Origin of the sequence: Prevotella sp. P5-92 (assembly GCF_002251245.1) — a bacterium.
Classification (GTDB): Bacteria; Bacteroidota; Bacteroidia; order Bacteroidales; family Bacteroidaceae; genus Prevotella.
In genome coordinates, this window is the sequence record NZ_NPJG01000042.1 from 173015 (window position 1) to 230685 (window position 57671).

48 protein-coding genes and 2 tRNA genes (2 of these 50 running past the window's edge) are annotated in these 57671 nt (G+C 47.0%); 33 read left to right on the top strand and 17 right to left on the bottom strand.

The features are described from left to right. The 3 genes in view from cdaA to CIK99_RS04945 are tightly spaced (at most 50 nt apart) and all read left to right on the top strand, a layout consistent with a single transcriptional unit that may run on beyond the window. Nucleotides 1–303, top strand: partial view of a diadenylate cyclase CdaA gene (gene cdaA / locus CIK99_RS04935; protein ID WP_094380369.1) — the end only. The gene continues 477 nt to the left of window position 1, outside the view; the window shows 303 of its 780 coding nt (coding positions 478–780); its start codon lies off the left edge, out of view; its stop codon occupies nt 301–303. A 50-nt stretch (nt 304–353) separates the two neighbouring features. Further along, nucleotides 354–1400, top strand: coding sequence for a family 43 glycosylhydrolase (locus tag CIK99_RS04940; protein WP_094380371.1), 1047 nt, complete (start codon nt 354–356; stop codon nt 1398–1400). A 26-nt stretch (nt 1401–1426) separates the two neighbouring features. After that, the gene (locus CIK99_RS04945; RefSeq protein WP_094380373.1) at nt 1427–3121 is read left to right on the top strand and encodes an alpha-galactosidase; all 1695 of its coding nucleotides are present in this window, start codon (nt 1427–1429) and stop codon (nt 3119–3121) included. A gap of 112 nt (nt 3122–3233) precedes the next feature. Here CIK99_RS04945 and nhaD read toward each other — a convergent pair whose 3' ends face one another. The 5 genes from nhaD to CIK99_RS04970 form a co-directional block, all read right to left on the bottom strand. After that, on the bottom strand, nt 3234–4577 hold the full coding sequence (nhaD, locus tag CIK99_RS04950) for a sodium:proton antiporter NhaD (RefSeq protein WP_094380375.1): 1344 nt from the start codon (nt 4575–4577) through the stop codon (nt 3234–3236). A gap of 96 nt (nt 4578–4673) precedes the next feature. Then, a complete protein-coding gene (locus tag CIK99_RS04955; RefSeq protein ID WP_254047727.1) occupies nt 4674–6191 on the bottom strand; it encodes a pseudouridine synthase in 1518 nt (505 codons plus the stop codon). A 127-nt stretch (nt 6192–6318) separates the two neighbouring features. Next, nucleotides 6319–7824 carry a succinate CoA transferase gene (locus CIK99_RS04960; protein ID WP_094380377.1) on the bottom strand — a complete coding sequence of 502 codons (1506 nt, stop codon included), beginning with the start codon at nt 7822–7824 and terminating at the stop codon, nt 6319–6321. A 90-nt stretch (nt 7825–7914) separates the two neighbouring features. Continuing rightward, entirely contained in the window at nt 7915–8445 is a 531-nt protein-coding gene (locus CIK99_RS04965) for an RNA methyltransferase (protein WP_094380379.1), read from the bottom strand. 4 nt (nt 8446–8449) lie between these two features. Continuing rightward, nucleotides 8450–9274: an alpha/beta hydrolase gene (locus tag CIK99_RS04970; protein ID WP_094380381.1), complete on the bottom strand. Its 825-nt coding sequence runs from the start codon at nt 9272–9274 to the stop codon at nt 8450–8452. 77 nt (nt 9275–9351) lie between these two features. Here CIK99_RS04970 and CIK99_RS04975 point away from each other — a divergent pair, with 77 nt between their 5' ends. The 9 genes from CIK99_RS04975 (at nt 9352) to CIK99_RS05015 (ending at nt 18552) form a co-directional block, all read left to right on the top strand. Beyond that, nucleotides 9352–10800, top strand: coding sequence for a sialate O-acetylesterase (locus tag CIK99_RS04975; RefSeq protein WP_094380383.1), 1449 nt, complete (start codon nt 9352–9354; stop codon nt 10798–10800). A 28-nt stretch (nt 10801–10828) separates the two neighbouring features. After that, nucleotides 10829–11356 carry an NUDIX domain-containing protein gene (locus CIK99_RS04980; protein ID WP_094380385.1) on the top strand — a complete coding sequence of 176 codons (528 nt, stop codon included), beginning with the start codon at nt 10829–10831 and terminating at the stop codon, nt 11354–11356. Between the two features lie 71 nt (nt 11357–11427). Next, the gene (gene topA, locus CIK99_RS04985; RefSeq protein ID WP_094380387.1) at nt 11428–13743 is read left to right on the top strand and encodes a type I DNA topoisomerase; all 2316 of its coding nucleotides are present in this window, start codon (nt 11428–11430) and stop codon (nt 13741–13743) included. 16 nt (nt 13744–13759) lie between these two features. Then, nucleotides 13760–14290, top strand: a complete 531-nt coding sequence (locus CIK99_RS04990; RefSeq protein ID WP_094380389.1) for a shikimate kinase — start codon at nt 13760–13762, stop codon at nt 14288–14290. Beyond that, entirely contained in the window at nt 14287–16179 is a 1893-nt protein-coding gene (gene speA, locus CIK99_RS04995) for a biosynthetic arginine decarboxylase (protein WP_094380391.1), read from the top strand. The genes CIK99_RS04990 and speA overlap by 4 nt, the downstream gene beginning before the upstream one ends. Beyond that, nucleotides 16180–16956, top strand: a complete 777-nt coding sequence (gene argB, locus CIK99_RS05000) for an acetylglutamate kinase (RefSeq protein ID WP_094380393.1) — start codon at nt 16180–16182, stop codon at nt 16954–16956. A 54-nt stretch (nt 16957–17010) separates the two neighbouring features. Then, nucleotides 17011–17529, top strand: a complete 519-nt coding sequence (locus tag CIK99_RS05005; protein WP_094380395.1) for an RNA polymerase sigma factor — start codon at nt 17011–17013, stop codon at nt 17527–17529. Beyond that, the gene (locus CIK99_RS05010; protein ID WP_094380397.1) at nt 17519–18052 is read left to right on the top strand and encodes a hypothetical protein; all 534 of its coding nucleotides are present in this window, start codon (nt 17519–17521) and stop codon (nt 18050–18052) included. The genes CIK99_RS05005 and CIK99_RS05010 overlap by 11 nt, the downstream gene beginning before the upstream one ends. Beyond that, the gene (locus tag CIK99_RS05015; protein WP_094380399.1) at nt 18049–18552 is read left to right on the top strand and encodes a DUF4252 domain-containing protein; all 504 of its coding nucleotides are present in this window, start codon (nt 18049–18051) and stop codon (nt 18550–18552) included. Before CIK99_RS05010 ends, CIK99_RS05015 begins: the two co-directional genes overlap by 4 nt. Before the next feature lie 110 nt (nt 18553–18662). Here CIK99_RS05015 and CIK99_RS05020 read toward each other — a convergent pair whose 3' ends face one another. From CIK99_RS05020 to CIK99_RS05030, 3 genes are read right to left on the bottom strand one after another with little or no spacing between them, the layout of a single operon-like run. Continuing rightward, nucleotides 18663–19436 carry a CPBP family intramembrane glutamic endopeptidase gene (locus CIK99_RS05020; RefSeq protein ID WP_094380401.1) on the bottom strand — a complete coding sequence of 258 codons (774 nt, stop codon included), beginning with the start codon at nt 19434–19436 and terminating at the stop codon, nt 18663–18665. Then, nucleotides 19433–20365, bottom strand: coding sequence for a bifunctional riboflavin kinase/FAD synthetase (locus tag CIK99_RS05025; RefSeq protein ID WP_094380403.1), 933 nt, complete (start codon nt 20363–20365; stop codon nt 19433–19435). The genes CIK99_RS05020 and CIK99_RS05025 overlap by 4 nt, the downstream gene beginning before the upstream one ends. Nucleotides 20366–20401: 36 nt before the next feature. After that, nucleotides 20402–22969: a calcium-translocating P-type ATPase, PMCA-type gene (locus CIK99_RS05030; protein WP_094380405.1), complete on the bottom strand. Its 2568-nt coding sequence runs from the start codon at nt 22967–22969 to the stop codon at nt 20402–20404. Nucleotides 22970–23131: 162 nt separating this feature from the next. Between CIK99_RS05030 and CIK99_RS05035 the strand changes: the two genes are divergently transcribed. Continuing rightward, nucleotides 23132–23205, top strand: a tRNA-Ile gene (locus CIK99_RS05035). Nucleotides 23206–23370: 165 nt separating this feature from the next. On the opposite strand, the gene CIK99_RS05040 is transcribed toward CIK99_RS05035, so the two are convergent. Both CIK99_RS05040 and CIK99_RS05045 read right to left on the bottom strand, forming a co-directional pair. Continuing rightward, complete coding sequence (locus CIK99_RS05040; RefSeq protein ID WP_094380407.1) at nt 23371–25272, bottom strand: tetratricopeptide repeat-containing sensor histidine kinase; 1902 nt, start codon at nt 25270–25272, stop codon at nt 23371–23373. After that, the gene (locus CIK99_RS05045) at nt 25269–26342 is read right to left on the bottom strand and encodes a sensor histidine kinase KdpD (protein ID WP_158215904.1); all 1074 of its coding nucleotides are present in this window, start codon (nt 26340–26342) and stop codon (nt 25269–25271) included. Before CIK99_RS05045 ends, CIK99_RS05040 begins: the two co-directional genes overlap by 4 nt. Nucleotides 26343–27879: 1537 nt before the next feature. Between CIK99_RS05045 and CIK99_RS05050 the strand changes: the two genes are divergently transcribed. The 11 genes from CIK99_RS05050 (at nt 27880) to CIK99_RS05095 (ending at nt 42720) form a co-directional block, all read left to right on the top strand. After that, complete coding sequence (locus tag CIK99_RS05050; RefSeq protein ID WP_094380530.1) at nt 27880–31128, top strand: TonB-dependent receptor; 3249 nt, start codon at nt 27880–27882, stop codon at nt 31126–31128. A 21-nt stretch (nt 31129–31149) separates the two neighbouring features. Continuing rightward, nucleotides 31150–32961 carry a RagB/SusD family nutrient uptake outer membrane protein gene (locus CIK99_RS05055; protein WP_094380411.1) on the top strand — a complete coding sequence of 604 codons (1812 nt, stop codon included), beginning with the start codon at nt 31150–31152 and terminating at the stop codon, nt 32959–32961. Nucleotides 32962–32997: 36 nt separating this feature from the next. Continuing rightward, nucleotides 32998–34482, top strand: a complete 1485-nt coding sequence (locus tag CIK99_RS05060) for a hypothetical protein (RefSeq protein ID WP_094380413.1) — start codon at nt 32998–33000, stop codon at nt 34480–34482. Nucleotides 34483–34877: 395 nt separating this feature from the next. Further along, entirely contained in the window at nt 34878–35162 is a 285-nt protein-coding gene (locus CIK99_RS05065; protein ID WP_144007904.1) for a hypothetical protein, read from the top strand. 213 nt (nt 35163–35375) lie between these two features. Then, a complete protein-coding gene (locus tag CIK99_RS05070) occupies nt 35376–36017 on the top strand; it encodes a DUF4369 domain-containing protein (RefSeq protein ID WP_158215905.1) in 642 nt (213 codons plus the stop codon). A gap of 65 nt (nt 36018–36082) precedes the next feature. After that, nucleotides 36083–36364 carry a DUF6057 family protein gene (locus tag CIK99_RS15215; protein ID WP_256387387.1) on the top strand — a complete coding sequence of 94 codons (282 nt, stop codon included), beginning with the start codon at nt 36083–36085 and terminating at the stop codon, nt 36362–36364. Beyond that, nucleotides 36365–36628 (top strand): hypothetical protein, encoded by a 264-nt coding sequence (locus CIK99_RS05075; RefSeq protein ID WP_094380419.1) that lies wholly within the window; start codon nt 36365–36367, stop codon nt 36626–36628. 25 nt (nt 36629–36653) lie between these two features. After that, nucleotides 36654–38327: a DUF6057 family protein gene (locus CIK99_RS05080; protein ID WP_144007905.1), complete on the top strand. Its 1674-nt coding sequence runs from the start codon at nt 36654–36656 to the stop codon at nt 38325–38327. Between the two features lie 13 nt (nt 38328–38340). After that, nucleotides 38341–39804, top strand: coding sequence for a PD40 domain-containing protein (locus tag CIK99_RS05085; RefSeq protein ID WP_094380423.1), 1464 nt, complete (start codon nt 38341–38343; stop codon nt 39802–39804). A 4-nt stretch (nt 39805–39808) separates the two neighbouring features. Further along, nucleotides 39809–41251: a DUF6057 family protein gene (locus CIK99_RS05090; protein ID WP_144007906.1), complete on the top strand. Its 1443-nt coding sequence runs from the start codon at nt 39809–39811 to the stop codon at nt 41249–41251. After that, entirely contained in the window at nt 41248–42720 is a 1473-nt protein-coding gene (locus CIK99_RS05095; RefSeq protein ID WP_094380427.1) for a PD40 domain-containing protein, read from the top strand. The genes CIK99_RS05090 and CIK99_RS05095 overlap by 4 nt, the downstream gene beginning before the upstream one ends. Nucleotides 42721–42727: 7 nt before the next feature. Here the strand turns inward: CIK99_RS05095 and recO are convergent, their stop codons facing one another. Then, complete coding sequence (gene recO / locus CIK99_RS05100) at nt 42728–43453, bottom strand: DNA repair protein RecO (RefSeq protein WP_094380429.1); 726 nt, start codon at nt 43451–43453, stop codon at nt 42728–42730. 168 nt (nt 43454–43621) lie between these two features. On the opposite strand from recO, the gene CIK99_RS15220 reads away from it, so the two are divergent. The 5 genes from CIK99_RS15220 to CIK99_RS05120 all read left to right on the top strand — a co-directional run bounded on the left by CIK99_RS15220 (nt 43622) and on the right by CIK99_RS05120 (nt 49441). Further along, nucleotides 43622–43693: transfer RNA gene (locus tag CIK99_RS15220), tRNA-Glu, on the top strand. A 25-nt stretch (nt 43694–43718) separates the two neighbouring features. Then, nucleotides 43719–43973, top strand: coding sequence for a 30S ribosomal protein S20 (gene rpsT, locus CIK99_RS05105; RefSeq protein WP_094380431.1), 255 nt, complete (start codon nt 43719–43721; stop codon nt 43971–43973). 143 nt (nt 43974–44116) lie between these two features. After that, nucleotides 44117–46090 carry a DNA topoisomerase (ATP-hydrolyzing) subunit B gene (gene gyrB / locus CIK99_RS05110; RefSeq protein WP_094380433.1) on the top strand — a complete coding sequence of 658 codons (1974 nt, stop codon included), beginning with the start codon at nt 44117–44119 and terminating at the stop codon, nt 46088–46090. Nucleotides 46091–46184: 94 nt separating this feature from the next. Continuing rightward, nucleotides 46185–48560, top strand: coding sequence for a glycoside hydrolase N-terminal domain-containing protein (locus tag CIK99_RS05115; protein WP_094380435.1), 2376 nt, complete (start codon nt 46185–46187; stop codon nt 48558–48560). After that, nucleotides 48557–49441 carry a hypothetical protein gene (locus CIK99_RS05120; RefSeq protein WP_144007907.1) on the top strand — a complete coding sequence of 295 codons (885 nt, stop codon included), beginning with the start codon at nt 48557–48559 and terminating at the stop codon, nt 49439–49441. The genes CIK99_RS05115 and CIK99_RS05120 overlap by 4 nt, the downstream gene beginning before the upstream one ends. On the opposite strand, the gene CIK99_RS05125 is transcribed toward CIK99_RS05120, so the two are convergent. The 6 genes from CIK99_RS05125 to efp all read right to left on the bottom strand — a co-directional run bounded on the left by CIK99_RS05125 (nt 49438) and on the right by efp (nt 54526). Next, complete coding sequence (locus CIK99_RS05125; RefSeq protein WP_094380440.1) at nt 49438–50751, bottom strand: porin family protein; 1314 nt, start codon at nt 50749–50751, stop codon at nt 49438–49440. The genes CIK99_RS05120 and CIK99_RS05125 overlap by 4 nt on opposite strands. Further along, the gene (locus CIK99_RS05130) at nt 50748–51302 is read right to left on the bottom strand and encodes an RNA polymerase sigma factor (RefSeq protein ID WP_254047728.1); all 555 of its coding nucleotides are present in this window, start codon (nt 51300–51302) and stop codon (nt 50748–50750) included. Before CIK99_RS05130 ends, CIK99_RS05125 begins: the two co-directional genes overlap by 4 nt. A gap of 33 nt (nt 51303–51335) precedes the next feature. Further along, the gene (locus CIK99_RS05135) at nt 51336–52049 is read right to left on the bottom strand and encodes a NigD-like C-terminal domain-containing protein (protein ID WP_094380444.1); all 714 of its coding nucleotides are present in this window, start codon (nt 52047–52049) and stop codon (nt 51336–51338) included. Between the two features lie 110 nt (nt 52050–52159). Next, a complete protein-coding gene (gene radC / locus CIK99_RS05140; RefSeq protein WP_094380446.1) occupies nt 52160–52846 on the bottom strand; it encodes a DNA repair protein RadC in 687 nt (228 codons plus the stop codon). Then, entirely contained in the window at nt 52839–53885 is a 1047-nt protein-coding gene (locus CIK99_RS05145) for a glycosyltransferase family 2 protein (protein ID WP_094380448.1), read from the bottom strand. The genes radC and CIK99_RS05145 overlap by 8 nt, the downstream gene beginning before the upstream one ends. A 74-nt stretch (nt 53886–53959) precedes the next feature. After that, entirely contained in the window at nt 53960–54526 is a 567-nt protein-coding gene (efp, locus tag CIK99_RS05150) for an elongation factor P (protein WP_094380450.1), read from the bottom strand. A 203-nt stretch (nt 54527–54729) separates the two neighbouring features. On the opposite strand from efp, the gene rpmH reads away from it, so the two are divergent. From rpmH to CIK99_RS05170, 4 genes are all read left to right on the top strand, one after another. Continuing rightward, nucleotides 54730–54885: a 50S ribosomal protein L34 gene (rpmH, locus tag CIK99_RS05155; RefSeq protein ID WP_004336902.1), complete on the top strand. Its 156-nt coding sequence runs from the start codon at nt 54730–54732 to the stop codon at nt 54883–54885. A 452-nt stretch (nt 54886–55337) separates the two neighbouring features. Further along, nucleotides 55338–55814 (top strand): arginine repressor, encoded by a 477-nt coding sequence (locus CIK99_RS05160; RefSeq protein WP_094380452.1) that lies wholly within the window; start codon nt 55338–55340, stop codon nt 55812–55814. A 50-nt stretch (nt 55815–55864) separates the two neighbouring features. After that, nucleotides 55865–56470: a GNAT family N-acetyltransferase gene (locus CIK99_RS05165; RefSeq protein WP_094380454.1), complete on the top strand. Its 606-nt coding sequence runs from the start codon at nt 55865–55867 to the stop codon at nt 56468–56470. A gap of 32 nt (nt 56471–56502) precedes the next feature. Continuing rightward, on the top strand, nt 56503–57671 hold the 5' portion of the coding sequence (locus CIK99_RS05170) for an argininosuccinate synthase (RefSeq protein ID WP_094380456.1). 31 nt of this gene lie beyond the right edge of the window; only the first 1169 of its 1200 coding nucleotides appear in the window; it begins with the start codon at nt 56503–56505; its stop codon lies off the right edge, out of view.

Consider the following 57671-nt stretch of genomic DNA (forward strand, 5'->3'; position numbering starts at 1 on the left):
CGCCTGATAGAAAACATCTTCTTCAAAAACTCGCCACTGCATGATGGGGCAATGTTGATATCCAACAAAAGAATAAAAGCGGCCGGATGCATCCTGCCAGTATCCCACAATATGGAAATACCCAAAGATTTGGGACTGAGGCATCGTGCTGCCATGGGCATGTCGCAGGAAGCTGACGCCGTGGTCATCGTAGTCTCGGAAGAGACGGGATCGATATCCGTGGCGATAAATGGAGAGTTCCAACTGCGACTGTCGGCAGAGAAACTCGAGAGTGTACTCACCGAAGAGATGAGAGGGCAATAGATATAGAATGAAGAAAGACATAAACAGATATAATTTAAATACATATATATATGATACGAACTAACTTACACCTAATTACTCTGTCGGTCGCCATGATGATAAGCAATGTGGCACTGGCGCAAGAACAGAACGGAGAAGAAAGAAAAATACGGGAATTCGTTACCTCCAATCCAATGGTACACGACCCCGTGATGGCAAGGGAAGACGGCGTGTACCATATCTTTGCCACTGGCATGGGAATACAACGGATGACGTCAAAAGACAGAAAAGACTGGCAAGTGAAAGCCATGCCCGTGATGACGGTGATACCGAAATGGACCCACGACTCGGTGCCGGGATTTGACAAGCATGTATGGGCTCCTGACATCATCAGATGGCACAACAAGTGGTGGCTTGCATATAGCTGCTCCACATTCGGGAAAAACGGCTCGGCCATCGGACTGCTGTCGGCGGCAAAGCTCGATTCTCCTATATGGAACGACGAGGGATGTATCGTCGCCTCACGCGAGAACCGCGACAACTGGAATGCCATCGACCCGAACTTTGTCATCGACGACAACGACACGCCATGGATGGTGTGGGGCTCGTTTTGGGATGGAATACAGATAGTAAGACTAGATACCACCATGCACGTGGCAAAGGGAGAGAAACCCCGAACCCTGGCACGACGCTATGCCCCTGGCACCACAACAGCAGAACCTAACCCCACCTCGGCACATGCTGGCACCAACGCCATCGAGGCTCCCTTCGTGATGAAACACCAAGGCTACTATTATCTCTTCGTGTCGTGGGACTATTGTTGTCGAGGCAGCAAGAGCAACTATCGCGTCGCCGTGGGTCGAAGCAAGAATGTGGATGGACCATATCTCGACAAGCGTAGCAACGACATGCTCAATGGAGGCGGAACCGTCTTGCTCGAAGGCGATAAGAAACAATATGAGGCAACAGGCCATTGCGCTGCATACTCCATTGACGGAAAAGACATCTTTATCTGTCATGGCTACAGCACAGAGATGAAAGGTGCACCGGTACTTATACAACGAGAAATAAGATGGACCGACGATGGATGGCCAGAACTGGAATCAATGAACCACTAATTGTAAAAAAACAATTGAAGAAAAGTATGAAGAAAAATATTATCGTCGCGTTGGCTGCCATGTGCTGCCTCTCGACAAATGCTCAGGAAAAAGAGCTCCCTACTATGGGATGGAGCTCGTGGAACACCTTTGCACTTAACATCAGCGACTCGATTATCATGCGTCAGGCCGACGTCATGGCTAACACTCCGCTGAAAGATGCAGGATATAAATATATAAACATTGATGACGGATACTTCGGTGGACGAGACCCGAAAACAGGTCAGCTACTCATACATCCCGTGAGATTCCCGCGTGGACTGAAAGGCGTGGTAGATCATATTCACGGACTCGGACTGAAGGCGGGCATCTATTCTGATGCGGGCGCAAACACATGCGGAAACTATTACGGTGGTGACACCATCGCAAATAATGTAGGTCTGTACCTTCACGACCAGCAAGACTGCGACTTCTTCTTCAAAGAACTTGATTTCGACTTTATCAAGGTTGACTTCTGCGGAGGCGACGCTCCTCAGAACCGTCAGCGTTACTGCCTCGATCCGCAAGAGCGCTACACAGCCATCCACAAGGCTATGGAAAATACGGGTAAGAAAGGACTACGACTCAACGTCTGCCGATGGGACTATCCAGGCACTTGGGTACACGACGTGGCTACATCATGGAGAATGAGCGTTGACATCAACTGCTCGTGGCCTTCAGTAAGAGGTATTATCGACCAGAGCCTGTATCTTTCGGCCTACTGCTACGACGGACGATATAACGACATGGACATGCTTGAGGTGGGACGAACACTGACACCAGAAGAAGACCGCACTCATTTCGGCATGTGGTGTATCATGGCATCACCACTGCTCATCGGTTGCGACATGAGCACATTGACTCCAGAGACCATGAATCTGCTCTGCAACAAGGAACTCATTGCCCTCAACCAAGACCCGCTGATGCTGCAAGCTAATGTGGCTAAATACGACAAGACAGACAGTACCTATGTCTTTGTAAAGGATATTGAGACCCTTGAAGGTAACACCCGTGCCATCGCCTTGTACAACCCGACGGAAACCACAAAGACCGTTAGCGTCGATTATGCGGATATACAGCTCGACGGTGTGACACAGGTGAGAGACCTTTACGAACACAAAGACCTCGTGGTGACCGGAAAGAAAGCCAAGAAGTTTGCCAAGGCTAATGCCGCCTTCACTGGTACTACACTGAGCCGCGAGGTGCCTGCTCACGGATGCCGTATCTATAAGATTACTGCCGACACACGACTTGAGCGCACACTCTATGAGGCAGAGACAGCTTATCTCAGCAGCTATCAGGAATTGAGCAACCCTTGGGCATTGCATACAGGAACATATCAGAAAGACAACAACTGCTCTGGTGGCGCAAAGGCAATCTTGTTAGGCCAGCGCGCTGTCAACGACCTGCAGTGGCGTAACGTATATAGCCATGAGGGTGGCGACTACGAGATTACCATTCGTTGCAATTCAAAGCCAGGAGTTCATAGCCAGATCAGCTGGGGACAGCCACGCAAGGAAGGTCAGCACTTCTTCATCAATGTCAACGAAGGCATAGGTCAACCTATTTTCGCCAATACTAACGGCAAATGGGGAGAGGTAACTACAAAGATTCACCTCGAGAAAGGAAACAATACCGTACGTCTATATCACGATCGCGACGAGCTGCCGGAGATAGACTGTATGACATTGAAGAAACTGTAATCCTGCCGCTTCCCGTCACGGATTATAATGCGTCGGGAGCAAAAAAATGTAATCGGGTTGTATGCGAATGAGCATACAACCCGATTACTTATATTCTTTCTATACACCTCTTTTAAAAGAACAATGCACGTTGGATGCCATAGATCAAGATGCCCGACAAATAACCTACAAGTACAATCCACGAAATCTTCTTCATATACCAGCCAAATGAGATCTTTTCCAATCCCATTACCACAACACCGGCGGCACTACCGACAATAAGCATCGAGCCGCCTACACCTGCACAGTAGGCAAGGAGCTGCCAGAAGATGCCGTCAACAGCAAAGTCGCCTGTCGCTGCAGCTGGATACATGCCCATGCAGCCTGCTACTAACGGCACGTTGTCAACGATACTTGACAAGATACCTATGATACCGGTAACGAGATAGTGGTTGCCGTTGAACATGGTGTTGAGACCTTCGCCAAGAAGTTCCAAGGCGCCGATGGTCTCAAGACAAGCGACTGCCATCAAGATGCCAAGGAAGAACAAAATGGTTCCCATGTCGATGCGTGAAAGCATATTGGTGACACGTTTTTGCATACCGCCTTTCTCCTCTTCGCCAGCCAGCCGAGAGTAGAACACCTCGGTAACGGTCCATAGCACGCCGAGAACTAACAGTATGCCCATAAACGGAGGCAGATGGGTGATGGTCTTGAATACGGGTACAAAGATAAGACCGCCGACACCGAGGAAGAACACGGTCTTGCGTTGTACTTCTGTCAGATGATCCTGCACACGTACATTTTGCTCGAAATCTTTTACCTCCATCTTGCCATTGAGGCTATGCGAGAGTATGTAAGCAGGAACGAGCATTGACACTATAGAAGGCAGGAACACCTCTGTTATAACACCCGCAGCGGTGAGCACACCCTTGTTCCACAGCATGATAGTGGTGACATCGCCGATGGGCGAGAAAGCTCCTCCGGAGTTAGCTGAAATAATCACTAACGCGGCGTAAATGAGTCGGTCGTCGCGGTTTTCTACCAGTTTGCGTAGAATCATTATCATCACGATGCTTGTTGTGAGGTTGTCGAGCACAGCCGAGAGAATAAATGTCATGAAAGCTATGCGCCATAGCAACTTCTTCTTGGTGCGTGTCTTAAGCGTGTCGCGCACGAAGTTAAATCCGCCGTTCTGGTCAACGAGTTCCACTATCGTCATGGCTCCCATAAGGAAGAACAGCGTGGTGGCGGTAGTGCCCAGATGGCGCTCCATTACTTCAGCCACAGTCAGAGCCTTATGCTCTCCTATGGCTCCTGGGATATATTGCCCTGGGTCGATCATGAATAAGGTCCAGCACAACACAAACATCAGCAAAGCTATTGCTGCCTTGTTGATCTTCGTGACACTCTCGATGGCTATGCAGAAATATCCCAAACAGAATACTGCTACAATGATGATGCTTAATGTTGTCATTTTAATTATTTAGATATTATAGGTAAATGTTGCTTTTATGGATGCAAAAGTAAGAAATAATTTTGAACTGGCAAAGATTTTAAGCTTTTTTTGAATTCAGAAATCCGCTTCCACCTTGAAGTGCAACCTCTTGCCTGTGACGGGATGCGCAAATTCCAGATATTCGGCATGAAGACAAAGACGTTCGCCGCGATGACCATAGAGTGGGTCGCCTTTGATAGGTGAGGCGAGACCGTCGCATGAAGCACAATGAACGCGAAGCTGGTGGGTGCGGCCAGTGTGGGGCACAAGCGACAACACGACCTCTCCACTGCCGAGGCCTGATGGCTGTGGACTGACAACACGCCATTCTGTAATGGAACGTTTGCCATAGTCGTAATCTACCATCTGACGGGGCCTGTCGAAAGGGTCAGGACAAATAGGGATGTCGATGATGCCGTGGTCGCCTTCATTGAGTGTGATGCCAATCATCGGTTCCACGATTGCAACATAACGTTTCTTCACGGTGCGGTTGTAGAATTGGCGTTGGAGCGAGTGGTGGGCTTCGGTGGTGCGTGGCACGACAAGTATGCCCGATGTGTCCATGTCAAGACGGTGTACGGTCTTGGGAGTATATCCGCGTTCGGAAAGGATGCTGAATACAGAGTGGCGCTCGCTTTTCCCGGGTACGGAGAGTAGTCCTGATGGTTTATATACCACCACAATGCTCTCGTCTTCATATAGGATGCTTATGCTTTCGCCCGCATCTTTATGCATCTCTTTCTGTTCAACGTCCATGCCCTCCAACATAAAGGTGAGTATGGGTAAGCACTTGCCACGGCATGCGTTATAGTAATTGAGATGGCGTCTGATGACGCTTTTGGGAGATTCTCCCCACCAGAATTCTGCAATACACAGTGGTTGCATGTCGTGCGAGAAAGCATATTGCAGCAACTTTGGAGCACAACATTCCCCTGAACCCGACGGAGGCATTCCCATTGGGGTGTATTTGAAGATGTCGAGTAGGTCACGTGTTTCTCCACGTGCATTCCTCACGATAAAGTTTTGGAAAAGCCATGTTTGCAATGCTTCTGACTTCTGTTGGCGTTTGCCTTTGAGCTCGTCGATTTGTTTGTCGTAGTGTGCTATTGATGTGTCGAGTTCCTTCTGTATGTTACGCCATTTCTGCTTTATCCTTACCAATTCTGCCTTCATGAATTGGCTCTCGCGTATCAATTCGTCTTCGGTGCGTGCATCGTCGCCTGTCTGTCGGGAAAAGTCGCGTTGGCGTTTTGCCTGTGTCATTACCTCCTTGTAGGCATCTATCTCTGTGACGGCATCTATTTGTGCTTGTTGTATCTCGTCAAGCAGATGGATGCGTTCCGGGGTAGTCTCGATGGATGCAATCTGTCTGTTTATCTCGCTTATCTCCGCTTCGTGGCATTTGAAATAGCCATCCGGTTGAAGATAGTCGAACACGTTTGGGACAAAATAGTCGAGTTCCTTACAGCCTTGTAGCTGTCCGGAGTATGCGGCAAGATATCCCAACTCGTCTTTGTATCTTACTACAAGCACGCCGAACATCTTACCCGAGTGAAGTTCGTCGTTATATTGAAGGTGGCTTTCAATATACATACACAACCCCTTGACCGCAAGCTGGCATAATGGATGTGGCTCGTAGTCAAAGGGGTTGTTAAAACGTTCTGGCGGAGAGGGCAACGAGTGCCCTTCTGCCAACAGAGAAAGCGGATGAAATTTCAACTTACTTTACGTATTCAGCGTAGTCTGTCAGATGCATATCGCCCTTGCGGATGAGAGTGTCGTGGAAGGAGAATGCAGCGGGGAGATTGTGGTGTGTCTGACCGCCCTTCGCAATCTTAAGGTAATCCCATAACAGCTCTTTGTAGCTTGGATGGGCGCAGTTCTCGATGATGCATTGTGCACGCTGCATTGGGCTCTTGCCGCGAAGGTCGGCCACTCCCTGCTCTGTGACGATGATGTTGACGTCGTGCTCGGTATGGTCGTGGTGGCTTACCATTGGCACGATAGAGCTGATGGCGCCATTCTTGGCAATTGAAGGACAAGTGAAGATGCTTATGTAAGCGTTACGCTCGAAATCGCCTGAACCGCCGATGCCGTTCATCATCTTTGTACCTGTGATATGTGTAGAGTTAGCGTTACCGTAGATGTCGCATTCGAGTGCGGTGTTGATGGCTATAACTCCAAGACGGCGGATAAGCTCCGGTGAGTTTGAAATCTCGCTCTGGCGTAAGGTAAGATTCTGCTTGAAGTAGTCAATGTTGTCATACACCTTCATCAGGCTTGGATTGGTGACGGTGAGTGAGCAAGCGGATGCTTTCTTCACACGGCCATTGAGCATCATGTCAACCACTGCATCCTGAAGCACTTCGGTGAATATGTTAAAATCGGGGATGTTCTTGTCCATCGACAAGGCCGCGAGGATAGCGTTGGCTGTTGTGCCTACGCCGCTCTGCAGAGGAAGGAATGTAGAAGGGATGATGCCGCGACGCATGTCTGCAGCGAGGAATTCTGCCACGTTGTTACCAATCTGTGTGGTAACGGGGTCAAGGTCTTTGAATGCTCGTGCCTCGTCAGGGATGTTACATTCCACTACACCAACAATCTTGCTGGCGTCGATTTCTACGTAAGGTGTACCTATACGGTCGTCCACGTTTACGATTGGGATTGCCTGACGATATGGTGGGTCTTGCAGTTCGTAAACATCGTGAAGATATTTAGCGTCGGGACTGTGGAACTGGTTGTGCTCAAGGATGACATGCTTAGCTAAACGAGCGGCTGTAGGACTGATGCCACCGGCAGAGGTGAGATAAGCTTTGCATTTTGTCTCTCCTTCTTCAAGATCGCACACTTCGAGGATAGCCCAGTCAACCTGGCCCATGAAGCCGTAGCGTAGTTCTTGTGCCATCTGAGAGAGGTGGATGTCGTTATAGGCAATCTCGCCCATGTTGACATGCTTGCGGAAATCACCATTGGTGGTGTAAGGGGCACGATAGCGTATTGCTTGTGCGTTGGCAAGATCTCCGTCGGTGCTTTGTCCAGTGGATGCGCCAGTGAAGATGCCTACCTGAAACTCACGGCCTGCCTCGTGCTCGGCGAGGGCGATTTTGGCCAACTCTTTCGTTACGGCCTTTGCGGCTCCAGAAGGAGTGAATCCGCTAAGGGCGATGTTCTCTCCGTTTTTGATCAGTGCTGCAGCTTCTGCAGCTGTCATACGTGTATATGCCATAATGTTTTTTGTTGTTAATTACTGCATGGTTACAAAATTTGTGCAAAATTAGTCAAATTTGAGCGTACGACAAAATTTTTTGCCATTATTTTAATAAAAAACGAACCTATACATTATTATTCCGGCAGTTACACTCACATTCATGGAGTGTTTTGTGCCTAATTGTACTATTTCAAGACATCCATCGCAAGCGTCGATAACGTCTTGATGCACGCCTTTTACCTCGTTGCCGAGCACGACAGCGTATTTCTTGTCTTGCTCAGGGGTAAATTCGTGGAGCTTGGTACTGCCTTCGCATTGCTCCACTGCGAGAACCACATATCCGTTCTCCTTCAGCCGCTTCACTGCTTCAAGGGCGCTGCCAAAATGTTGCCACTCTACGCTGTCTTCCGCTCCGAGAGCGGTCTTGTGGATCTCTGTGGCTGGCGGGGTGGCGCTGATGCCACAGAGATATAGAGCTTCGATACGAAAGGCGTCGCCCGTGCGGAAGACACTGCCTACGTTGTACATCGACCTCACGTCGTCGAGAACCACCACGAGAGGTGTTTTTTTTGCCTCCCTGAATTCTTCTACCGAGAGGCGTTTCATTTCGATGGTCCTTAGCTTCCTGTTCTGTTCCATTACATTAGAAACTTTGTAACCATGCGCGTAGTTCTTGCATCATCTCAAGGTGGTAGGCAAAGCTTGTGCGGATGCCCCAACCATGACCTCCCGAAGGATAGACGTGGAGGGAGGCAGGAACATCGTTAAGATGACATGCAAGATAATAGTTTACACCGTTTACAGGCAGGACGGCATGATCGTCGTCACTGAGGGCAATGAAGGCTCGTGGGGTAACCCGTGTCACCTGGAGGTCGTTGCTATAATCGCGTTCGGTCTTCTTCTTTGCCTCTTTGCCGAGAAGGTTGTCGTGTGATCCGCGATGGGTGTAGTTCGGATCCATGGTAATGACTGGATAGAAGAGAATCTGGAAGTTGGCGGCTGCGTCACCCTTTGAGTGGGTGGCAAGGGTAGATGCGAGATGACCGCCTGCCGACGACCCCATTATTCCTACTTGTTCTGGATTGATGTTCCATTGTTTTGCATTGCGGCGTACAAGACGCATAGCCTCTTCGGCATCCTCCAGCGGTATGGTGCTTACACCATGTGGCATGCGATATTTCAGTACTACTGTCGCGATGCCCATGTTGTTGAAGAACGTAGCCCAGTCACGTCCCTCGTGATTCATGGCGAGATGAGAGTAGCCGCCACCAGGACAGATGACGATACATCGCCCGGTAGCTTTGTTGGGTTTGGGCAGGCTAATGTAAACTTTGGCCGTGTCGGCCACATCTTCACTTGCTGTTGGGGCACCGTTGGGCCACAAGGGGAAAACGGTGTCTTTCTGAGCGCAAACTGTCGTTGACGCCAGAAAAAGGATAGTTGATAATACGGTTTTTATTCTATTCATAACAATTTATTAGAAATTTCTTGCAAAGATAAATATTTTTTTGTAATATTGCACCCAAATTCCAAAAATTAACTATTATGAACAAACGATTTATAGTATTAGCGGCTCTTGTCGCATGTGTTTTTAGCTCAAATGCTAAAGTTAAACTGCCTAACCTTGTTAGCGACGGCATGGTGATCCAGCATAGTAGCGATGTGAGACTATGGGGATGGGACAAACCCGGTAAAAAAGTCACGGTCACCACTTCTTGGTCGGCAGACAAGACTGTAGTCACGACGGGTAAGGATGGCCGTTGGATTGCAACAGTGAAGTCGCCCGCAGCCTCTTTCGACCCTTTGTCAATTAGCTTTGATGATGGAGAACTGACAACTATCAGTAACGTTTTGGCTGGAGAAGTATGGGTCTGTGCAGGACAGAGTAACATGGAGATGCCCGTGAAGGGATTCGGACAGTGCCCAGTGGTGGATTACAACAAAGAGATACTTAACGCAGCGGATGGAATACGTTCGGCGAAGATACCAAGCCGCATGAGTACCCGACCACTTAATGACGCAGAAACATCATGGAGAATAAGCAGTCCTGAGACCATTGCAGAGTTTAGCGCAACAGGCTATTTCTTTGCTCGTACTATACGTGAGGCTCTGAATATCCCCGTAGGACTTATTGAAGCTAATAAAGGAGGTTCGCGCGTGGAAAGCTGGCTCGACGAGGATAATTTGAAGAAATACACGAAGGAGGATCTTGATTCGGCAACGATGAAGGATCGCTTCCAGTGGGACTTCCATTATCCGTTGCTTTGGCATAACGCCACCTTTAATCCCATACTCAACTATACCGTGAAGGGAATAATATATTATCAGGGTTGCTCAAACGTAGGCGACCCGGCAGGACAATATACTGACAGGTTGAAGTTGCTTGTGGAACAGTGGAGGCGTGATTTTAAAGAAGGCGATATCCCCTTCTACTTCGTACAAATAGCGCCATATGTCTATGGTGACGGTATCGAAGGAACCTCTGGAGCAAAGCTGCGCGAACAGCAGTTTAATGCGACGAAGGTGATTCCTAACAGTGGCATGGTATGTACCAACGACCTTGTGTATCCATACGAAAAGGGTCAGATCCATCCAGCCCAAAAGCAGCAGGTGGGCGAGCGTCTGGCATATCTCGCGCTCAACAAGACCTATGGTATGAAGAGCCTTGTTGCAGAGTCTATGTCGTATAAGGACATGATTATACAGGATGGCAAGGCCTATCTCAGTTTCGACAATATGGCTGATGGATACAGCCGATGGGAGGATATTGAAGGATTTGAGATAGCTGGTGCCGACAAGGTGTTCCATAAGGCTACAGCCGTGAAGTTCTGGGCGCCAAGCAATGACCCGCGCAATGAACGTATTGAGGTTAGTTCGCCAGAGGTTACCGCGCCGGTGGCAGTACGCTATTGTTTCAAGAACTTCCAGATAGGTAACCTCAAGAATCAAGGCGGATTGCCTCTAATCCCATTCCGCACAGATAACTGGGATTGATTTAACCGCCATTTTACAACTTGTGATTATGCATCCCTTAGAAAAGTTTGCTTACTGCCCAATGTGTGGCAGTAAGCATTTTATGATTAATAACGAGAAAAGCCGTAAATGTGATAATTGCGGTTTTACCTATTATGCTAACCCATGTTCTGCCACGGCAGCATTTATCATCAACGAAGATGGGGAGATGCTTGTGGTGCGTAGAGGTAAGGAACCTGCAAAAGGCACTCTCGACCTTCCGGGAGGATTCGCCGATATGGACGAAACCCTTGAAGAAGCTATGAGACGTGAGATACGTGAAGAAACAGGCATAGAGGTGGAGAGCATGGAATACCAGTTTAGCATACCAAACATTTACCGCTATTCGGGCATCGATATCCATACGCTCGACGCATTCTATTTCTGTCCGGTGAAAAGCGGAACCCAGGCCAAACCTGATGACGACGCCGCCGAATGCTTATGGCTGCCTGTTAACGATATTCATCCCGAATTATTCGGTCTCCGCTCCATAAGACAGGCATTACATCAATTCGATTTCTTAAAAAACCAAAAATAATACCTTATATATAAGGTGAAAGAAAACTTTTTGCTTACTTTTGCAGGCCGAAATAAAGATAATAATCAAATATGCAGAAAAATCTTGTAATTGTAGAGTCTCCTGCTAAGGCGAAGACCATTGAAAAGTTTCTTGGAAATGATTTCAAGGTGATGTCCAGTTATGGACATATCAGAGACTTGAAAAAGAGAGAACTCAGTATCGATATTGACTCGCTGACTCCTGACTACGAAATTCCTTTGGAGAAGGAAAAAGTGGTGAAAGAATTGAAACAAAACGCACGAAACGCTGAAAAGGTTTGGCTCGCTTCCGATGAGGACCGTGAGGGAGAAGCCATATCTTGGCATCTTTGCGAGGTGTTGGGACTTGACGAAAAGAAGACAAACCGTATCGTCTTTCACGAGATAACAAAACCAGCCATCCTTGAGGCAATACAAAATCCGCGACACCTCGATATGAATCTCGTTAACGCCCAACAAGCAAGACGTGTGCTTGACAGACTTGTTGGCTTCAAACTATCGCCCGTATTGTGGAGGAAGGTGAAACCTTCGTTGTCGGCAGGACGTGTACAGAGTGTGGCAGTAAGACTTGTCGTTGAGCGTGAAAGGGAGATAAAGGCGTTTAAAAGCGAGGCTTTCTATCGCGTGTATGGCACTTTCGCTGTAACAAATGAAGATGGCTCCATGTCGGAGGTAAAGGCTGAGGTGCCTACACGATTCAAGAATCATGACGAGGTTATAGAATTCCTTAAATGTTGCGAAAAGTCAACATTCACCGTCGAATCAGTCAATAAGAAACCTCTTCGACGCTCACCAGCACCTCCTTTCACAACGTCAACACTACAGCAGGAAGCCGCTCGAAAGCTCGGATTCACCGTTTCACAAACCATGATGGTTGCGCAGCACCTCTATGAGAACGGACGAATCACATACATGCGTACAGACTCGGTAAACCTCTCGGCTCTCTGTCTTAGCGCGAGCAAGAACGAGATAGTGAAGATGTGGGGTGAAGAGTACAGCAAAACAAGGCAATATCACACACAGTCGAAAGGCGCACAGGAGGCACATGAGGCTATCAGGCCTACCGACATGTCGTGTACGTCAATCGATGGTACACAACAAGAAAAGAGACTCTATGACCTTATATGGAAACGTACTGCTGCAAGTCAGATGGCTGACGCTGAAATAGAAAAGACCACTGTCAATATTAGTGTGAGCGAGAGTCCGGAAATCTTTGTGGCTGGAGGTGAAGTGGTGAAGTTCGACGGATTCATCAAGGTTTATCATGAATCGACCGACGATGACGACCTCCGTGACGACGATAACGTGAGACTGCTACCGCCAATAAAGGAAGGACAAGGATTGACAAGACGCGAGGTATCCGCCATTCAGCGATACACACAGAGCCCCTTGAGATATAATGAGGCAAGCTTGGTGCATAAACTCGAAGAGCTGGGCATTGGCCGTCCGTCAACTTACGCGCCTACCATCAGTACCATACAGCAACGTGATTATGTTCACAAGGGGGATAAGAAAGGCGAAGAACGGACATATACTATCGACATACTGAAAGGTAAGCAGATAACACAACAGACTCGCTCGGAGATAGCAGGAAGTGACAAGGGGAAACTCATCCCTACCGACATTGGTATCGTCGTAAACGAATTCCTTATGCAGTACTTCCCCGGAATCATGGATTATAACTTTACTGCAAAAGTGGAACAGAAGTTTGACGAGATTGCAGAAGGAACCGAGCACTGGACCGACATGATGAAGGACTTCTACAAAGACTTCGAGCCCGAAGTGGAGAAGACCCTTAACGCACGCTCTGAACATAAGGCCGGAGAACGGGAGATAGGCATCGACCCGAAGTCGGGCAAACCCGTATTTGTGAAAATAGGACGCTTCGGACCCGTGGTACAGATTGGTAGCGCTGATGATGCCGAGAAGCCACAATTCGCCCAGTTGCCCTCAGATATGAGTATGGAGACACTGACAATGGAAGAGGCAATGGAGTTGTTCAAGTTGCCTCGCACCGTGGGTGAGTACGAAGGCAAGACTATCACCATAGGAGCAGGACGCTTCGGACCGTACATATTCCACAACAAGAAGTATGTCTCGTTGCCAAAGGGCGCCGACCCTTTGACCTTCACGCTCGAAGACTCGATTAAACTGATAGAGGACAAGAGAAAAGAAGAAAAGGAACGTCACTTGAAGAAATTTGAGGAAGACGCTAAGTTGGAAGTGCTCAACGGAAGATATGGCCCATACATCGCCTACGACGGGAAGAATTTCAGACTTCCGAAGAATCTCCACGAAAGGGCTGCTGAACTGACATACGAGGAGTGTATGGAGATAATAAACAACACTCCTGTGAAGAAAAAATAATAATGAACCAAACAAAGTGAAAAGAATAATTCTAATAGGATATATGGGGGCCGGGAAGACTACGGTGGGCAAGCAGCTCGCCGACTCTCTCGGGCTCAAGTTCTATGACCTTGATTGGTATATAGAGACACGGATGCACAAGAAAGTGTCTGACATCTTCGCCGAAAGAGGGGAAGACGGTTTCAGAACCATCGAACGTAACATGTTGCATGAAGTGGCAGAATTTGAAGACGTGGTAATCAGTTGCGGAGGAGGTACACCTTGCTTCTTCGACAATATGGACTATCTCAACCAACAGGGCGATGTGATATATCTTAAGGCCAGGCCAGACGTGCTGTATAAGCATCTCTTGATGGGAAAGACCGAGCGCCCGTTGATCATAGGGAAAACAAAGGAACAATTGCTTGAATTCATCAACGAGCAGCTCGCAAAAAGGGAACCTTACTATACAAAGGCGAAATATTCGCTTGACGTAAGTCTGATGGACAACTACGAGAAAATAAAAATATCTGTACAAAAAGCTAAAGAACTATTGGGAATAGAATGAAAAAATGGACTATTGAAGACTCAAAGGAGCTCTACAACATCACAGGGTGGGGAACCTCTTATTTTGGCATTAACGACCGAGGCGATGTTTATGTCACACCATGTAAGAATAATACGCAGATCGATTTGCGTGAGGTGATGGATGAATTGGCGCTGAGGGATGTCACGCCTCCTGTCTTGCTGAGATTTCCAGACATACTGGACAACCGTATTGAGAAGACCAGTAGCTGTTTCAAAAAAGCTGCGCAGGAGTATAACTTCAAAGGTGAGAATTTCATCATCTATCCTATTAAGACAAATCAGATGCAACCCGTGGTAGAGGAAATTATCAGCCACGGACGAAAGTTTAATCTCGGTCTTGAAGCCGGTTCAAAGCCGGAATTACACGCGGTGATTGCTGTACAGTGCCAGAGTGACTCGCTCATCATCTGTAACGGATACAAAGACCAAAGCTACATCGAACTCGCACTGCTTGCGCAAAAAATGGGGAAGAGAGTGTTTATCGTGGTAGAGAAACCCAACGAACTCGAACTCATTGCACGCGAGGCTAAGAAACTCAATGTCAAGCCTAATCTTGGAATAAGGATAAAATTGGCTTCATCAGGCAGCGGAAAGTGGGAAGAAAGTGGAGGCGATGCCAGCAAGTTCGGTCTGACAAGCATGGAACTTCTCGAAGCTCTTGACATGCTTGATAAGAAAGGCATGAGGGATTGTCTTAGACTCATACATTTCCATATAGGCAGCCAAATCACCAAGATAAGAAGAATACAAGCTGCCCTCAGAGAGGCTTCCATGTTCTATATACAGCTTCATAAGATGGGATACAATGTGGATTTCGTCGATTGCGGTGGAGGCTTGGGAGTTGATTATGACGGCACGCGCTCGCCAAGTAGCGAGAGCTCGGTCAACTACTCCATACAAGAATATGTGAATGACTGTATCTACACTTTTGTAGATGCCGCTGACAAGAATAATCTTCCGCACCCAAATATCATTACAGAGAGTGGACGCTCGCTCACTGCTCATCACTCGGTGCTCGTGATAGATGTGTTGGAGACAGCCTCTTTACCTGAAATGCCTGAGGAGTATGAGCCAGATGCAAGTAGCCATCAACTCGTTAAAGACCTATATGATATCTGGGACAACCTCAATCCAAGGTCGATGCTCGAGGACTGGCACGACGCTGAGCAGATACGGGAAGAGTGTCTCGACCTTTTCACTCACGGACTCGTAGATCTTAAGACAAGGGCAGAAATAGAGAGCATGTATTGGAGCGTGTGCCATGAAATAAATATCTTGGCAAAACATCTCAAACATACGCCAGAAGAACTGATGAATCTCGACAAGCTCCTTGCCGATAAGTATTTCTGTAACTTCTCCCTCTTTCAGTCACTGCCTGACTCGTGGGCCATCGACCAACTGTTCCCAATAGTACCCATTCAGCGACTTGCAGAAAGACCTACCAGGAGCGCCACGTTGCAAGACATCACTTGTGACAGCGATGGAAAGATCACAAACTTTGTCACCAATCGCAATAACTCACATATATTGCCCGTACATAGTATAAAGAAAAACGAGATGTACTATCTCGGCGTGTTCCTTGTCGGTGCATACCAGGAGATACTTGGCGACATGCACAACCTCTTTGGCGACACTACGGCCGTACATGTAAGTGTCAAGGATGATTCCTATCATATCGATCAGATAATAGACGGCGAAACAGTGGCTGAGGTGCTCGACTATGTGCAGTATAACCCACGAAAGCTTGTTAGACAGCTCGAGGTGTGGGTGACAAAGAGCGTGAAAGACGGAAAGATAACCCTGGAGGAAGGAAAAGAATTCCTTTCCAACTATCGCTCAGGACTTTACGGATATACTTATTTGGAATAAATGAAACAATTGACAGTAATAAAGGTGGGAGGTGCTGTGGTCGAAGACGAGGCACAGCTCTCCCAACTGCTTAAGGATTTCTCTTCCATCGCAGGCCCTAAGGTCCTCGTGCATGGAGGAGGACGTAGTGCTACCAAAGTTGCCGCCCAACTTGGTATAGAGACAAAGATGGTGAACGGGCGTCGTGTCACTGATGCAGAAATGCTTGATGTAGTGACAATGGTATATGGAGGACTGGTCAACAAGCGTGTCGTTGCTCGTCTTCAGGCTCACGGCGTGAATGCCATTGGACTTACAGGTGCCGATGTGGATGTCATCCGTTCACATAAACGACCACCCAAAGATGGTATCGACTATGGGTTTGTAGGCGATGTGGATCGTGCAGACGGCAAGATGCTATCTACTCTCGTTGAGGCTGGAATAGTTCCGGTTATGGCACCACTCACTCATGATGGCGCAGGACATATTCTTAATACCAATGCAGATACTATTGCGGGCGAGACCGCAAAGGCATTGGCACAATATTATGACGTGACATTGGTTTATTGCTTTGAGAAAAAAGGAGTGCTATCCAATCCTGATGACGATGATAGCGTTATTCCTGTCATCACCCGAAACGACTTCAGACATTATGTCGAAGACGGAACCGTCAGCGGAGGCATGATACCTAAAATAGAAAATGCTTTTCAAGCGATTGACGCTGGAGTAAAAAAAGTAGTGATAACATGCGCATCGGCTATTGACGGGAACAACGGAACGGTAATTAACAACCTTTAACGTGCTCGGCCTGTAACATTCCCGCCTTTTCATTCGTCTTTACCTTAGAAGGGTATGAAAAATATCAGTTTCCGAAACGATGTATTGCCGTTGAAGAACAAACTTTACCGGCTCGCCCTACGTATTACGATGAATAATGCGGAGGCCGAGGATGTCGTGCAGGACACAATGATAAAGGTATGGAGTAAGCGTGAGCAGTGGAACGAGATAGAGTCTATCGAGGCATTATGCTTCACCATCTGCAGAAATACGGCTCTCGACAGAACGAGGAAGGCTGGAAACGCCAACGAATCGCTCGATGAAAGCTATAGAAACACACCAGATTATTCTTATTCTTCCAACCCTGAAGAGATAGCAGAAGCGCGCGACCGCCTTGAAGTAGTTAAACGTCTCATAAGTTCACTGCCAGAAAAACAACGTACGGTGATACATCTGCGTGATATAGAAGGCAAAAGCTACCGCGAGATCGCAACTATCATGGGCATTAGCGACGAGCAAGTGAAGGTCAACCTCTTTAGGGCAAGACAGATAATAAAGACAGAATTCTCAAAAACAGATAATTATGGACTATAAGTATATAGAACAACTGTTGGAGCGCTATTGGCAATGCGAAACTTCCCTTGAGGAAGAGAGCATCTTGCAGACATTCTTCGCACAGAAGGAGGTCCCGACAGAGTTTCTCAAATACAAAGGTCTGTTTTCGCTTCCTATGGAGGAGAAACAAGAGAATTTCCTTGGGGCTGACTTCGACAAGAAAGTGCTTGCTGCCATCGAAGAAGAAGGCAGTCATGTCAAGGTAAAGGCTATAAGAGTGTCTCTACGCGAAAGGTTGATGCCGCTATTCAAGTCGGCTGCCGTCGTGGCCATAATCCTCTCGCTTGGTGGTGCCGCTCAGTTCCAGTTCGGCAAGAATGGCAGTACTGACGAAATAAACTATGCTGACTATAAGGACACATATAAAGATCCGGCAATGGCATACGACCAGGTAGAGGATGCCTTGGAGCTAATCTCTGAGGGATTCTGCCAGTCGGCAGAAGGTGACTCTTCAGTTAGCATACATAAGGCCGCAACAACAGATATCAAGACTGCGGAATGAAAAGGATTGCTTGTCTCGTCTCGTTTGTGGTGGTTGCCATCACCTCACTTGCTCAGCGGAGCGTAGATTTTGCGTCGAAGTACATGGCTTGTTGTAATGGTGACACGTTGGTGAAGTGTGTTACTATCGGACCGAAGATGATGGAACAACTGACGAAGCATCATGACGCTAACAGCAACGAGTATATCGACCAGGCTATACAAAAGCTGAAGTCGGCAAGAATAATTATTTCTAATGTCAACGGCGAGGACTATTATATCAAGGCAGAGAATCTGCTGAAGAGATATCCCAAGAGGTTCCGTCATGACAAGGATTATCATAATGCTCATGCCATGGGCACCTTCTACCAAAGGATGTCAAAGGACGGAAAGGTGGTAGAATTGGTGATGTTGCACAACGATACTGTAAAGAATGCCATGGTGATAGTTAACCTTACGGGAGATATCGATGAGGAGTTCACTGAGCTTTTGTCGAAGAATCTCGGAAATAAGAATAGATAATTTCTATGCTTTCTCTATAATATAAAATCATGTTTAGTAAAACTTGAAACTGTGAAGTTTCGATTCTCTCAAATTTTTCATAACATACTATTTATAAGGGTCGCATGTCATCAATGACAGCGACCCTTGTCTTTGTATATGTTCCATATTGCGGGAATGAAGATACATAACGAGAACAATATCGCAAGTATCATTGATGTAGTGTTGCCCGCAAAGATATCCGAGAGCTTCATGTCTGGGTCGGGGAACCTCACTGCCATAAGGTAGGCGATGGTGTTGTTTGCGGTATGAAAGACAACTCCAGGGAGGATGCTGTTGGTCTTTGCATACAACCATCCTAAGAGTAAGCCCATCAGGAATGCGTGCGGCATCTGTGCCGGATTGACGTGTATGAGGGCGAATATCACAGCAGAGATGCAGATGGCCATCCACTTGTTGCTTATCGTCTTTTGCAGTTCTCTTAGTATTGCTCCGCGAAAAACGGCTTCTTCTGATAAGGGAGCCATTATGGCCAACACAAAATAGCCTCCAGGCACATGGACGATTTTCATCAGTGTGTCGCTCATGGTGTCAGGGAGAGCCGGCATTAATTCCTGTAAGGCTAATGAGGGGATTGTAGCTCCGAGAGCAGCCAGTGAGCACCATGCTAATGTGGCCCAGGGACGGCTTCTGACATATTCTGTTCCCTTTGGAGTGAACTTGGCGCAGAAAAACAATATGAGCGTCAGCAATCCTGCTGCCGCAGACGAAATGACAAGCATCAATCCGCTATCGCTTTTCTGCCCAAATATAGGGGCTATAGCTCCAATAACTAATGTGATTAAGACCTGTATGGCAACAAATGCCACGAGATAGAGTGTAGTGTTTAATAATGTTCTTTTCATAAAAGAATGTGTTTTCTTATTTCGTTTTCGTCGTTCTGCAATTGATGTTTCAATTCCGCTGCCGACTTGAACTTCCGTTCGTCGCGTATTTTCTTGAAGAAAGTTATTGAGATTTGTTTGCCGTAAATATTGCCGTTGAAGTCAAAGATATTCGCTTCTATCGTTCTATCCTTACCTTCGAAAGTGGGACGCTGTCCGATGTTAAGCATCGCTTTCCTATCTGCTTGTTCACCGGCAATGCGCACCATCACGGCATAAACGCCGTTGGCTGGAATCATCTTGTAGGCAGAGTCGGGATGGATATTTGCAGTGGGAAATCCTAATCCTGTACCAATATGGTGCCCGCTTTCCACATGCCCCAGCAGTGTGTAACGATAGCCCAGGCAGTTTGCGGCAAGATCTACTTCGCCCTCGGAAATCAGCGCCCTTACCACAGACGAGCTGACGTTAACTCCTTCGTAGATATACGGTTTGCCTAATATCACCTCCATTCCCATCTGTTCGCCATATCTCACGTAGTCGTCAAAGCCCTCGCTGCGATTGTGGCCGAAACGATGGTCGTAGCCAGTGATCAACACCTTCACACCTAACTTCTCTGACAAGATATAGCGCATGAAATCGTGTGCAGACATTGACGCCATTTCCTTGTCGAAGGGTAGTACTATGCAATTGTCAATCCCGGCTTTTTCGAGTAATACGAGTTTTTCTTCTGTTGTGGAAAGGAGTTGCGGCATAAAGTCGGTCTTTACCACTTGACGTGGATGACGGTCGAAAGTCACCACTGTAGAAGTTAAGCCCATGGCTTTCGCCCGTTCTGTAACCTCGCCAATCAGATGCTGATGTCCGCGGTGTATTCCGTCGAAGAATCCGATGGTTGCCACACAGGGACTCATACCTGATACTCCATCTCCATATAATATCGTGTTCATAGGAAATAATAAAAAGTCTTGTTTGTCGTCGTCTTCTTATCTTTTAGCCAAGCGTCTTATTCCGCGTATCAGCTCTCCTGCAATCATCACTACAGACGTACCTGCAATAATGTATGTCCAGTCTTCGAAGCTAAGAGGTACGGTTCTGAACATCTTTCCTCCAAACTCTACTATGATCCATTGTCCCGCGAGAATCATCGCCAACACCGTAATAAGGCCTTTGTCAGAGAGGAATCCTCGGAAAGCTGAGTGGCTCGAACCGAGTGTCTTTGCATTGAAAAGGTTCCACCATTGCAACATTACGAAGATGGTGAAGAATATTGTCAACTCTTTGGCTGACACACCGGCAATACGTTCAAAATACCACAGAAGACCAAACATCAACGCGAAGAACAGTAGTCCTACACCGAAGATGCCGAATGCCATACCTCGGTTGATGATAAAGTCGGTCTGTTTTCTTGGCTTGTCTTTCATCACCTCGCTTTCGGGAGGTAGCGATGAGAGAGCCATGGCGGCAAAAGTGTCCATAATAAGGTTCACCCATAACATTTGTGTAATGGTAAGTGGCAGTTCTGTGCCTATGAACGAGCCGCCTAACACAAGCAATAACGCTGTCACGTTGACAACGAGTTGGAAGAAGATAAAGCGCTGAATGTTCTTATATAGAGAGCGTCCCCATTGTACTGCTTTGACGATGCTTGTGAACGAGTCGTCGATAAGTGTCATGTCGCTTGCGTTCTTTGCCACACTGGTGCCTGAACCGAGCGATAGTCCGACGTGGGCATGATTAAGGGCAGGAGCGTCATTGGTGCCGTCACCTGTCACGGCTACCACTTCCCCGTGTTTTTGCAACATATTTACGAGTCGCTGCTTGTCGGTTGGTCTGGCGCGGCTCATTACTTTTAGGGCTTCAACCCTATTGTATGCCTCCTCGTCAGAGAGGGCGGCAAAGTCAGGACCGGTGATTTGTGCACCGTCGGGGATCATGTCGTGCCATACGCCGATTTGGCGTGCTATCTCAATGGCAGTGGCTGATGTGTCTCCAGTGACTATTTTCACGTCTATGCCAGCTCTGCAGCATTGTCTTACCGCCATGGGCACTTCCTCTCTCAGTGGGTCGCTGATGGCTGCCACTGCTTGTATGGTGAGGCTTCTGTCTCCTGCTTCGAGGCTGTATCCGTTTTTGCCACACTCAACCTTCTTGTATGCAAAGGCAAGCGTACGCATTGCCTTGTTTTGATATTCGAGGGTTTGGCGCTGTATGTTGAGCAGCTCTTCATGGTCAATATCACAGTGTGCCATCACAATCTCTGGTGCACCTTTTACCATTAGGTATTGTCCTTCTTTTGTTTCAGCTATGGTAGCCATATATTTGTTCTCCGTAGAGAAAGGCTGTTGCCAAAGTATCGGAGTCTGTTGCCTTAGTAGCGAATAGTCAGTGCCGTTAGCCTTCAGCCATAGCAACAATGCGGCTTCTGTAGGGTTGCCAATGGTCTTCGCTCCGTCGAGTTCTGCTGTTGAGTTCACGGCCATGGCTATTTCGAGCAGACTTCTGTCTCCCCATTCCTTAATCTCGGCAACCTGCATCTTGTTTTGTGTCAGTGTACCTGTTTTGTCGGTGCATATCACGGTGACAGCTCCCATTGTTTCGCAGGCATGAAGCTTGCGTACGAGGTTGTTGGACTTAAGCATTCTCCTCATGTTTAAGGCGAGTGCTAATGTCACAGCCATCGGCAGTCCTTCAGGTACAGCCATCACGATTAGCGTGACGGCCATCATGAAATATTTCAGCACCACTTCAGCCATTCTGATCCAGTCATTGGTGCTCCATAATGGGTTTGTCATGATGTCGTGTCCGAGGAACCCGACGAAAGCCAATATCGAGACGGCTGAGCCAATCTTGCTTATCATCTTGGCAAGTTTGTCGAGCTGCATGTTGAGCGGAGTTTTTATCTGCGTTATCTCCATCGACTTTGTCGCCACCTTGCCAATCTCTGTGGCGTCGCCCACGGCAGTTACACGGAAGCGTCCATTTCCGTTCATCACCATAGTCGATCTCAGCACCACGTTTGAAGGATATGTGGCGCCGTCATTCATTTCTTTTACATTTTTAGAAATGATAGGTTCTCCGGTCAGTGCCGACTCATCTATCTGGAGTTCAGTAGCTTCGAGTAGCCTGCCGTCTGCCGGAATCTCATCGCCCACGCCAATGACAATCACGTCTCCCACGACCACATTGCGCTGTGCGATTTCCACCACTCTTCCGTTTCTCCACACCTTTACAGGTTGGTCGTCGCCCAGGGCGGTAAGCTCATCAAATCGCTTTGCGGCATCACGCTCGAAGTAGAATCCCACAGTAGTTGCAAAGAATATGGCAAGGAAGATGCCGATAGTCTCCACGAAATCGTTTTCTATGGCAGCCAATCCAAGCGATATTGCGGCAGCCACGAGAAGTATCTTTATTATCGGGTCGTTGTATTTGTCGAGGTACAACCTCCACAGCGAGGTCTTCTTGGGCGGGGTAAGAACGTTCTCTCCGTATTCCTCTCTGCTTTTCACTACCTCTTTGTCGGTGAGTCCTCTAAAATTGTTTGCTTTTTCCACTTATATGCTCTGTTTATTGTTTTCGACTGCAAAATTACTAATAAATAAGGTGAAAAGTCTGTATATTCATTTTTTTTAGTCTTTTTTGCAAAAAATATTTGGATTTCTCACAAAAACATCGTACCTTTGCACCCGAAATCAGTATTCAACCTGTTTTTCATCGGGCTTTTAGCTCAGTTGGTTAGAGCAACAGACTCATAATCTGGAGGTCCTAGGTTCAAGCCCTAGATGGCCCACCTTCAAGAAGGAAGCACTTGCGATTGCTCGCGAGTGCTTCTTTTTATTATGTTATTTCCTTATTCTGCATATCGTCTTCTCCCCCATCTTTGGGCATAAATGATTGACTCTGCTGTGTAATGGCCAATGAGCCGGTTGGGTTTGGGCTGCATGCGGTTGGAGTGTCAGTCTTCGTGGCAGAAATGGAAATAGTCTAATGTCAGGCGGTTGACGTCCTTGCGCAGTTGAGTTATTTCGTTCTGCTCTTGGACGTCGAGTGGACTGCCTTCGACGTTGACATAAAGTTGTTCACCTTTTTTTCTTACTACAACAGTGACGTTGCCGTCGAAGTGCTGTAGCTCGATGGTGCCAACGAGCATGCTCTCTATCACGTGCTGCATCCTTGGAGCATCGATGTCAGCGTTGTATGTCTCCATTGTCGTGTCGAGAGAATAGTGGGCTTTGGGCCATTTTATCGACGCTTTGGCTATTGCGTCTCGACAGATGGCGATGAAGTCATGGTTTGCTATCTGCCATTTGGTCATTCCCGCTTCGAGACGCGAGAGGTCGAGCACGCCTGTGACGAGAAACATCAGGCGGTCTGTAAGATTTTGTATGGTGATAGCCATGGCTGAGCGTTGTTCTGAGGAGAGGGATGTGTTGTTCATCATCTCTTTTGTCTTGTCCATCACTTCCTGTAGCGGTGTGCGTATGGCTTTGCTCATGGTGTTGAAGAACTGTTCTTTCTGTAGGTTGTTGATATTTGCCTCGTTAAGGGCGTCGGCAGTTTTCTTTTCTGTCTTTTTCAGATGGTGGAAGGTGACGCTGACCTTTGCCACAATGCCGATAAGCACTATCATCACGATAAACATTAACACCATGGCGACCATCACATTTTGTCCTTTCAGGATTTCCTCTTCAGCCTTGAGATTGTTTATTCGGCTCATTTCTTTCAGCTCCTCTATCTGTTCGTTCGACATGTCGGTACTGATAGAGTCGTTGGTATGCTTCATCTGTTTGTATATGGCGAGCGCCTTGTCGTATTGGTGTCGTTTGTAATGTATGTCAGCCCGCATCGACAGGCAAAACAGCTTGTTTAAAGATCTTACGTTAAGCTCGTTGCTCAGTTTCAAGGCTTTGTCGTTGATGGCCATGGCTTCGTCGAGCTGTCCGCGCTCTATGCGGTTGAAGCACAAGGCGTAGAGATAGAGCGGCTTGTAAGGAGGGTAGGTGAGTCGCTTGTAAAAGTCCATACCTCTTTGTTCGTGGTATTCCGCCTTTTCGAAGTCATGTTTATATGAACAGTAGAGTAAATGGCAGTATTCCATGAATAAGCGGTGGTCGTTGAGAGTGATGTCCATTCCTGGTGCCATCTTCAACATCTTTTCCATGACGACGTCTATCTCTTTCAGTGCCTTTCCCATTCGTTCGAATTTATGTACCGAGATACTATAGTCGAGCAGATGCATTAGAACGGTGAACTGTATCTGCAGATCGTCTTCCTTATACATGGTTTTCAATGCTTTTTTCAGCACATCATCAGCCTCGTGCCATCGGTAGGTGCCGATGTATATCTGAGCTTGTGCCACGTAGGCTTTTGTTATTCCAGAGAAGTTTTTCAGTCTTGAGGCTTCGTCGATCATCTTTTTCGACTCGTCGAGAGCATATTCATATCTCCCTTTGTATATATAAGTGTTGATGAGTGTGTATTGCATTTCGAAATACATCCTCCAGCTGTGGCATTTCTTTGCCACTTTCATGCCTCGGTCTGCCCAGAATACCACGCTGTCCACCGTATCGTCATACATGTAGTGGTGGTTGACAATAAAGGTGAGGGCGTTAGCCTGGCTTGTGTCGTTCTTGAGATATTCAGCCTCTTCGAGCATCAGGTATGCGTCTTTTATGCCATCGGGCATCAGCTGTGATACTGATACTATGTCGCTGAGTTTCTGTAGCCTTTCCTCTCCGTGTGGCATGGCTTTAGCTTCTTTCCTCATGCTGTCAACCTTGATTTTTTCAGGCTCTTGCGCGTAGGTGCATAGAGAGGAGATAAAGCACAATACAAGTGTCAAGATGTGTCGTCTCATGATTTTGCCTCCTTTTTGTTTAGTGGATGAGTGAAGCAGAAGCGTGCGCCGTTGTTGTATTCAGGGTCAACCCATATCTTTCCGCCTAACCGTTCTATGATAAAGCGGCATATGGATAGTCCGAGGCCTGTGCCTTGTGCATTTTCGTCCAGTTTCTCGAAGCGGGTGAATACCGATTCCCGTTTGTCGGCTGCTATTCCGCATCCTGTATCGGTGACGGCAAAGAGAGCCATGTCGTCTTTTGTCTCCAGCGACAGCGTTATGGAGCCTTCGGTGGTGAATTTGTTTGCATTCACCAGAAGGTTGATGAGCAGCTGTTGCAGTCGTGCCTCGTCGGTGACGATAGGAAGCGTTTCGAGTTGCGACTCGAAGATGATGGCGGCCTTGGTTTGTTTCACCTTATCTACGGTCTTTACCACGTTGCGGCAGGTGTCCACAGCATCGTGCTCTTCCAGTCTGAACTGCATCTCCCCGTCTTGCTGTATGGAAAAGTCCACCACGTCGTGTATTAGTTTCATCAGCAAGTCAGAGTTTTGTTGTATGATGGATTCAAACTGCTTTCTGCTCTCTTCGTCGAGACTTTCGTCGGCGAGGAAAGCTGTGAATCCGGCGAGGGCATTGAGTGGAGTGCGTATCTCGTGGCTCATGTTTGAGAGGAAGAGGTTTTTCAGTCTTAAGGAGTTCTCTACCATTTGTCGTGCATGGTTGAGCTTTTCTTTTGATTCCATCAGTCGCCGGTTGTATTTCCTCAGCATTATCAGTCCTGCAACGAGCAGTCCAATGACGAGCAGTCCTCCCATCACGATATATGTTATCAGCATGTTTCGCTGTCGGTTGTTGCGTAGGGTCTGCTGTGCCACCAGGTTGGCTGCACGCTCTTTGTTCACTCTGGCGATATAACTCTGTACGCTTGCCGAGTCAACAGATGAAATCTCTTTGCGATACTTGTCACATTCTTCCTTTGGGTTTATGTATCCTTCCTCTACGTTTTTTGCAGTTAGTGTGGAGGATATCGGGAAGAGTGTAATGATAAGACAAAGAAGTATAGTTTTACTCAATATTCTTGGCATTCTCTCTTGCATTGTTTGTTATTATCTCTTGTTTATGTTGATTAAAAATCGTCTTCTGATCTTTTCACACGGCAAAAATACATATTTTCTTCTATATTACTCTCACTATAGCTCCATATTTATAATAAATTAACTAAACAGAAACGATAAGTAACTACTCAACACCCCTGATAATCTTGCCTCAAAATCCTTTGTTTACAAAGTGCTGAGTAGTTACCTTCTCCCCACACACTGCTTCCACTCTCAAAGGCCATAAGAGGAAGGGGTGGCGGCAGGGTGGCGTTTTGCTACCACGCGAGGAAAAAATAAATTCCACGCGTGGGAGCAATATTTTGGTCGCGGGAGAGGGGAAATGGGGAAACTTGTATTATTAATATAGAATTTCATTTGCCTTTGACTACTATTCAAGTAAATAGCGAAAAAAATAAAAGTTTAAAAACATCTGTCACTGTCACCCGTAATAGTTACTCTCTTGGTTATTAATTAGTTAACATTTCCTACTGGTGACAGACGTTCTGAAAAAGGGGCTAAGGCCGCATCTAAAAGTGGCAAAAAGCATTAAATACTTGCCCAAAAAACATGGCTTTTTTATTCAAAACGCCCTAAATCTTCGCCATAAGTGACAATTTCGGTTGTTAAAAACACAAAAACGCCTTCTTTCAGGGAAAAAGGTTGCGCCTTTGCAGTATCTAACGACAGCCTTTGGAACAACTGTACCACAGTTAGTGACACGACTGTTCCATAACTATGGAACGACCGTGACACTAACTATGGAACAGTCGTGACACTAACCATCTATTAATCGCCTACAACCTAAGGGATAATGTCTCGACAACTACCGAAGAATCTTCCATGTGCTATCGGGTGACAGACAAGAACATCTGTCACCTATCTGTCACCAGGTTAAACCCCTGTATATTAGAAATATACAAGCTAAAGGTGACAGATGACAGATAAACTAAACATTTATACGTGTGTATAGTGACGAACGTGTTTGTCGTGTGCGTAATAATATCTGACAAAACTTGGTCTTAGCGTTCGTTTATCTTTACAAAATTTTCTCGAAAATTAAAGCCGTATTAAGGAATTGATACAATCGTATTTCTAAAAGTGTAAAAATTACACATTTTTAGCATTTTACATCAAAATATCATTAATCATCAAGTTTAGCATCAAAATATCACGTTTTTCGCAAAATAGTATTGAAAAAAAACAAAATAATATTACTTGTTTTGCAGAAAAAGCTATATCTTTGCAAAGTCAAAGCGAACGAAAATACTTAAAAGTGTTAAAACGTAAGATACAACTAATAACAATAAATAAAATTAGCTAACAATATGACAAAAAACAGTACATAGCAGGAAATAGCATCTGGCAGTCTGTCCTGTAGTCAGGAAGACAGCTACCGTTGACTCCATGTCGGGGTCACACCTTATTTAATTATAGAAGAAAACCTAATAAAGAGATTTTCCTCATGTTTGCCGGCCAACCCCCGGCTAACCGAATTAAAAACCTCAAAGAAAAAAGTACTTCAAGTATGGATTTGAATTTTAAGAAATCAGTGATGCTGATGGGCGTATGCTCGGTGCTCGGAGCTGTTCCGACACAGGCCTATGCCGACGCCGCCAACTCACCGTTGGCAGCCATCCAGCAGACAAAGAAAGTGCAGGGTACCGTAAGTGACGACATGGGTCCGGTAATAGGAGCCACGGTCATGGTAAAGGGTGCCGGCGCAAGTAACGGAACGCTTACCGATTTCGACGGTAACTTCTCAATCAATGCCAAGCCAGGCCAGACTCTTATAATCACCTATATCGGTTATAAGACTCAGGAAGTGGTAGTGCCACAGAGCGGCGTCGTGACAGTGAAACTCGTAAGCAACAGCCAGGAACTCGAGGAAGTGGTGGTTGTAGGTTACGGTGTGCAGAAGAAGAAGCTCGTCACTGGTGCCACAGTGGAAGTGAAGGGCGAGAACATTCAGAAACTTAACACAACCCAGGCTCTCGGCGCATTGCAGAGCCAGACTCCTGGTGTGAATATTCAGGCCTCATCTGGTCAGCCAGGTGACGGATTCAAGGTTACCATCCGTGGTGCCGGTACCAACGGCAACACAGCACCTCTTTACGTTATTGACGGTGTGTCGGGTGGTGACATCAACAATATCAACCCTGCCGACATCGAGCGTATCGACGTGCTGAAGGATGCCGCCTCTTGTGCCATCTACGGTTCGGCTGCTGCCAACGGTGTTATCCTCGTTACCACAAAGCAGGGTAAGGCTGGTAAGGTACAGGTTTCTTACGACGGTTATATGGGATGGTCAAACATCTATCGCCTGCCGCAGATGCTTACCGCTGGAGAATATATGAAGGTGATGGACCTCGCCAAGTACAACTCTGGTGAGACTCCTTATAACTGGGCAGACTATTTCCAGGGCAACGAGCAGCTCCTCGCCGACTATCAGAGTGGAGCTAACCCCGGTACCAACTGGGTTGAGGCTCTGCGCAACAAGAACGCCGTTACTACCAGCCACTCTCTGAACATTACCGGTGGTTCCGACCTCTCGAAGTTCTCAATGGGTCTTGGCTATCAGTATCAGGATGGTGTATTCGGTGGCGACTATGCAAAGTCTGACTTCCGCCGCTTCACACTGCGTCTGAACTCTGAGCACGTTATCCTGCGTAACTCCAAGGGTATGGATGTAATCAAGGTGGGTGAGAACCTCTACTATGGTCACCGCCAGCAGCAGGGTCTTGACAATGGTGGCCAGTATAGCAACCAGCTCTCTACCATGCTCCGTGCCAACCCGCTTATACCTATTTATAATAATGATGGCGATTTCTTCGGTTATGACGACCTGAAGAGCTCAGGTTTCTTCAACTATACCTCTTACGCTACCAACCCGCTTGCATCTTTGGTAAAGAACCAGAGTGCAAACAACAAGAGCGTAAATCACAACCTCGATGTTGTGGGCTATGTTGAAATCCAGCCTATCAAGGGTCTTATCTATCGTGGACAGGTGAGCTACAAGCAGAACACATGGTCATGGCGTAACTTCCTTGGAACATATCACCTCAACGACCAGGGTGACCAGCGCACCAACGAGTCTGCCACCAACCAGATTGGTACAGGTTGGAGCTGGGGAACAACAAATACCCTGAACTATAAGTTCGACATTGCCAAGGACAACCACTTCGACGTGCTCGTTGGTACCGAGTATGGCGAGAGCCGTCCTGACTTCGGATTCCAACTCAGCGCAACTGCTACAAGCGCTATCATTTCCGACTTCGACCATGCTTACATGACACTGATGAAGAACAACACATCAGCCACTGTATCTGGTCTGCCAAGCACCGACTCACGCGGTATGTCATACTTCGGACGTCTGAACTATGACTTCGCCGAGAAGTATATGTTCTCCGCTATCATCCGTGCCGACGGTTCTTCAATGTTCGCTCCTGGCAAGCGTTGGGGTTACTTCCCCTCATTCTCTGCCGGTTGGGTTATCAGCAACGAGAAATTTATGGAATCTCTTGCCGGAACTCTCGACTTCTTGAAACTGCGCGCCGGTTGGGGACAGAATGGTAACAAGAACATCTCTGCATTCCAGTATGAGGCAGCATTCGCTTACGATGCATACAGCAACTACTCTTTCGGCAACACCAAGGACACTCCTGTACGTGGTGCTTCTCTCTCACGTCTTGCTAATGCCGACCTTACTTGGGAGACATCAGAGCAGCTGAACATCGGTATTGACGCACGTTTCTTCGGTGGCAAGCTGAGCTTCAACGCCGATTGGTATAAGAAGAAGACCAAGGACCTGCTCGTGGCTGTTCCTGTATCACCTACAACAGGTTTCTCTTCTCAGCTGAAGAATGCCGGTACTGTTGAGAACACCGGTGTCGAGGTTGCCCTCAACTGGCAGGACCAGATTGGCAAGGACTTCAAGTACAACATCGGTTATAACATCGCATACAACAAGAACGAGGTAACAGAGGTTAACTCTCCACAGAAATACAACAACGGTGGTAGCGACCTGCTCGCACAGGGCACTGGCTACATGGCACGCTTCGAGGAAGGACACCCAATCGGTTACTTCTGGGGCTACAAGACCGACGGTGTTATCCAGAACGCAGAGGATCTCGCTGCTTACACAGCTACTCTGAAGGACGGTGATCCCGCAAACTCTCACCAGGGTTCAAGCCTTAAGGTGGGCGACCTGAAGTTCGTTGATGTTAATGGTGATGGTGTTGTTAATGACGACGACAAGACCGACCTCGGCAATCCTACACCAGACGTGACAATGGGTATCACCCTCGGTGCAAGCTACAAGGGCTTCGACATTAACGTGACTGGTTACGCAGCACTCGGTCAGCAGGTAGCTCGTTCTTATCGTAAGTTCACCGACGGTGAATACGAGAACTTCACATCTGAAGTATATTCTTACTGGAATGGCGAGGGCACAAGCAACAGATATCCTCAGCTTGCCAAGATGAACTCTGGTGTAAACTGGCAGTCAATCTCTGACATATATATCGAGAATGCCGACTACTTCCGTCTGCAGAACCTCACCTTGGGCTACGACTTCAAGACCATTTGGAAAAATTGCCCATTCCAGCAGCTTCGCCTCTACGTGGCAGCACAGAACCTCTTCACCATCACAGGCTATAAGGGTATGGATCCAGAAAACGGTAAGTCTATCGCCTCTGAGTCTTGGGTAACTGGTGTTGACGTAGGTAACTATCCACAGCCACGCACATACATGGTAGGTGTAAACGTTAAATTCTAATTATTAAAAATTGAACGTACAATGAAAAAGATATTTTATATAGCAACAGCCCTTTGCACAATGGGACTTGCATCTTGCGACATCGACAATGTGGAGAACATTGGTGAAATGTCATCCAGCCAGTTCCCTAAGACTGATGCCGACGCAGAGGCTGTACTTGCAGGTGTATATCAGAACCTGAACGAAATACATGCCAATCCTCAGATGTCGTTCCTCTACAATGCTTGTCTGGCCTCTGACGACCAACTTGGTGGTGGCGGTACCAACGACAAACTGATGCAGGCTGAGGACTTGCTCATGAACTATAACGCCGACATGACCAACCAGTTCTATGCCGACCGTTTCAAGGGTATCTCACGCGCCAACACTCTTCTCGAAGTGCTCGAAGGTTCAGAAGGCATGTCTGAGGACGTTAAGAACCAGGCCATCGGTGAGGCTAAGTTCCTCCGCGCCTATTATTACTATGAACTTGCCTCAATGTACGGCAACGTACCTTTGGTAAGAAATGCTGCCGAGGCCGACAACAAGCAGGGCGACGTAAAGGTGCTCTGGGGACAGATTCTCCAGGATCTCCGTGATGCAGCGTCATCAATGCCTGCAGAGAATAGTCTCAACTCATCTCGCGTAGGACATGTTGACAAATACACCGCAGAGGCTATGCTCGGACGTGCATGGTTGTTCTACACTGGTATGTACTGCAACGGTACTACCGTGGCTGACATGGTTAGCACAACCTACAATCCTCTTACATCAGTAGAGCTTCCTGACGGAACTACTCTGACAAAGCAGGATGTTATCGGATATATCGACGACTGTGTTAACAATTCCGGCTACTCTCTCGTAGATGACTTCCGTAACCTTTGGGCTTACACCAACAAGAAGACCATCAACGACTATCCTTACGTTTCTGGTAAGGGACTTGCTTGGGTGGAAAACGACAATGGCATTAACCCGGAGTCTATGTTCGCCATCAAGTTTAACAAGCAGGCTTCTTGGAACACCACTATTGGATACTCTAACGGCTATGCTCTTCACTTCGGTGTTCGTGGCGGTCAGGACATAAAAAATACATTCCCGTTCGGTCAGGGATGGGGTGCTGGTCCTGTTGCTCCAAACCTCGTGAAAGACTGGAAGGTTGCCGAGCCTAACGACATTCGTTTGAAGGCTACCATCTGCGACGTTAACGATACTGAGGAAATGCCAAACTACGGACGTGGCGGTTGGGCTGACTTCGTGCAGGAGACCGACTATTATGCAAAGAAGTGGTCGCCTATCGCATGCAAGAACGATGGTACAATCCCTGGTTCTGACGGCAACCCCGCTCCTGAATATGCATTCTGCTTCGAGACATGTATGTATGGTATGACTGGCGGTCAGCAGGGTGGTTATGGTAACAACTTCCAGCTCGACAACATCCACGACCAGGTTCTTATCCGCTTCGCTGACGTACTGCTTATGCAGTCGGAGTTGAAGGAAGACGTGACTGGTATCAACAAGGTGCGCGCACGTGCCGGACTTGACCCAATCGCAGCCTATTCACTCAAGGCTCTCCAGGACGAGCGTCGTTGGGAGTTTGCTTGCGAAGGTATTCGTTGGAATGACATCCGCCGTTGGCACATTGCCTCTGTAGCTCTTGACAAGCAGGAAGGCCAGGACATCTACTACTGTGGTTCGCCTGCAAAGAACGAGGCAGCAAGCCACAACGGAGGTTACTCTACACGTTACAAGGCAACTGCCGGATTCCAAAAGATGCCTGACACTCAGGTGGCACTCGGTACTGTTGTACAGAACGAGGGCTGGACAGCTGCTGACTCTGAATACGGCGGCTGGTAATAACAAATGTATAACCATTTAAAAATTGGAAAAACAATGAAAAAATCAATTATATTCATGATGGCTGCCGTTGGCTTGCTCACAGCTTGCGACCCCTCAAAGGACGACATCAGCATGCCAAGCAGCAGCTTGTCGGAGCAGCAGCTTTCTGACGGTTTCTCATTCAAACAGTATGACGAAACCTACACTCAGGAGAAAGAAGATGGAAACTACTTCACCTTCACGACATCTCCGTCACGAGTTGTTCGCATCTATCAGAAGGATGCAGATGGAGTAGAGAATGTTCTCGTTTCCGGTGTTGCCAACGGCAAGTTTAAGATTGTTCCGAAGCGTGGCAATCCCAACGAACAGACTTTCTATGTAGAAACAATGAACTTCGACGGTTCAAAGGTTATTACAGAAAAGACATGTAATGTATTTGTACCATCGGAGTTGACACCCGAAATGCGTGTCCTCGCTTCTGACGCTTATGGATTTAAGGTTTGGGAGTGGGATACTGAGTTCCGTGCAGATGGTGCAGTATGGGGTAACCTCGGTTATGCTCCTGGTGAGGATTGGACTAGTGGAATCTGGTGGGGTTCTGACCCTGCAGGTCTTCTGACTCAGTTGCAACATTCAGATACTGGTGTTGCTACAGGCGAAGAGGCTGCTGGTGCATATATGGAGTTCTATGATGATGGTACCATAAAGACCTACGATGCCGGTGGCAACCAGATTCGTAGCGGTAAATACTCTGTAGAGGGTTACACAGGCGAGAAGAACGTACCTTCAATTGATGGTTCTATTGCAAACTGGTCTTATGGTACTCTGAAGACTACAGAAGGTGCAATTCTCTTCCCATTCCAGATTAATGGTGGCGGAACCAAGCCTACAGAATTCGAAATTGTCAAACTTGATGCAAGCCATCTCCAGCTTATATATGCAGCTCCTGGCACAGCCGGTTGGGGCGAGGCCACATGGTGGGCATTCAAGAGTTCTTCTGACGCAGAGTGTGCTCTCACCGACTTTGGCACTAAAGCTTGGACTTGGGATACAGAACTCCATGATGGTTGGGTATGGGGTAACCTCGGATATGCTCCTGGTGAAGACTGGACAAGCGGTATCTGGTGGGGTGCTACTCCTGAGGAGCTCACTGGCCAGCTCCAGCACTCTGACACTGGCGTTGCTACAGGCGAGGAAAGTGCAGACGCTTACATGACATTCGACTGGAAGACCGGTACCGTTAAGTCTTACGATGGTTCCGGCAAGGAAATCCGCAGTGGTAAGTTCGAGATTAAGAACTGGCAGATGGGTAAGCGCACCCAGGCTTCTATTGATGGTTCACAGTCAACATGGGCATACGGAACTCTCGTAACAGACGCAGGTTCAATCCTCTTCCCATTCCAGATTAATGGTGGTGGAACCAAGCCTACAGAATTCGAAATTCTTAAGGCTACCGACAATCAGCTGCAGCTCATCTACGCAGCTCCTGGCACAGGCGGTTGGGGTGAAGCCACATGGTGGGCATTCAAGAAGAAGTAATTGACATTTAGTTAATAGTACACATTAATCCCCGTATAGAGCCTCAAACTCCTATACGGGGATTTTTCATGTAAAACATTTGGAGGTTACTGACTATAAAAGGTATGCGTGGTGCCCAATGCATACTTGGCATACCTAATAACAATGTCCGCCACCGACGCCGATGCAGAGAAGCAATAAGAACATGCTTTAGCAAAGAATGGGACAATAATAAATCGGCAACAGAAATTGCTGAGGAACTTCGCAGTTCAAGGAGTTTCACGGATAGAATAACCGAATGGTAAAACTATGAAAGGTGTATTGCTTGATACATTATTAATATAAAAAAGGAAAAATGTTTGGTGGTTAAAAAAATAATTCGTAAATTTGCCGCGTGTTTTATAGAAATGTATAATATGAATACAATTACGATAGATTCAGATATATACCAGCATGTTGCAAATTATGCTGCCAAAAGGAGTGTGAGTGTCAAAAGCATTGTTGAAACATTCATACTTAGTCTTGATGATAAATATGATAGAGATGACACCGTGGTTGAAAAGCACACCTCAAAAGTGTTACCTTTTGATAAATTGAGACCAGAACTACAGAAAATTCTCAAGTTGTCAGCTCCATTGAAAGGAACTGTGCCAGAATGGGATTTGAATGGCGATATTGCAAGAAATGACGCTCTGAAATAATACTTATGGACTCAAAAAATATATTTATTGACACAAACATATTAATAGACCCCTTGTGTCATAGAGAACACTCTGCAGAAGCTGCTACAGTAATTTTGCATTCTCTACTATTCCAGTAATGAATTGTGCGGTGTTTCTTGATTCATATCAAGTTGTAGGGTAAGAGGTATTGAAATCGTAATTATGCAGCAGTTTAAAAGAAAAAGAATTAATATGAAGAAAATATTGTTTGCTTGTGTCATCACACTGATGACCTTAGCATTAGGCGGATGTAAATCCGAAAAGAGGATTGTAAATGGCAAATGCCACATCATGGGCACTATAAACCCTAAGTTCAACGGAAAGAAAATCTTTCTCGTACCGATGACCAGACCGGCAACCATTGAGACTGTTGACTCGATGGTGGTGGCAGATGGAAAGTTTGAGTTTACTGCCGATACTTGCGACTTGAGAGTGATACGAGTTGACTATCATTTCCGCATTGGCGTGCAGGACCTGCTTGTCGTGACTGAGCCGGGCGACCTTGTAGTGAATATAGACAGCATCAGCTCTTGCAAGGGCACGCCACAGAACGACTCGCTGCAGGCATGGAAAGAACACACAGAGAGATTCAACATGGAATGTCAACCATTCATGATTGACGGGCGCAATGCCGAGAAGAAGGGCGACATTACCACTGCCGAGGCAATGAAAGCCAAGCTCGACAGCTTACGCCGCGACTACCGCCGGGCTTCGAATGCCTTGGGCGAGAGCATGAAGGGCACAAGCCTTGGCGACTTCCTGCTCAAGCAGTTTCCAAAGACATACAAGAAGAAAATGCCTGACGGAAGCATTGAGGAAGTTCCATTTTTTTAATCAGTGATGAGGAATTATTTAAGGGCGACAACCTCAATATTATTCGGTATCGCAATATTCTTGTTCTGGCTCTTGGGCTATCCCGAGGCAATGAACTATCCCTTTTCTATAGCTCCTGGGCAAAAGATGCGGAGACATATCTCGGCGATGAGGCCCATATAAAAAATCATCCTCTTTGGGGCAAGATGAGAAGCTACCGATATAAGGAGCGTATGTTTTATAACTATGCAGAGAAGCACAAGATGCTCGGATTGCTCTTTATGAACAATACAGACAATCGTCTCGCCCTCTCTTATTTTATGGGTCAGCTGCTGCTCGACGGCGAGTTACAGATGTTTATGGGATAGATGTCGTGGGTTCAGCTGTATGGCGGCTATACAAGTATGCCTTACGGATATGCCGATGCCTGTCAGGCCATACAGCAACAAGGCAACGTGCCAGGGTCGGCATACCCTTTCCTCCTTCCGCAGCGTAATCCGAGAAAGTATGATCTCGACAACTTCGACTCTTTTAACTGTCCTGACTTTACGAAGACAAAAGTGGATTTCGATATCCGTACGGCTCGTGAACGCATTGAGTCGGGCAAGAGAGAGAAGGTGAGAATAAGATAGTAGAATATAAATAAGGTGTAAGACAATGAAAACAGTTGCGTTGAAACAGTATATCAGCAGTGCCATGATATGGAAGTGTGTGCTCCCGATAGTATTGGGGCTTTCCGTATTCGTATATTGGCGCTATAGCTATCCCTCGATGATGGCATATCAAGAGCAGTTCCAGCTGTTCCTCTTCGACAGCCATTATCTCGCGGAACGTGTGGGCTTGCCAGGTGGAGTAGTCACTTATGTGGCAGAGTTTCTCACGCAGTTTTATAACACCCCGTTTTTTGGAGCCTTGGTCATCAGCCTACTGATGGTCGGCGCACAACAACTCTCGTGGCTGTTGATGTGTGCCAACAAAAGAGAAGGCGCAGGTGTGGCGGCCTATATACTCAGTTTCATGCCGTCGTTGGTATTGTGGCGTATGATGAGCGACGAGAGTCTGTTGCTTGCCTATGTTGTGTCGTTTGTTGTTGTGCAGGCTGCAATGTCTTTCGCACCAAAGAAAAAGATGCCCTTGATAGTATATGCCATATTTGCCATTCCCTTTTTCTATTGGTTGGCGGGGCCGATGGCCGTCATGCTTGCCGTGTATATAGGATTGCAATTGTTGAGGGCAAGCGATAGGCATCTTGAGGGCATATCCTTCGTTGTCCTTTCGGTCGTGTATGTCATCCTTTGCATTGTGCTTAGTGCCTATCTCTTGCCATATCCGACGGTAAGGCTTTTTACGGGGATTTTCTATTATCGTTCTATCGAGGTGCCAATGCTTGTGATGTGTGTCGTACCCATGTTGCTCCTCCTACTTACTATTGTGGCCGCCATTCCTATGAAGGCAAAGGCGGCAACAGTGATAGCCGTCGCCGCTGTGGCTATAGCCGCCTTTATGCTAAAGGGAGCAATGGACGAACAGAAATACGAACTGATGGACTACGACTGTCTCGTGCGTCAACAACGCTGGGCAGACATAGTGGCGAAGGCGGAGAAAAAGAGTCCGAACCTGCCGATGAGTGTATGTGCCACCAATATTGCCTTAGCCATGACCGGACAGCTCGGCGACCGCTGCTTCGACTTCTTCCAACATGGTACAGAAGGACTGTTGCCCGAGTTTGAACGTAACTTTAACACCATCCTTGTTACTGGCGATACGTTTTTCATGCTTGGACTAATCAATACCGCCCAACGCTTTGCCTTTGAGGCGATGGAGGCTATACCAAACTACAATAAAAACAGCAGGGTGATAAAACGTCTTGCCGAGACCAATCTTATCAACGGACAGTATAAGGTTGCGGAAAAATATCTTATGATGTTACAAAAGACCATATTCTACAAGAAGTGGGCAGACAAGCGCATGGAGATGATACACAACCCCAAATTGATAGACGCCCATCCTATGTATGGCTATCTACGCAGAGTAAGACTGAAAGACGACTTGCTCTTCAGCGACAAGGAGATGGACAAGTTCTGTGGACAACTCGTGATGCACAACAAGGAAAATGTCGTAGCCATACAATATCTGCTTATGTACCCGCTGCTCAATAAAGACCTGAATACGTTTATGCAGTATTATGGCTATGTGCAGTCGGTGGCAAAGTATAACTCCCGCGCATGCGATGAAGCTGTCGCCCTGGCCTATGCACAGCAAGGCAAGTTGACACAAGCACAGATAGAGAGATATAAGAATTCGTCGGTGTGGAGGTATTTTTTGAAATAAATAAAACGAAGACATGAGACATATTTATAGCATATTATTGTCGGTGACGATGCTGCTGACGGCATGTACCGAAGCGGTTGACAATGCGGTGGAAGTGAACAAGCTGCCGGCTATCTTTCCCGACTATTGTGGAGTGACTATCCCAGCCAACATCGCGCCAATGAACTTTAACGTCACAGACAACGTGGACAAGGTTGACGTGACCGTAAAGGGAAGCAAAGAAGGCATGATACACCATCAAGGCGACTATGCCGACTTTGATATCGACGAGTGGCATGACCTCGTAGGCAGAAACAAGGGAGGAATGCTGACATTCTCTGTCTGCACAAAAAAAGACGGCCGATGGTGTAGGTATAAGGATTTCACAATGGAGGTCAGCCAGTATGAGATGACTGACTACGGACTTACCTATAGGCGTATTGCGCCAGGGTATGAAGTGTATAGCAAGATGGGGCTCTATGAGCGCCGCATAGACAATTTTGACGAACGACCTCTGATAGAGAACACCCAAGTGCCGGGAATGTGTGTCAACTGCCATACGTCTTGCAAGACAAATCCCGATAACTATGTGTTTCATATCCGTGGCGACCATGGAGGCACTCTGTTTAAGACGGGCGACAAGACAGAGATCTTGAAGGCGAAGAACGACTCCATAAAAGGCTCGATGGTGTATCCCTATTGGCACCCAACAGGAAAGTATTGCGCCTTCTCCACCAACCAGACTCGCCAGGGCTTTCATGTGGTGAAGGACGAGAGGGTGGAAGTGTTTGATCTCTCCTCGGATGTCTTTGTCTATGATGTGGAGAGGCATGAACTCATCCTCGATACGCTTCTTTCCACAAAACTGTATTCGGAAAACTCACCGGTGTTCTCCGCTGACGGGCGTTCACTCTACTATCTCACATGTCTGCAACAAGACTACCCGTTGCATTTTAAAGAAGAGAAATACAATCTTTGCCGCATAGACTTCGACCCTAATACCGGTAGATACGGCAATAAGGTCGATACGATCTACAATGCTGTGCGGGAAGGAAAGACTGTCACCTGGCCACGCCCCTCATATGATGGCAGATACCTCATGTTCACCAAGATGGACTATGGCTATTTCTCCATTTGGCACAAGGAAAGCGACCTGTATCTACTCGACTTAAAGACCTTGAAGGCATGGCCTCTTGATAATGCCAACAGCAACGATGCGGACAGCTTCCATAACTGGAGCATCGGCTCGCACTGGTTTGTGTTTACCAGCCGACGTGTAGATGGGCTGTACTCCCATCTCTATCTGTCGTGTATCGACGATCGAGGGAAAGCGACGAAGGCATTCCTATTGCCCCAGAAGAATCCGCTTGACTATTATTCATCGTCCCTTTACTCCTTCAACACGCCCGACTTCATCTCAGGACCAGTGGAGATAGACAGTAGGGAAGTGGGAGCTAATATCTTGTCAGGCCAACGAGTGGAAACGAAAATAAGATAAGCGCATGAAACAGCAAGTAAAATATTCATGGCTTTCATATTTGGTTGTGGTGTGCTTTGCGCTACAAATATGGGCATTCTTTCAGTTCAATTACTCTTATACCTTTTATTATAAGGAGCAGAACCAACTGTTTTTGCTTACGTCAGACTACGTGATGTCATACTCCTCCCGTCCTGCATGGGCAGCCTGTCTGGTTGGAGATTTCCTGACTCAGCTATTCTTCTATATGTATGCAGGAGCGGCCGTCTTCGCCCTTCTGGTGCTTGCGCTGGGTGCTTCTACTTGCTTCACGATGAAGAAGTTGGGGTACAACAGATGGGTCGCCTTGCTTCTGACAGTCGGCGTGATGGGATATGCGGCATCGTGCAATTTTGACCCGCAATACCTCATGTCTTCGATGCTCTGCTTGCAAGGCGGTGTGCTTATGGCACTTATCTACACAATGGTGTCAGGGTTGTCGCCATTTTCAAGAAGTGTCTCCCTCTTTGTCCTGGGAGTATTGGCGTTGTGGATGTTTAATTGGGGAGTGGTAGTATTCCTGTTGATGGTGTTGACGGGAGAGGCCATCTCGGCATATTTGTCAAGAAAGGTAAGGCGCGTGTCAGGACCGCTTATTGTAGCAGTCATGCTGATTGCCGTCTATCTGAAGTCAGACATCTTTTATCCCGTAAATCCCGACACATGCCGTACCTACCCGGGATTAGGGAAACCCATAATGCCGCGCTCTGACCTTGAGGATTATCTTGAAGCCGACAACCTGTATTACTTTGGCAGGTATGACGAACTGATAGAGAAGGTGAGCAAGATGGATAATCCTTCACGGGAGGTGTCGTTCTTCTATTATCTTGCAAAGGCAAGACGAGGAGAACTGCCGTATTCAATAAACAGCGTCAAGCCCGTCAATCTCGGCACTCTCTATAACATTGGCCCTGAGTCTTCGACGGTAGAGATAAAGATGGTAGCGGAATTGTACTTCGCACTTGGCGACATGACGATGGCTGAACGAGAGGCTCTGCTGTCGTGTGTCTTCTCGCGCGACAACCGCAATGTGCGTATGATAAAACGTCTGGCGGAAGTCAATCTTGTAGCAGGCGATGATGAAGCGGCAATGAAATATCTGCGTATCCTCGACAACACTCTCGCTTATAGCAGATGGTCGAAGGCAAACAGACCGGGACATTTCAGCCCACGGCTAAGGAGTATGCAACAGTATATGGTTAAGGATGACACCATTCGTGTAAGCACTAACTGTCGTGATATCTTGACAACGCTTCTGAAGGCTAATCCGAGAAATCGCATGGCGCTCGACTATCTGTTATGTACGGATTATCTGGTCGGGGCACGTGACATGTTTGTTGATGATATGCAGCAATATTACATCCCTTATTACGGGAATCCCGTGGTGCCAATGTATCGAGAATTGTATAAAGCGAAGGACAGAAAATGAAAAGAAAGTTTTTTTATATATTGGCGGCAGTGATGCTTTTTGCTGCTTGCGACAATAGGGTAGAGGTGGCTGCAGATATGGATGCCCCTATCTATCCTGACTATGCCAACGTCACCATACCGGTAAACATAGCACCTCTCAACTTTGTTATACGTAATGATAAGGCAAGGGATGTTCGCGTGTTTGTAGATGGGGAACTGATGGTGGAGAGTAGAGGCGACGAGGTGGCGTTCGATGATGACGCTTGGAAGGAAATGCTATCAAAAAAAGTTGGTAAGACCATCGAGGTCAACGTCCATGTGGGACAAGAGAAGGAGTGGGTCGAATACAGACCATTCACGTGGACCGTCGTTCCTGATAGTTTAGACCCCTATCTCACCTACCGCATGATAGAACCCGACTATGAGGTGTATAGCAACCTGCAATTGCAAGAGCGTTGTGTGGAAAACTTTGAGACAAGGAACTTCTGCGACTATGAGAGGGTGGGGAATAGATGTATGAATTGTCACACTTATAGCCAGCAAGACTCGCGCCTAAGTATGTTTTATGTAAGGGGAAAGGGAGGCGGCGCTGTGCTCAACCGCGATGGCAATTTGTCGATTCTTGACATAAAGACCGATAGCATGCCCTCAGGGAGTGTATATTTCTCGTTTCATCCTGACGGGCGTCATATAGTCTTCTCAGCAAACAAGATCATTCCAGCTTTCCATTCCTCAGGCAGTAAGCGCTTGGAAGTGTTTGACACAAAGTCTGATGTGTATGTGGCTGACATTGTTGACGGCCGCGTGAAAAGTTGCAAGGAGCTGTCAGACTCGATGTGGCTTGAGACATTCCCTACCTTCTCGCCTGACGGGAAAGAGATATACTTCTGTACTGCACGAAGCCCATTTGTTGCAGGAGAAGAGAACCTGGATCCGGAGACGGCTGTCAAGAGTCTTCAATATAAGCTTTGCAAAATCAGTTTTGATGTCTCAGGAGAGACATTCGGTTCAGCCGTTGACACTCTTCTCGAAGCAGGGACAAGCGTGTGTCATCCGCGTGTGTCGCCCGATGGGAAACGCCTGCTTTATTCTGTTCAAGACTATGGCACTTTCCCTATCTGGCACCGTGAGGCCGACCTTCGGATGATAGATCTCAAGACGCTAAAGGTTGACAGCCTTTCGACGGTGAACAGTCCACGAAGCGATACTTATCACAGCTGGAGCAGCAACAGCCGCTGGTTTGTCTTTGCCAGCAAACGTGACGACGGATTGTACGGCAAACCATATTTCTGTTACGTTGACCGAGAAGGCAAAGCCCACAAACCATTTGTACTCCCTCAGTCAAATCCCCGTTTTTATGACAACAGTCTGAAGTCGTTTAATGCTCCGGAATTGGGCCGCGGTAAGTTGCCGTTTACAGCTGCTGATGTACGCAGGCTACTAAGAGACGCCCAGCCCAGGAAGTTCTCGGGGAAAGAGAAGAATTAGGACTTTGCTATGAATATATCTCGCGAAGCACGGATAACGACCGTAGCTCGGGAAAGTCAGGAAGATGAAGCCTATAATATAGAATAAGGATGTCAAGGAGGCGGTTGCGCTCGTTATGTGACATTTGAAAGAGTGTCATGGTGCGATAGTTCATTCTCGTCATGGTGTTGACAAGTGAAGCCTCGTCAGAGGCGAGATAATCCCTGTGAGGAGGTATGACGCTGACAAACGAACTGTTGCGCAAGTCGAAAAGGTCGCCCGCTGCATATCCCTCCAGATTTGGCATGAAACCAAGGAAAAGAGTCAAGCGTAAGAGAAAGACTATATGGAAGTTAGCATAATCGCCAGCAGCATAGTCGAGCCATCTTATGCTATCTTCAATGTAGTCGAAGAGGTGGGCGTTGGCTTGTTCGCCTTTAAGCGCATGGTAGAGAAACTCCGCTACAAAGAGGGCGATAGACAACTTGTGCTGCTCGAAAGGTATTGACGTCATCGGGAAAAATACCGTGGCCTCCTTGATCTTTTGCAACTGGGCGTTCTGACGTATGTCAACCTCTATGTCGAGCAAGGTCAGTGGTTGGAATAACATCTTGGTGAACTTGCCCTTCCTGCTGGAAGAAATAGTGACGGCTATGGCCATTCGCCCACTTTCGCGGGTAAAAAGGTCAACAATCAGACGGCTGTCTGAATACTTGAACGAATGTAGTACAATGGCCTTAGTTTTTACTAACATATATCGAATGAGAATTAGATATTTGCAGTGCAAAGATACAGAAAAACTAATTAAAACAGGATTTAAATGGCCAAAAAGTACAAAAAACATAAAATTATTGCATTTTTTACTGAAAATATTTGTGAGATTGAAATAAAAGCAGTAACTTTGCACCCGCAAATCGATAATGGTCCCTTCGTCTATCGGTTAGGACGAGAGATTTTCATTCTCTAAAGAGGAGTTCGACTCTCCTAGGGACTACTAAATAAAAAAGATAATTAAAAAGATGGCAAATCACAAATCATCAATCAAGAGAATCCGCCAGGACAAGAAAAAGGCGCTGCATAACAAGTATTATGCAAAGACAATGCGCAACGCTGTTCGCAAGTTGCGCGCTCTCACAGACAAGGAAGAAGCTGTGAAGTTGTATCCTAGTGTACAGAAGATGCTGGACAAGCTTTCAAAGACCAACATCATACACAAGAACAAGGCTGCTAATATCAAGTCAAGCCTTGCCCTTCATATCAATAAGCTGGGATAATTATTAAATTACCGCATACATGCAGGTTGTGTCTTAATAGGATGCAACCTGTTTTTGTTTTTTATACATTTTTTACCTTTAAATATTTCTCTATCTCATAAATTTTGTGTAACTTTGCGCTGTGAAATTTGACTGTAAAAGAAATGGCAGAAGATATAACTAAAGAAAGTAATTATTCCGCGAGTAATATACAGGTACTCGAGGGACTTGAGGCCGTCAGAAAACGACCGGCAATGTATATAGGAGACATAAGCGAAAAAGGTCTTCATCATCTTGTCAATGAGACTGTCGATAACTCTATCGACGAGGCTATGGCAGGATACTGTACGCATATAGAAGTCACTATAAACGAAGATGAATCAATAACCGTACAGGACAATGGACGTGGTATTCCCGTGGATGAGCACGAGAAACTGCATAAGTCGGCTCTTGAAGTCGTGATGACAGTGCTGCACGCTGGTGGAAAGTTCGACAAGGGTTCGTACAAGGTCAGCGGTGGATTGCATGGTGTGGGTGTAAGTTGCGTTAACGCCCTTTCTACCCGAATGTTGTCTCAAGTCTTCAGGGACGGGAAGATATATCAGCAGGAATATGAGAAGGGTAAGCCTCTCTATCCGGTGAAGGTGGTAGGTACTACCGGCTTGCGTGGTACAAGACAGCAGTTCTGGCCAGACCCTACCGTGTTTACCACAACAACATACAAGTATGACATCATTGCAAAGCGTATGAGGGAACTGGCATATCTGAATGCTGGCATCACCATAACGCTCACCGACATGCGTCCTGACGAGGAAGGTAAGGTGCGTCAGGAGGTGTTCCATGCAAAAGACGGACTGAAGGAATTTGTGCGTTATGTAGATCGTCATCGCACGCATCTGTTTGACGATGTCATCTATCTGAAGACAGAGAAACAGGGCATTCCTATCGAGGTGGCAGTGATGTATAATACCGACTATTCGGAGAATATTCACTCTTATGTCAATAACATTAACACCATTGAGGGTGGTACACATCTCGTGGGCTTCCGTATGGCTCTCACCCGTACTCTGAAAAAGTATGCAGACTCAGATCCTGCCATTTCAAAACAAATTGAGAAGGCAAAGATTGAGATTGCCGGTGAGGACTTCCGTGAGGGACTGACCGCCGTTATCTCTATAAAGGTGGCTGAGCCACAGTTTGAGGGACAAACAAAGACAAAACTCGGAAACTCTGAGGTTACAGGTGCTGTACAGCAGGCTGTAGGCGAGGCTTTGACATACTACTTGGAGGAACATCCAAAAGAGGCAAAGCAGATTTGCGATAAGGTGATTTTGGCCGCTACAGCACGTATCGCCGCACGCAAGGCCCGCGAGAGCGTACAGCGAAAGAACCCCATGACAGGTGGCGGACTGCCAGGCAAGCTCGCTGACTGTTCAAACAAAGACCCGAAAGCATGTGAGATATTCCTTGTCGAGGGTGATTCTGCCGGTGGATCGGCAAAGCAGGGTCGCGACCGTTATACACAGGCCATACTTCCCCTAAGAGGAAAAATCCTCAACGTGGAGAAGGTGATGTGGCATAAGGTGTTTGAGAGTGAGTCTGTTATGAACATCATACAGAGTATTGGCGTTCGCTTTGGAGTAGAAGGCGAGGGAGACAAAGAGGCAAATATCGACAAGCTGCGCTACGACAAGATTATCATCATGACCGACGCCGACGTCGATGGCTCACACATCGACACACTCATCATGACACTCTTCTACCGCTTCATGCCAAAGGTGATACAAGAGGGACATCTGTATATCGCAACTCCTCCATTGTACTTGTGTACATATAAGAACAAGGCAAAGGAATACTGCTATACCGAACAGCAGCGGCAGGCTTTCCTCGATAAATGGAGTAACGGTATAGATGACGGAAAGACCATTCACACCCAGCGTTATAAGGGTCTTGGTGAAATGAACCCCGAACAGCTTTGGGAGACCACCATGAACCCGCAGACACGTCTGCTTAAGCAGGTGACCATAGAGAATGCTGCTGAGGCTGACGAGATATTCTCCATGTTGATGGGTGATGACGTGGAACCACGTCGCGAGTTTATCGAAAAGAACGCCACTTACGCAAATATCGATGCTTAGTAACTCTTAATATGTTGTCCCGAATATTCGAAAGAACGAACATTCGGGACAATTTTTTCCATACAAACCATAACAACTATTACTTTTATAAACAATGAAAAATAATGTATTGCTGATTCTATTGCTTCTTGCTACTGCCGCAAAAGCCCAAACACTTCCGTTAAAATTATGGTATGATCGTCCAGCACAATATTTCGAGGAGTCGTTGCCGATAGGAAATGGCAAGATGGGCGCACTCGTTTATGGCGGAGCTGATGTGAATACAATATATCTGAATGATATCACACTGTGGACAGGCGAACCTATTGACATCAACGAGGATGCAGGAGTCCATAAGTGGATACCAGAGATAAGGAAGGCCTTGTTTAATGAGGACTATGCTCTCGCCGATTCTCTACAACTGCATGTTCAGGGACATAACTCACGTTTATATCAGCCTCTGCTGACTATGAATATTGAAGACAATGACGCGATGTATGACCATAATCTCGATAAGACTGTCACAGACTATTATCGTGAACTCGATATTAACAATGCGATATGCCGCGACAGATATACAAGACGAGGTGTGACCTACGAACGAGAGTATTTCGCTTCTAATCCAGACAAGGTGATAGCCATAAGACTAAAGGCAAATGTCAAGGGAATGCTCAATGTAAAGGTTAGTCTGACGGGACAAGTGCCACACCACTCGAAAGCCTCTGATAATCAGGTCACCGTCATAGGACATGCTACTGGCGATGAGCTACATTCAATACACTTCTGCTCTATCTTGAAGGCTTTGTCAGATGAGGGAGTGATCCATGCCTCAGATTCTACGATCACCATTTCTGGTGCTACTACGGCAACATTATTTTTCGTTAATGAGACGAGCTTTAGCGGCAGCGACAAGCATCCGGTAAGCCAAGGAGCTGACTATCTTGCAAATGCTGCAGACGACGCATGGCATCTTGTCAATTTCTCCTACGACGCGTTGCGCAATAGGCACATCTCCGATTATGTCGAATTATTCGGACGATTTCGTTTGCGATTAGGTAAGCCTGTGTTTGACAACAAGCGTCCTACAAATCAACAATTATTAGAATACACTGACAACAAGGGCGGTAATCCATATCTTGAAACCCTTTACGCACAATATGGAAGATACCTGTTGATCAGTTGCTCACGTACAAAGGGCGTCCCTGCCAACCTCCAAGGACTGTGGACACCTCATCTGTATTCGCCGTGGAGAGGAAATTACACAGTAAACATCAATTTAGAGGAGAACTACTGGCCGGCATGTCCGTCAAACCTTCCGGAAATGACAATGCCGCTCGACGACTTCATTGCCTCGTTAGCGGCTAACGGCAAGCATACAGCAAGGAATTATTATGGTATTGAACGTGGATGGTGTTCAAGTCACAATAGTGATATATGGGCTATGACCAATCCTGTGGGAGAGAAAAACGAGAAGCCGGAATGGGCAAACTGGAATATGGGAGGCGCATGGCTTGTCAATGCCTTATGGGACAAGTATCAATACACTATGGATATTGACTACCTGAAGACTACAGCATATCCTCTGATGAAAGGCGCTGCTGAATTTTGTCTTGCCTGGCTCGTGGAAAATCCGAATAATCCACAAGAGCTGATAACTGCTCCTTCAACATCGCCTGAGAATGAGTATAAGACCGACAAGGGTTATCACGGAATGACATGTTATGGCGGTACAGCCGATCTTGCCATAATACGCGAACTGTTTAAGAATACGATAGAAGCGGCTAAACTGCTTGGACAGGACGATGCCTTGCGTAAGGAAATGGAGGAGGCAATGGCACGGTTGCATCCATACACCATAGGCAAACGCGGCAACATACAAGAGTGGTATCACGACTGGGACGACTGGGATTGGCAGCATCGTCATCAGTCACACCTGATAGGTCTCTATCCAGGCACTCACATCACTTCGTGTCAGCCCGACCTGATGGCAGCTTGCCAGAAGTCGCTTGAGATAAAGGGAGACAATACCACAGGATGGAGCACGGGATGGCGTATCAACCTCTGGGCCCGATTAGGCAAGGCCGACCAGGCATACCATATATATCAGAAACTCCTGACATACGTATCACCAGATGGCTATGAGGGCGAGGACCGTCGCCGCTCGGGTGGCACATATCCAAACTTGTTTGATGCTCATCCGCCATTCCAGATTGACGGAAACTTCGGTGGAACAGCTGGCGTCTGTGAGATGTTGTTACAAAGTGATGGCACCACTATTGACCTGCTTCCCGCACTGCCTGAACAGTGGAATGAGGGTAGCGTATCAGGCATTTGTGCAAGAGGAGGCTATACAGTCAGCATGACATGGTCAGAAGGTAAGGTCGTTACTCTGACTCTGAAAGCTGTGAATGATGGTAAGGTAACTATTCGGTTCAACGGTAAGGAGACGACGATAAAGGTCAAGGCGGGACAGGTATCACGCATATTATGATAAGGCTTCTGTTTTCGCTTCTCTTCCTTATCTGCTGTCCGGCTGTAATGAGTGCGGGTGGTTGGTGTCGTCAATGGATAAGTGCAGATTCCGTTGGCGACAGTCAACTGTGGTTTCTTCGTACCTTAATCTTGCCGTCACAGCCAGTAGAAGCTCGTCTTGAGGCAATTAGTGGCGGTCGTGTGTGCATATATGTCAATGGATATAATGCCACGACCGACATACTTGCCCCTTATAAGCAAGGTGACAAGGTGTTGAAAAGCATTGGCTGCGACATCTTGCCTTATATTACAGATGACACATGTAGGATAGCCGTGTGGTATTCTCCTTTTTTGAGAGAGATAAAGAGTAAGCATCTGTCGTTGACCGTCTGGTGTAGATATCCAGATGGTCAACGACAGTCTTATGTGTCTGACAGTAATTGGTCGTGGGTGATGGCTCCTGCTGAGACAAACGGGAATGACGAGTGCTTTAATTCGTTGGCGATGTATGATAAATGGAATATCGATGAGCTTCCAGCTCCGATGTTGTTGCCAGTCAGGGTGTCGTCAGGATCATATTACGAACCGTCTGAGCCATATACGCCACAATACATCCGTCATATATATTCCTGTAAGAAGATATCAGCCACACCTACGTCGCTTACCTATTTGTCTCCTTCCCCGTTCTGCGGATGGGTGCGTGTCACCTTGCGGGGAATGAAACGCGGAGCGACGCTGTCTGTTAATGGATTTGACTATATTTGCAATGGTGACATTGACGAACAGGCTTGCCGACGTTTTACCATATCGCCAGTTGCGACCGACCATATTGAGATAAGATGTTCTTCGGGAATAACTGCTGACAATGTGATGAGTGTTGAGGCTATCGACATCGACTAACGACCCATATTTATTCTGACACCGAAGTTCAGGCTAAAGCTCCAAGGCTTGTCTTTGTAAATGTTCTCTACGTCAGAGTGATTGTCGAAATAATGGTTTATTCCCGGCTCAAGAAACAGTCCCAACGTCTTGTTCACGTTATATTCTGCACCAGCTGCCGCTTGTAGCGACCATTGGAGACGGCTCTCTTCTATCTTGGTCTTGTCGTCATTGAATGTTTGTTCGCCCTTGACAAGCTTCTCCATGGTACCTCCTGCCGACACATATAGCGTCAGATGTTTGTTGCTCCAGACGTTATATCCTGCCGATAGTGGTATGCCAATATAATGCAGGCGCTGATCTCCATACCGTTTGTCATTTATGGATGTTGATGAGTGGAGGTAAGTATAGTTTACTCCAGTAGTGATGCTCCAGCGGTCGTTGATGTTATAGCGGACGCTGAGACCTGCACGAATGGGTATGTCGTGTTCATAATCGAGACCAGGTTGCTCGTTAGTCGTGTAGTTAATGAGAGGATAGGCGAGTCCTGCCATTTGCATCTCTCCGTTGCCATACGCAGGGGCGTAGCTTATGGTATGCGACTTAATGAACGCCATGTCGCCGTTGACCGTATTGTTTGTTGCCAGCAGTCCTTGTGCGTGAAGCTCTGCTGCAAAGCCACTCGAGCGTTTCTTTGTCTTGGCATACTGCTGCTGGTTGTCGAATGATGTCGCAAGGAGATCGAATGACTGTTTCTCCTTCGCCTTTTGTAGTGTCTCCCTCTGCTCGGCTCTCAGTCGTGTCTTACCCTTTTCAGCTATCTGTTGTGTCTCCCTCTTTTCAGCTATCTGCCGCGTGACAGCCTTGCTATCCTCTCTCTCCTCGTAAATGTCTTTAGTCTCAATGTTTTGGGAAAGAGCAGCTGCTGTCGCCGACACATACGTCGGAGTAGGTGTGGCTGCATAAGTCGAGGCGTTTACTTTTGCAATATGCTCAAAGCTTGACGATGCCTCGTGCTTCAGGCTCTCCTTTGCTGATAGTGTGGATGACTTGTCTCCGTCGATATTCTTACTTCTCGATGCCATCATCGTGGATGGTGTCGGCGACGTCTCGCTGTCGTTCATGAAAGCAAGTTTGCCGCCACCTACGACGAGTAAGGCGATAGACGCGGCAATGGCAATCCTGCGGGTCCATAACTGTACGGTGGTAGTCTTGCTTGCTGTCTGTCGTGCTTCAAGAGCCTTGTCAATGTCCAACCACGACAGCTCAACAGCCGGTTTTTGCAAGCCGTCAATCTTGTCTTGAATCTGTTTTCTCCACTTTTCTGTCATGATTGTATTCTGTTTTTTTCTTTTTTATATTTGTTTATTTCCCGCGCCAGTATGTTTTTTGCACGATGTAGCTGCGATGCTGACGAATCTGCCTTGATACCGAGGATATCTGCGATCTCTTTGTGGCTTTTCCCCTCTATGGCGTAGAGGTTAAATACCGTTCTGTATCCTTCTGGCAGAAGGCTGATCATCTTGTGGATGACTTCTGCCGGAATATCGCCTATGTCGGGTTCATCGTTGGCGTCCGATGTATGAGCTATTGAATTGATGTCATCGTCGGTGAAGGTCTCGTCAAAGCGTTGTCTTGATTTAATAAAGTTGAGAGCTTGGTTCACGACGATGCGTGTTGCCCAAGCTCTCAACGAGCCTTTTCCATGGTATGTAAAGTTGTCGATATGTTGTATGATGCTAATCATAGCATCCTGCATAACGTCTTTTACGTCGTCTTCGTCCGAGATGTATCTTGAACACACAGCTGTCAGTTGGCTGCCGAAAGAGGCATAGAAGGAGCGCATCGCACGGTTGTTGCCCTTGCGAATACCTTCTGCCATGTCTTTTTCGTCTGTGTGTCCGAAGATGTTCATTTAGTTGCTTCTTGGAATGTATTTGAAAGTCTGTGACTTCTCGCCTGTAAATGATTTCCACTTAATCTTGATGTTGCCTGGCACCCTGTCGGTGTCTATAGGCAGGTCGAGGAAGAATGCCACCATGCCGTCTCCAGTCTGACCTCCAGTCTGTCCTTGTGCATCGTGATGGAACACAAATGTGGGCATCCCGTCTTCGTCGGCAATGCGCACGAGGCTTACTCTGTGTCGGCTTCCAGGCAGCCAGTTGGTGCGGAACCTGATGTTCATATATCCGTCTTCTGCACTGGTCTCCCAGCTTTTAACGATTTCAACAGGGTCGTTGCCGTAAGCCATGTCGTTAGCTTCTGCTGATTCGAGAGCTGGTGCAAGAGGCTTGGTGAGCAGGGTGTCGATATGTGTGATTGTTATCGACGGCAACACGCATGTCAAGTTTGGCTCGGAATCATACTTGAAGTAGATATACGCTCTGTATTCCTTGTCGCCGTAGGGATATTTCTTGATATTTGAACATTGGGCGAACGAGGAGTCGGTCAATTGTATTAGCCAGCTGCCATTGTTTGACTGAGATGGCTTCAGGGTTACAATACCAACTGCAGTGTCTGGATCGATGCTGATATAATTGTCGTCGTCATCGTCAAGGCATGACTGCAGTGTGAATGCCGCAGACAGGAGTGCCACCATGGCATAGATAAATGTTCTTGTTCTTTTCATGTTTTTCTTTTTTTATTGTTTACGTCATATAAACAAAGTATTTTGGAAAAACTTGCGTCGGTAGCAGAGAAAAAATGTTAAATATGCCAGTAGGTTGGCTGACTGCAAGCTTATAGCCTGCCTTCTTCACTATACGAATAGTATTTGCCGTCTGTGATGATGAGGTGATCGAGGAAAAAGACGCGCATCAGTTGGCATGCGTCTTTTATGCGTTTGGTGATACGGTCATCGTCGTTACTTGGGCGGATGTTGTTGCTTGGATGATTGTGGCATAGTGCAAGAACGGTAGCGTTGGATAGCAATGCGTTTTTCATTATTACGCGCACATCTACTGCGGTTTCACTGAAGCCTCCATGCGAAATGCGTATTTTCTTTATCAGCTTGAAATTCTGGTTCATCAGCAATATCCATGCTTCTTCCACGTCAAGATCTTGCATTATTGGGTGCATGTGTTCGTATATAGCTGATGCGGAATTGAGGTTTTCGCGTTCCTCAGCCTTTTCGAGCTGTCGTCTTTTGCCGAGTTCGCATGCCGCGAGAATGGTTATAGCCTTTGCCGGTCCTATTCCCTTGTATGCACAAAGTTCGTTGATGGTCCTTTTGCCTAATGTGTTGAGATTGTTTTTACAGCCGTGCAACACTCGCTTCATGAGGTCAACGGCGCTTTCTTCGGCAGAGCCGGAGCCGATAAGTATGGCGAGAAGTTCGGCGTTGCTCAGTGCCTCTGCCCCCAGTCTCTCGAGTTTCTCGCGTGGCATGTCCGCCTCGTCCCAGTCTTTGATGGATAGTTTAGTCATAGAACGATTTTTCGAAAGCTTGGAATATGTCTTTTTTTAGTACGCATCGTTTCCACCATGCCTCTATGAATCCAAATCCGTAGCCCATGAGTTGTACGAAAGCTGCTCCAATGGAAATGACCCCAATGGGTAGGCTTCTGTTCTTTATGGCAGAGTCGGTGAATATTATCAAAGAATATATAATAATAGGTGTAAGGGATGCTAATACCACGTAGTACCATGTGAAGAAGTCTTGTGGATTGCCATACACCATCATCACTCGTGCCGCACAAGCTACGAGGAAGAGAGCGATGACGCCTATGGTGAACACCATCGGCAACAGGTGTACGATTTTCAGCGACTCGGGGTAGAGCTTGTAGAGGTTGATGCGTGCGATGCCGCTGTTATATACTTGGCGAAAAAATTTTCGCATGTCGGTGCGACGCTTATGCCACACCCATGCTTCGGGAAAGAGACGGCAACGACAGCCTGCCTTAAAGATTCTGATTGAAAAGTCGATGTCTTCACCGAAACGCATCTTTGAGAATCCTCCGAGCTGGAGATAGATGTCGCGGCGAATGCCCATGTTGAACGATCTCGGATAGAACTTGTCGAGTTTCTTTTTGCCTCCTCTGATGCCACCGGTAGTGAAGAATGATGTCATCGAATAGCTTATCGCCTTTTGCGTCTCGGTAAACGAGTCGTGCGAGCGGTCGGGACCTCCAAAAGCCTCTGCAGGTTCTCGTTTCAGCTCTTCGTTAATAGTCTTTAGATAATCTTCGGGCAGCACGACGTCAGAGTCGAGCACTATGAGATAGTCGCCTTTTGAACGTTCCGCTCCATAATTGCGGCTCTGTCCTGGTCCGGAATTTCCCTTCTTGAAGTATTTTAAGTCCAACAGCTCCTGATATTTGTCGCACACGTCTTTGCACGGTTTGTCAGAGCCGTCCTCGACTATTATCACTTCAAAGTCGCTATATGTCTGACGACAGAGGCTTTCAAGGAGCTCGTCGATTTCGTCTGGACGATTGAAAACAGGAACGATGATGGAGTAGGTCATTGCTTTATTGTGGAGTGAGGATTGATGGGTGTGGAGTGAAGTCTTTCATCACCCCACACTCGTTGCTTTGTGAGTTATTCCTTTACTCTCTGGAGATAGCTACCATCGCGGGTGTCAACCTGGATGAGGTCGCCCTCGTTGATAAACAGAGGCACGCGGATTTCCACGCCTGTCTCAAGAGTGGCAGGCTTTGTGGCGTTTGTTGCAGTATCGCCCTTTACACCTGGCTCGCTGTGAGTAACACGGAGGTAGGTCTTTACAGGCATTTCTGCATAGAGGATTGTTCCGTCAGTTGTGTCGGTGACAACTTCAACGATGTCGCTCTCCTTCATGTACTCATGACCGATAACGAGGTCGTTGGCGATAGGAATCTGTTCGAATGTCTCCTGATTCATGAAGATACGGCCTGTTGCATCTTCGTAAAGATACTGATAAGGACGACGCTCGATGATCACGTCCTCGAGTTTAAAACCAACCTGGAATGTGCGGTCAAGCACACGTCCGTCGGTCACGTTCTTCAGTTTAGTGTTCATTACAGTGTTGCCCTTACCTGGCTTCCTGTGCTGGAAATCGATACAAACCCAAATGCCGCCGTCCATGCGGATAGCTGTACCCTTCTTAATGTCTTGTGAATTAATCATATACTTTATGTAACTAATAAATATGTTATTTTTTCATTTTTCGGTGCAAAGTTACTGCAAAAAATTGGATTTTTGTCGTTTTTCTCGAAAAAAACATAAAAGTTTTAGCTAAAAATGACATATTTCTTGGTTATTTCGAAAATTATGAGTACTTTTGCACCCCAAAAGAACGGAAATAACAAAAAATTAAATATTTAATAGCAATGAAAAGAACATTTCAGCCACACAACAGAAGAAGAGTGAACAAGCACGGCTTCCGCGAGAGAATGGCTACTAAGAACGGACGTCGAGTATTGGCTTCTCGTCGTGCCAAGGGCCGCAAGAAGTTAACAGTTTCTGACGAGCATCACGGAAAGTAATTCCGCATTCCGTCAGAAGTTACTGACGTTGAAACGAAAAAAGAGGCGAGGAGAGATTCCCCGCCTTCTTTTTTATCCCTTATTTAGGCTCAGTAGCCCAATCGTGTTGAGGCGACTTGCAAGTCGGTCGTCCTAACGCCACAAGGACTTACTTCCTGACACCATTAGGACGTGCGTCCTGACAGCGCATGAACACTTATCCATACATCATTAGTATAGTCTGTTTACTATCAACTAATGCAAGTCAGGCAGCCAAACGTATTTAGAACTATTATTCAAGTTCTGCCAAACCTCTGTAGTTGGCAACTGCCAGTCACCACATAACTGAAAAAATGCCAAAATATTGCTTTAAGGCATTTTTTTGTTGTTTCTCTTCAAAAAAGTGGAAAATAATTTGGATGTTTGCATAAATATTAATACCTTTGCGGCTGAAAACGTATAAACATGCAGCAATGAAGACAAAGAAAGATAGACTTGAGACTCTTAGGATGATAATCTCGAGTAGGGAAATGGGCAGTCAAGAAGAACTGCTTGTGGCTCTGCAGAAAGAAGGATTCCAGCTGACGCAGGCAACGTTGAGCCGAGACTTGAAACAGCTAAAGGTGGCAAAAGCTGCCAGCATGGGAGGAAATTATGTCTATGTGTTGCCTAATGTGGCAATGTATAAGCGTATAAGCAGTCCTGCACAGGTGAAGGAGATGATGCAGGTGCCAGGGTTTCTTTCCATTCAGTTCTCGGGTAATATGGGTGTGATAAAGACTCGTCCGGGATATGCCAGTAGCATAGCGTATAACATAGACAATAGTAATATACCTTATATATTAGGTACCATAGCGGGCGACGACACGATCTTTATCGTGATAAGCGAGGCCGCGTCAGAGCACGATGTAGTGTCGGCTTTGAGCAAGGTGGTGCCAAATATGTTTTAAACAAGACGAATAAACAATAAAGAAAACAAAAAGTATATCTTCAAACAGCAATGGAAGAAATTAAAGTGTTGGTAGCAGACTCTTCGCACGAGAAGTATGTTGATACCATTTTGCAGACTATAGCCGATGCGGCAAAGGTTCGCGGAACAGGAATTGCAAAACGAACACACGAATATCTTGCCACCAAGATGAAGGAGGCAAAGGCGGTGATAGCCCTTGAAGGCGAGAACTTCGCAGGTTTTAGCTATATCGAGACATGGGGTAACAAACAATATGTCACCACGTCAGGACTTATTGTCCATCCAGACTATCGTCATCTCGGTGTGGCAAAGAAGATAAAGGACATGACGTTTACGTTGGCACGTACCCGTTGGCCACATGCGAAGATCTTCTCACTCACCAGCGGTGCGGCAGTGATGGCGATGAACACACAGTTAGGCTATCAGCCCGTCACCTTTGCGGATCTTACCGACGACGAGGCGTTCTGGCGCGGATGCGAAGGATGTATCAATGTGGATGTGCTGCATCGTACGGGCAGGAAGTATTGTATCTGTACAGCCATGCTCTATGATCCAGACGAGCATCTGCCTGCAAAGATTCCTCAAGAGGTGCTTGACAGGATAAAAATCCTTGAGGCCCCTGACAATAAAGATTAGTAAACAAATAGAAAGACAAAACAATACGATATATGGCAAACAAGAAAGTAGTAGTCGCCTTCTCAGGCGGATTGGACACCTCCTATACAGTGATGAAACTGAAGGAGGATGGTTATGATGTTTATGCTGCATGTGCCAACACTGGCGGATTCAGCGCAGAACAGTTGAAGAAAAACGAGGAGAATGCCTATAAGCTCGGCGCCGTGGCTTACGTCACCCTCGATGTCACTCATGAATATTATGAGAAATCGTTGAAATACATGATCTTCGGAAATGTGCTCCGCAACAATTGCTATCCCATCTCGGTATCGTCAGAGCGCATCTTCCAGGCTATAGCCATCGCACGCTATGCCAAGGAGATAGGTGCCGATGCCATAGCACATGGTTCTACGGGTGCAGGTAACGACCAGATACGTTTTGACATGACATTCCTCGTGATGGCTCCGGGTGTGGAGATTATCACCCTTACTCGCGACAAGAAACTTACCCGTAAGGAAGAGGTGGACTATCTCAACGAACATGGCTTCTTTGCCGACTTCACCAAGTTGAAGTACTCGTATAATGTGGGTATATGGGGAACAAGTATCTGTGGCGGCGAGCTGCTCGACCCGACACAGGGCTTGCCTGAGGAGGCATACTTGAAGCATGTCACCGCCGAGGAGAAGGAAGCTACACTGAAGATTACTTTTGACAAGGGCGAGATAGTGGCCGTCAATGGCGAGAAGTTTGACGACAAGGTGGCTGCTATCCAGAAGATTGAGGAGATAGGAGCGTCTTACGCCATCGGCCGTGATGCTAATGTGGGCGACACCATTATCGGCATAAAGGGGCGCGTGGGCTTTGAGGCAGCGGCACCGAAGCTCATCATCGAGGCCCATCGTCTGCTTGAGAAATCGACCCTCAGCAAGTGGCAGCAATACTGGAAAGACCAGGTGGCAAACTGGTATGGCATGTTCCTCCACGAGAGTCAGTATCTGGAACCAGTGATGCCGGATATCGAGGCTATGCTCACCTCTTCGCAGCGCAATGTCACAGGAACGGCAATCCTCAAGCTCCGTCCTTATGGATTCGAAACCGTGGGTATTGACTCCGACAACGATCTCACCAAGTCAAAGCTTGGCGAATATGGCGAGACACAGACCGGCTGGACCGCTGATGAGGCTAAAGGCTTTATCAAGGTGTCGAGCACACCGCTCAGGGT

Excerpts from the sequence above, each read along its gene's own strand:
- CIK99_RS05045 (WP_158215904.1), bottom strand. The coding sequence starts at position 26,342 with ATGCCAAGAATATTGAGTAAAACTATACTTCTTTGTCTTATCATTACA.
- CIK99_RS05020 (WP_094380401.1), bottom strand. The coding sequence starts at position 19,436 with ATGAAAAGAACATTATTAAACACTACACTCTATCTCGTGGCATTTGTT.
- CIK99_RS04980 (WP_094380385.1), top strand. The coding sequence starts at position 10,829 with ATGCATCCCTTAGAAAAGTTTGCTTACTGCCCAATGTGTGGCAGTAAG.
- CIK99_RS05040 (WP_094380407.1), bottom strand. The coding sequence starts at position 25,272 with ATGAGACGACACATCTTGACACTTGTATTGTGCTTTATCTCCTCTCTA.
- CIK99_RS05010 (WP_094380397.1), top strand. The coding sequence starts at position 17,519 with ATGGACTATAAGTATATAGAACAACTGTTGGAGCGCTATTGGCAATGC.
- CIK99_RS05050 (WP_094380530.1), top strand. The coding sequence starts at position 27,880 with ATGGATTTGAATTTTAAGAAATCAGTGATGCTGATGGGCGTATGCTCG.
- argB (WP_094380393.1), top strand. The coding sequence starts at position 16,180 with ATGAAACAATTGACAGTAATAAAGGTGGGAGGTGCTGTGGTCGAAGAC.
- CIK99_RS05065 (WP_144007904.1), top strand. The coding sequence starts at position 34,878 with ATGAATACAATTACGATAGATTCAGATATATACCAGCATGTTGCAAAT.
- CIK99_RS05080 (WP_144007905.1), top strand. The coding sequence starts at position 36,654 with ATGAAAACAGTTGCGTTGAAACAGTATATCAGCAGTGCCATGATATGG.
- CIK99_RS05165 (WP_094380454.1), top strand. The coding sequence starts at position 55,865 with ATGGAAGAAATTAAAGTGTTGGTAGCAGACTCTTCGCACGAGAAGTAT.
- CIK99_RS05025 (WP_094380403.1), bottom strand. The coding sequence starts at position 20,365 with ATGAACACGATATTATATGGAGATGGAGTATCAGGTATGAGTCCCTGT.
- CIK99_RS05095 (WP_094380427.1), top strand. The coding sequence starts at position 41,248 with ATGAAAAGAAAGTTTTTTTATATATTGGCGGCAGTGATGCTTTTTGCT.
- CIK99_RS04940 (WP_094380371.1), top strand. The coding sequence starts at position 354 with ATGATACGAACTAACTTACACCTAATTACTCTGTCGGTCGCCATGATG.
- CIK99_RS05060 (WP_094380413.1), top strand. The coding sequence starts at position 32,998 with ATGAAAAAATCAATTATATTCATGATGGCTGCCGTTGGCTTGCTCACA.
- CIK99_RS05115 (WP_094380435.1), top strand. The coding sequence starts at position 46,185 with ATGAAAAATAATGTATTGCTGATTCTATTGCTTCTTGCTACTGCCGCA.
- speA (WP_094380391.1), top strand. The coding sequence starts at position 14,287 with ATGAAAAAATGGACTATTGAAGACTCAAAGGAGCTCTACAACATCACA.
- gyrB (WP_094380433.1), top strand. The coding sequence starts at position 44,117 with ATGGCAGAAGATATAACTAAAGAAAGTAATTATTCCGCGAGTAATATA.
- topA (WP_094380387.1), top strand. The coding sequence starts at position 11,428 with ATGCAGAAAAATCTTGTAATTGTAGAGTCTCCTGCTAAGGCGAAGACC.
- CIK99_RS05160 (WP_094380452.1), top strand. The coding sequence starts at position 55,338 with ATGAAGACAAAGAAAGATAGACTTGAGACTCTTAGGATGATAATCTCG.
- CIK99_RS05085 (WP_094380423.1), top strand. The coding sequence starts at position 38,341 with ATGAGACATATTTATAGCATATTATTGTCGGTGACGATGCTGCTGACG.
- CIK99_RS05090 (WP_144007906.1), top strand. The coding sequence starts at position 39,809 with ATGAAACAGCAAGTAAAATATTCATGGCTTTCATATTTGGTTGTGGTG.
- CIK99_RS04970 (WP_094380381.1), bottom strand. The coding sequence starts at position 9,274 with ATGAATAGAATAAAAACCGTATTATCAACTATCCTTTTTCTGGCGTCA.
- recO (WP_094380429.1), bottom strand. The coding sequence starts at position 43,453 with ATGTTAGTAAAAACTAAGGCCATTGTACTACATTCGTTCAAGTATTCA.
- CIK99_RS04955 (WP_254047727.1), bottom strand. The coding sequence starts at position 6,191 with ATGTATATTGAAAGCCACCTTCAATATAACGACGAACTTCACTCGGGT.
- CIK99_RS05135 (WP_094380444.1), bottom strand. The coding sequence starts at position 52,049 with ATGAAAAGAACAAGAACATTTATCTATGCCATGGTGGCACTCCTGTCT.
- CIK99_RS05015 (WP_094380399.1), top strand. The coding sequence starts at position 18,049 with ATGAAAAGGATTGCTTGTCTCGTCTCGTTTGTGGTGGTTGCCATCACC.
- CIK99_RS05130 (WP_254047728.1), bottom strand. The coding sequence starts at position 51,302 with ATGGCAGAAGGTATTCGCAAGGGCAACAACCGTGCGATGCGCTCCTTC.
- CIK99_RS05070 (WP_158215905.1), top strand. The coding sequence starts at position 35,376 with ATGAAGAAAATATTGTTTGCTTGTGTCATCACACTGATGACCTTAGCA.
- radC (WP_094380446.1), bottom strand. The coding sequence starts at position 52,846 with ATGACTAAACTATCCATCAAAGACTGGGACGAGGCGGACATGCCACGC.
- CIK99_RS04965 (WP_094380379.1), bottom strand. The coding sequence starts at position 8,445 with ATGGAACAGAACAGGAAGCTAAGGACCATCGAAATGAAACGCCTCTCG.
- efp (WP_094380450.1), bottom strand. The coding sequence starts at position 54,526 with ATGATTAATTCACAAGACATTAAGAAGGGTACAGCTATCCGCATGGAC.
- CIK99_RS04960 (WP_094380377.1), bottom strand. The coding sequence starts at position 7,824 with ATGGCATATACACGTATGACAGCTGCAGAAGCTGCAGCACTGATCAAA.
- rpsT (WP_094380431.1), top strand. The coding sequence starts at position 43,719 with ATGGCAAATCACAAATCATCAATCAAGAGAATCCGCCAGGACAAGAAA.
- CIK99_RS04975 (WP_094380383.1), top strand. The coding sequence starts at position 9,352 with ATGAACAAACGATTTATAGTATTAGCGGCTCTTGTCGCATGTGTTTTT.
- CIK99_RS05055 (WP_094380411.1), top strand. The coding sequence starts at position 31,150 with ATGAAAAAGATATTTTATATAGCAACAGCCCTTTGCACAATGGGACTT.
- CIK99_RS05005 (WP_094380395.1), top strand. The coding sequence starts at position 17,011 with ATGAAAAATATCAGTTTCCGAAACGATGTATTGCCGTTGAAGAACAAA.
- CIK99_RS04945 (WP_094380373.1), top strand. The coding sequence starts at position 1,427 with ATGAAGAAAAATATTATCGTCGCGTTGGCTGCCATGTGCTGCCTCTCG.
- rpmH (WP_004336902.1), top strand. The coding sequence starts at position 54,730 with ATGAAAAGAACATTTCAGCCACACAACAGAAGAAGAGTGAACAAGCAC.
- nhaD (WP_094380375.1), bottom strand. The coding sequence starts at position 4,577 with ATGACAACATTAAGCATCATCATTGTAGCAGTATTCTGTTTGGGATAT.
- CIK99_RS05075 (WP_094380419.1), top strand. The coding sequence starts at position 36,365 with ATGTCGTGGGTTCAGCTGTATGGCGGCTATACAAGTATGCCTTACGGA.
- CIK99_RS05125 (WP_094380440.1), bottom strand. The coding sequence starts at position 50,751 with ATGACAGAAAAGTGGAGAAAACAGATTCAAGACAAGATTGACGGCTTG.
- CIK99_RS05120 (WP_144007907.1), top strand. The coding sequence starts at position 48,557 with ATGATAAGGCTTCTGTTTTCGCTTCTCTTCCTTATCTGCTGTCCGGCT.
- CIK99_RS05145 (WP_094380448.1), bottom strand. The coding sequence starts at position 53,885 with ATGACCTACTCCATCATCGTTCCTGTTTTCAATCGTCCAGACGAAATC.